A 55734-nucleotide genomic window follows, 5' to 3' on the forward strand; every position below is an offset into this window, starting at 1 on the left:
CGCGGTGTGTCCGCCGCTCCGCTAAACACGGGGGCTGCGCGGCGGACACGCCGACGTCACAGCTACTGCCACGCCATTTTTGCAGAACTTGACGCACACAACTGCGCTTGCGGCTCCCAGGCGCCTGTTCCTCCCTTGCGCAGCCCCGAAACGCCGTGATACCTCGCCCGCAAGAATCCTGTCGCGGAACCGCCCACCATGTCGAAAGCAAAAGCCGTCAAGAAAGTCGTGCTCGCCTATTCTGGCGGCCTTGACACCTCGATCATCCTGAAATGGCTGCAGACCGAGCTCGGCGCCGAGGTCGTGACCTTCACCGCCGATCTAGGCCAGGGTGGCGAACTGGAGCCGGCTAGGCGCAAGGCCGAGATGATGGGCATCAAGGATATTCGCATCGTCGATGTCCGCGAGGAGTTCGTATCCGATTTCGTCTTTCCGATGTTCCGCGCCAACGCTGTCTATGAAGGCACCTATCTGCTCGGCACCTCGATCGCCCGGCCACTGATCTCGAAACATCTTGTCGAGATCGCCAGGGAGACCGGCGCCGATGCGATCGCCCATGGCGCCACCGGCAAGGGCAACGATCAGGTGCGTTTCGAACTCTCGGCCTATGCGCTCAACCCCGACATCAAGGTCATCGCGCCCTGGCGCGACTGGTCGTTCAAGTCGCGCACCGATCTGATCAATTTCGCCGAGCAGCACCAGATTCCGGTGCCGAAGGACAAGAAGGGCGATGCGCCGTTCTCGGTCGACGCCAACCTGCTGCATTCCTCCTCCGAGGGCAAGGTGCTGGAAGACCCGTGGAGCGAGCCGCCGGAATTCGTCCACCAGCGCACCATCTCGCCGATGGATGCGCCGGATGAGGTCACAGAGATCGAAATCGAATTCCTCAAGGGCGATCCCGTCGCGCTCAACGGCAAGAAACTGTCGCCGGCAACGATGCTGGCGGCGCTGAACGATCTCGGCCGCGACAATGGCATCGGCCGGCTCGATCTGGTCGAGAACCGTTTCGTCGGCATGAAATCGCGCGGCGTCTACGAGACCCCCGGCGGCACCATCCTGATATCGGCCCACCGGGCGATCGAATCGATCACGCTGGACCGCGGTGCCGCCCATCTCAAGGACGAGTTCATGCCGCGTTATGCCGAGCTGATCTATAACGGCTTCTGGTTCGCGCCCGAGCGGCTGATGCTGCAGGCGATGATCGACAACAGCCAGGAAGACGTCGAAGGCATCGTGCGGCTGAAGCTCTACAAGGGCAACGTCATTGTCACCGGCCGCAAGTCGAGGAAGACGCTCTATTCCGACGCGCTGGTCACCTTCGAGGACGACCGCGGCGCCTACGACCAGAAAGATGCCGAAGGTTTCATCCGCCTCAATGCGCTGAGGCTGCGCACGCTGGCGGCGCGTGGTCGTAAAGGCTAAGTATATATTCATGAAAATCCTGCTTAGCCTGGATCCATACTCTTAGTGAGCTAATGTAGTTGTTTCTAATGACAGCTGCAGAGCTTTTCTTGCTTGACCTCATGGCCGGATTGTCCAATTGTTTTTTTGGGCAATGGGGCTGTAATAATGCGACTTGGTCTTTTGATTTTGACGGCGATGATCGGCATTCTGGCGGGCTGCCAGACCGGACAGGACATCACGAAGAAGGATCCCCAGGCGGGATGCATCGCCGCTGTCGCTACATGGACCATTACGTTCAAACATGAGATCGCAGCCTTCATGGGCGTTTCTCAGGAACGCATGCCGAGCCTCTTCTGCCGGCGCTTGGGCGATGCGGTGCGCAGCGGCCGAATTGGCTTCTCCGACATAAACAGCCTTCAGCTCGACCAATCCACCGACATCTGGAAGGTCATCAAAGGCAAGTGACAGGTCGGCGATGGTTAGTTTGCGACGCGCCACGCGACTTCCGCTGATGTTGCTGGCGGGCCTGGCAGCAGCCGGAGCGGAGGAATTCGATCCCACCTCGCTCGACCTCGCCGCGCTGATTGAATGCAGGGCCGACGTGCCGGCCTATAACGGATTCGCCTTGTGGCTGAGCGGTGAGCCCGGCGCGGCGGAAAAACTTGGCTGGAAGGAAGTCACCGCCGGCAATCCTTTCCTCAGGCAATACGAGCTGCCGGCCACGGTCGGCGTCTTCGGGCGCGAAACGGCGGCCGTCGTCCTTACCGCGACCGGGCCGATGGCGGTGTTTGACGATGTTTCCGCGCCCGATCTCGCTCGAGCGCTCGGCGTCACAGCGCAAATCTCGACACCGGACAAATTCCTTGGCGAGAAGGTGCTCGTCGAAAGCAGCGAGGAAGCCGACGGCATGACATTTTCCACGCACATTGCGCTCAATGTCTCAACCGTTAATTCACATCCCGGCAAGGTTCTCGCCGGCTGCTCCTACGCGCTCGACGTGAAATAGAAAGCCCGGCGCATGGCCGGGCTTTCTGTCGAATCATTCTATCGAATAGAGATTTCTGTCAGTCGGCATCGATGGCTGTGGCCATGCGGGCGATGGCCTGTTGATAGACGCTAGCGGAATTCCAGCCAGCGATTGCGCCCATATTCGCCTGCGCGCTCGCTCCGGCCCGCCAACCATGGCCCTTGAGGAAGTTGGCCGTGGAAGCCAACGCAGTGCTCTTGTCGCGCAGATTTTTGTTGCCGACGCCATACGTCAAAACATTTCCGGGCAGGAACTGCGTGTGGCCGATCTCGCCATGTGCGGCACCGACCGACGAGGCGCTCAACGCTCCGCGATCGACCAGCTTCAGGGCTGCAATGGCATGGGGATAGAAGAACTCCGGACGGCGGCAATCATAGGCGAGCGTTAAAATGGCAGAGACCGTATTCTGGTTGCCCATGGCGGAACCGAAGCCCGTCTCCATACCCCAGATGGCGATCAACACACCCGGCGACACGCCGTAATTCCGTTCGATCTTGTCGAACAGCGCCGCATTGGCCTTCTTCAGCGCACGGCCCCTGGCAATGATCGCGGACGCGCCACGGCGCTTCATGAAAGCTTCGACCGAGCCGCTGAAAGCCTTATGGATGGCGCGGTCGACGGAGATCGTCTTTGTCGCGTAGGTTGCGCGAGCCAGAGCGGCCAGACCCTTCGAGCCGACACCGTCGGCCTTGGCCTCCGCGGCAAACTCCGGTTTCCACGCCTCGAAGCCGGCGCCGTTTTTGCCACAACTGGCCGCCGCCTGCGCGCCCGTCGCCAGCGCAAGCACCGCCACCACCGTGGCCACTACAAACATCTTCCCCTTGGCAAGAAATGCCATGCTGCTCTCCTGGTTGCCTGAATCACGTTCCCAATTGCGAATTTGCCAGCGAAACACCTGCTTGTCACTGTCCCGGCGCTGCGCCGATGCACTCAATACAGCAGGAACTTCAAATCCACCACACTGGCGGATGCCCGGGAATTTGCCTACGATCAAGTAATTATTGTGGCGGGGACAGAATAAGCATGAAAGACGTTGATGTCGTGATCGTCGGCGCCGGTTCGGCCGGACTTTCGGCTGCCAAGACCCTGCGCGCCGCCGGTTTTTCCTTCAAATTGTTAGAAGCGATGAACCGCGTCGGCGGCCGCGCCTGGACCAGCGACCAGCATTTCGGCGTGCCGTTCGACATCGGCTGCGCCTGGCTGCATGCGGCAGACCGCAATCCCTACTTTCCCGAGGCGAAAGCCGCCGCCTGGACGCTTCATCACCACGACATGAATGTCGATCATCTCTACTACCGCGAGCGAAAGGCAAGCGAAGCCGAAGAGGCCGCGATGAAGGTGGCCGACGCAAGACTGCTCGAACTGGTGGCGGCACGTCAGGTGAGGGAAGGCGACGATGACCGCCTTTCGGCATTGCTCGCCAAAGGCCACGCGCCGCGCGCCGCCGCAACCTTCGCGGGGCCGATGGATTTCGGCGCCGACGAGGACGAGATATCGATCCGCGACTTTCAGGCCGCCGCCGATCTCGATCCGAACTATTTCACCAGGGAAGGCTTCGGCACGCTGGTTGCGCGCTTCGGCGCCGACGTGCCGGTGGAGCTGTCGACGCCGGTGCGCAAGATCCTCTGGGATGGGCCGGGCGTAGCCTGCGTCACGGATCGCGGTACCATCCGCGCCAAGGCTGTCATCGTCACCGCCTCGCCGGCAGTGCTCGCCTTCGAGGAGATTGCGTTCTCGCCCGCACTCCCCGATGGGCATTTCGCTGCCTTCTTCGATCTGCCGATGGGCATGCTGACCAAGCTGCCGGTCGAAATATCCGGCACGAGGCTTGGCTTGGAGCCGTTCGACGATTTGCTGATCGAGCGGCTGGCCCGGCACGACATCTACTTCCTCTGCTTTCCCTTCGACTTCGATTTGATGGTCGGTTTCGTCGGCGGCGATTTCGCTTGGGAGATGTCGGCGGCGGGCGAGGCGGCCGGCATCGACTTCGTCGTCGACCGGCTCTGCGGCATCTTTGGCGGCGACGTACGAAAGCATGTCGGACGCGCAATGATGACCAATTGGGGCGCTGAGCGGTTTGTGCGCGGCGCCTATGCGGCGGCGCGGCCCGGCCGCTCGCAAGCGCGCGCCACGCTGATGCAGCCGGTGGCGGAAAAGATCTTCTTCGCCGGCGAGCATTTGGCCGGTCCGCTGATGCAGACCTGCGGCGGCGCCAGATTGTCGGGCGAGGCAGTGGCCAGGGAGGTCGTGGCCCAGCTTGCGGCAAAATAGCATCGGCCGGCAGGAACGTGGGCCGGTGACAGGCGTTTGGCCTTGTCCTGTTCGCCTCGTCCTCCGCATTTCGAATGATTTGAGACGCCAATGAAGCTTTTCGACTGCCCGCATTGCGGCCACCGTCTCTATTTCGAGAACGCGCAATGCCTGAACTGCGCCAGCCTCGTGCTCTATGATCCCGAGCATGCGCGTTTTGTGCTGTCCGGCATCGACGACATCTTCCAATGCACCAACGCCGACGAATGCGCCTGCAACTGGATGGCGGAGCCTGGCCACGCCTTCTGCCGCGCCTGCACGCTGAACCAGCTGATCCCGGATCTGTCGGTCGACGGCAATCGCCGCCGCTGGATCCGTGTCGAGGCGGCAAAGAAGCGTGCCGTCTATTCGCTGCTCGCCTTCGGCCTGCCGGTCGCATCCAAGCAGAATCCCGGCGACGAGATCGGCCTCGCTTTCGATTTTCTTGCCGATCCTATCGGTGGCGGTCCCGGTGGCGAGCGTATCCTGACCGGCCATGACAACGGCCTGATCACGCTCAACGTCGCCGAGGCGGACTCGGCTGAGCGCGAGCGGCGGCGCGTCGAGATGGGCGAGAACTACCGCACGCTGCTCGGCCATTTCCGCCATGAGCTCGGCCATTACTATTGGGACCGCCTGATCCGTGACGATCCGCAAAAGCTTGCCGGTTTTCGCGCTTTGTTCGGCGACGAACGCGCCGGCTACGAACAAGCGCTGAAGACCTATTACGCCGATGGCGCGCCGCCCGACTGGCAGCAGCGCCATATCTCGGCCTATGCGACGTCGCACCCGTGGGAGGACTGGGCCGAGACATGGGCGCATCACATGCACATCACCGACACGCTGGAGATGGTGCATGCGCTGAATTTCCCGCTCGGCCGGCTGGAGACCGTCGAAGCCAACGAGCTGCCGCGCGCCGATACCGGCGGCGAGCTGCAGCCGGCACCATCGGAACCCGCCACCAGGCCGGAGCCTTTCGAAAAGATCCTCGACCGCTGGCTGGTGCTGTCGGAAGCTTCCAACTCGATCAACCGCTGCATGGGCCTGCCCGATCTGTATCCCTTCGTAATCTCCGACGTGGCGGCGCAAAAGCTTGCTTTTGTTCACGAGCTTTTGACTGACCTGCCGAAAACTATTGGAACAAATCGTGAGCCGGCGGAGGCTTTTTAGCCGGAACGCATGCCGCTTTGCTTCGTTTTCGGTCCCGAGGGACTGTGAAACGGAGAGAAAACCATGAAACGCATATTGTTTCCGGCGGTGGCCGGAGCGCTCATAGCGATGTCGGGCTCTGCTTTGGCCGAAACCGCCGTCTCGGCCATCACCGATCTCAATGTACGCGCCGGCCCCGGCCCGCAATATCCGGTCATCGGGGTACTCGCGGCCGGCCAGTCGGCGACGCTCGACGGCTGCATCGCCAACAGCAAATGGTGCACCATCGCCGAGGCCAACGGCCAGGGCTGGGTCTATTCCGACTATGTGACGGCCGATTTCGGCGGCAGCCGTGTGGTCCTGACACAGCGTCCGGCCGGCGCCGACATTGCCGTCGTGACACCGCCTGCCGATAGCGCCGAATATTCCGACAGCTATACCGGAGCGATCGTTGCCGGCGAGGCGATCGAGCCCATCCGGCGGCCGCCGGCGGAAATCCGCACCTATGTCGAAACGAACCGGCTCGATCCGGTCTATCTCGAAGGCGAGGTGGTTACCGGCGCGATGTTGCCCGACACCGTCGAGCTGCGCGAGATACCCGATTATGATTATCGCTACGTCTATGTGAACGGCCAGCCGGCGCTGGTCGATCCGAGCAGCCGGCGTATCGTGTACGTCGTGCGCTGACGCGCAAAACAGGGCGGTCGCCCTGTAATGGCGGCCGCTCACACCCCGACATTGCCACAAGCCGGCATTGCCGCTGCAATACCGGTTTCCACTTTTGCGTCCGATGCTCTAGATCATGCGAGCCGAAGCACCAGCCAGCGAGCCCGCGTGACGATCGACCCGACCGCCTTCCAACAGTACCGGCACACCGCCAACGAGAAGACCACTTTGCCGCGCCTTCTGCTTGGAACGGTCGTCGTCATCCTGTTCTGGCTCGGAATCACTGCCGCCGTGCTGTTCGGCGGCACCTATGCCTTTGCCGTTTGGCAGGCGTCGTCTGGCACCGCCCCGCCAGGTGGAGGAGCGGTGCAGGATTTCATGGCCTCTCCAGCGGGCATCCTCGCGGCGCTGGCTTCGTTTGCCGGAATCTGGCTCGGCCTTTGGGCTGCCATGCGCTGGATCCATCGCGAGAAGCTGACGGCCCTGATCGGCGTCAGCCGGCGCATTTCATGGTCGGGGTTCCTGAAAGGGCTGGCCGCCGTGCTGATCACCTCGCTGCTTTCCGAGATCCTGCTTTACGGCCTGCAGCCCGATATTGCGCGCGGTACGATCGGCCTGTCCTCGTGGCTTTTGTTCCTGATCCCGATCGCTGCGCTGACCTTTCTGCAGACCTCGTCGGAGGAGATGCTGTTTCGCGGTTATCTGCTCAGGGGCCTGGCGAGCCGGTTCCAGAACCCTTTCATCTGGGCGCTGCTGCCGGGATTGCTGTTCACCTCGCTACATTGGAGCCCAGGCTCGAGCGCCGCGATCAATGCCTGCGTGCTGGCCTCGATCGCCGCCTTTGCGCTGCTGCTGACGCTTCTGGTCTATGCAACCGGCAATCTCGGTGCCGGCTTCGGCGCCCATCTCGGCAACAATCTGACCGGCTTCCTGCTGATTTCGCACCAGCAAAGCTATAATTCCTTCGCCCTGTTCAACGCCAAGCCGCTCGAAGCCGCCGGCTGGACGACTTCAGACGCCGTCCTCATCGCCGCGATCGGCATCGTCAGCAGCCTGTTGACCGTTCTGCTGCTTTTGCATCCGCGCTCCCCGCTGAAGGTCGAGCCGGATATGGCGCGCGCCAGCAGCGTGCGCTGATGCGCCTTGCCTGGTTGTCCTGAGCATATTTGGCGCAAAGCCTGACCAAAGCTTGACTCCGCGGCCGATTTCCTGTCTACACGCCGCGAAATTCCGCGACGAGTATTCCTCCGAGCAAACCGACCGGGACGCCGAAACCTCTTTGAGGTGAAGTGCTGTAAATCGATCCCGGAGGCCAACACCCGGCAGCGCTGTGCGCCCCCGGGTGCTTTTTGGCTTTGGGCTTTTGCCCGGACCGGCTTTTGCTTGGACAGCTGGCGCGAACGCATTACCTCTCGGGCATCATCCGGGTGCCAGGGAAAAGGAAAAAGAATGTTTGAATCGCTACAGGAACGTCTTGGTTCGATCCTGAACGGCCTCACCGGCCGCGGCGCCTTGTCGGAGGCGGATGTCTCGGCGGCGCTGCGCGAGGTGCGCCGCGCGCTGCTCGAGGCCGACGTGGCGCTGGAAGTGGTGCGTTCCTTCACCGACAAGGTGCGCGAGAAGGCCGTCGGCGCCGCCGTGGTCAAGTCGATCAAGCCCGGCCAGATGGTCGTCAAGATCGTCCATGACGAGCTGGTCGAGATGCTCGGCGCCGAGGGCGTCGCCATCGACCTCAATGCGCCGGCTCCGGTCGTCATCATGATGGTCGGCCTGCAAGGTTCCGGCAAGACGACGACCTCGGCCAAGATCGCCAAGCGGTTGGCCGAGCGCCAGAACAAGAAGGTCTTGATGGCCTCGCTCGACACGCGGCGTCCCGCCGCGCAAGAGCAGCTCCGTCAGCTCGGCGAGCAGGTCAAGGTCGCGACGCTGCCGATCGTCGCCGGCCAGACGCCAGTCGACATCGCCCGCCGCGCCGTGCAGGCGGCAAAGCTCGGCGGCCATGACATCGTCATCCTCGACACCGCCGGCCGTACGCACATCGACGAGCCGTTGATGGTCGAGATGGCCGACATCAAGAAGGTGTCGTCGCCGCACGAGATCCTGCTGGTTGCCGATTCGCTGACCGGCCAGGACGCCGTCAATCTGGCGAAAAGCTTCGATGAGCGTGTTGGCATCACCGGCCTCGTGCTGACCCGCATGGACGGCGACGGTCGCGGTGGCGCAGCACTCTCGATGCGCGCCGTCACCGGCAAGCCGATCAAGCTGATCGGCATCGGCGAAAAAATGGACGCGCTGGAGGAATTCCACCCCAAGCGCATCGCCGACCGCATCCTCGGCATGGGCGACATCGTCAGCCTCGTCGAAAAGGCAGCCGAGAACATCGACGCCGAGCAGGCGGCGGCGATGGCCAAGAAGATGCAGTCGGGCAAGTTCGACCTGAACGACCTCGCCGGCCAGCTTCAGCAAATGTCGAAAATGGGTGGCATGGGCGGCATCATGGGCATGATGCCGGGCATGGGCAAGATGAAGGACCAGATGGCCGCCGCCGGTCTCGACGACAAGATGTTCGGCCGCCAGCTCGCCATCATCTCGTCGATGACCAAGGCCGAGCGCGCCAATCCCGATATTCTGAAGCACTCGCGCAAGAAGCGCATCGCCGCCGGCTCGGGCACCGACGCGGCCGAAATCAACAAGCTGTTGAAGATGCATCGCGGCATGGCCGACATGATGAAGGCGATGGGCGGCAAGGGCAAAGGTAGCGGCCTGATGCGCGGCATGATGGGCGGCCTCGCTTCCAAGATGGGGCTCGGCGGCATGATGCCCGGCATGGGCGGCCAAGGCGGCATGATGGGCGGCGGCATGCCCGATCTGTCCAAGATGGACCCCAAGCAGCTCGAGGCCTTGCAGAAGCAGGCACAGGCGGCCGGGCTCGGCGGCATGAAGGGCCTGCCCGGCGGCTTTCCCGCTGGCGGTGGCCTGCCTGGCTTGCCCGGCGGCATGAAGCTCCCTGGTTTGCCGGGATCCGGCGGCGGGCTGCCTGGCCTCGGCAAGAAGAAATGAGGGCGCCATGAACGAAGAAAAGGACATGGCTGACGCGCGCGCGGCGCTGGTCAATTATCGCGCCTCGATCGACAACATCGACGCGGCGCTGATCCACATGCTGGCCGAGCGCTTCCGCTGCACCAAGGCGGTCGGCGTGCTGAAGGCGGAGCATGGCCTGCCGCCTGCCGATCCGGCACGCGAGCAGCAGCAGATCGCCCGTCTTCGCCAACTGGCGAAGGACGCCCATCTCGACCCGGATTTCGCGGAAAAATTCCTGAACTTCGTCGTCCGCGAAGTGATCCGCCATCACGAGCAGATCGCCGCATCCAACGGCATAACGAAAACCGGCTGAGGACCAGCCACCAACCGATCAACCAAATCAGAGCTTTTTAGGAGAAAAGAAATGCCACTGAAAATCCGACTGGCCCGTGCGGGCTCGAAGAAGCGTCCCTATTACCACGTCGTCGTCGCCGATGCCCGTTCGCCGCGCGACGGCCGTTTCATCGAGTCGCTTGGCTCGTGGAACCCGCTGCTGCCCAAGGACGGCGAACGCGTCAAGGTTGACGCCGAGCGCGTCAAGCATTGGCTGTCGCACGGCGCCCAGCCGACCGACCGCGTGCTGCGCTTCCTCGACGAGGCCGGCCTCGCCAAGCGCGAAGCCCGCGCCAACCCGAAGAAGGCCGAGCCCGGCAAGAAGGCGCAAGAGCGCGCAGCCCTGCTGAAGAAGGCGCAGGAGGAAGCTGCAGCCGCTGTTGCCGCCGCTTCCGCCGCGCCGGCCGAGGCGGAAGCCGCCAGCGCCGAATAAGTCATCGATTGCCCTTCACAAAACGGCTGACCAGTCACAAAACGGCGGGCCTTTGCCCGCCGTTTTGCTGTCCATCCGTATGATGCGGCCCGATCAATAGCCTTCCGGGCAACTCGCAACGTAGACACGGCCATTGCGATCGCGATAACGGCACTGGCCGCTTTCGCTGGCACGGCCGATCAGCGCACCGGCCAAGGCGCCGGCCGCACCGCCGATCACCGCGCCCTTGGTCGGGTTGCCGGCCACTGCGGCGCCGACCGCCGCACCGCCCAGGCCACCAACGGCCGCGCCTTGCTCAGTACGGGAGCAGGCACCGAGCGGCACCAGCAGGGCCATCAAGATCATCACCTTTTTCATTGTCGTTCCTCTCCAACAGGGTGCCGTCCTCGCCGCTGCGCCCCCTAACTCGCAACCAGCCAATTTGATCCAAAGAAGAAGATCGGCAGCAGACCGGGCGGCGCTCGATTTGATCCAAAGAGAAGAAAGGCGGCGGCAGACAGCGCCCTCTCTGGCGGCGTGGCCGCCATCGAACGGCTTTGGAAGTCGCTGCTATTGGCTGAACGGGATCAGCGCGCGCACCCTTGGATCGCGCAGATACAGGCCGCCCCAGAGGATGGCGCCAAGGTAGACGCCGAACAGCATATGCGAGAACAAAGGGCTGCCGATACGCACATGCGTGGCGATGGCGCCGCCGAGATAGGCGGTGAGCAGGATGGCGCCGAGCACCGAGGTGCGCGGCAGTACATAAAGTGCTGTCGAGACCAATCCAATGATGCCGAGCATGCGCGAGACATTGGCATCGGCTGGCCAGCCGAGCTGCACCATGGTCTGGGTGACGATTTCGAGCGGCGGTAGCTTGATGACGCCGTCGAAGATCATGAACAGCACGATGACGGCGCTGAGCACGCGACCGGCCCAGAGGGCGCGCGGTGAGACGGATGCTGCCTGAGACTTGGTCATTGATGTTCCCTCCGGTCGTTGCGAGCACTGGCTTTTCTGCCAGCTCGAACCAAGGACGCGTCCCATGACGGCCATCCGACATGCCTCCAGTGCTTTTTCACTCCGGGGACGGCGACCTTGGATGTGCAAGTTCAGCCAGCAACCAACCTGGCCAAGTCCACCTTGCGAGGTGAGGTGGAGGGCGTTATTGGAAATCCGTAAGGGTATCTCCCGAGCGCTCGACGGCAGCAGCCGCCTAATCGCACAACGAAAGTAAGCGATGGCCGGAGAGACCGACCTGAAAAAGTTGCTGGCGGCAATGACGCCGGAGTTGCTTGCCGGCGTTCATGCCTTCACCACGTTGCCACCTGATGCGGCCGTTCCCGACCAGCTCGATCCGGTAATGCTGTTTCGCGAGCACGAGGGCATGACGCTGATCGTGCTTGAAGACCAGGCCAAGACCGCTGGCCTGAAAACCGTGTTCCGCTGCCGGATGCTGACGCTGAACGTCCATTCGTCGCTGGAAGCGGTCGGCTTCCTCGCCGCCATCACCGCGCGGCTGGCCACCGCCGGCATCGGCGTCAATCCGGTCTCGGCCTTCTACCACGATCACCTGTTCGTGCCCGCCGACCGGGCGGAGGAGGCGCTGGATGTTTTGCAGAAACTCGCTGCGGACGCCGCACGATAAGGATCAATGCCTTCGGACGTACAAAATGTCGGGCAATCGCTCTTCATTGTTCGTGCCGTTGCCCAAAGCTTCCGCGCGAAAGCCATGGCGCTCGTAGAAGCGCCGAGCGCCTGAGTTCGACTGAAAGCAATGCAATTTCACAACCGGCAAATTCGCGGTTGCTTGTGTCAGCAGCCGGGCGCCGATGCCTTGGCCAGTCCAGGCAGGATCCAGATAGAGCTGCTCGACCCATTCTCCTGCAACGGCGACAAAGCCAACAATGGCCGCGTCGATTTCGGCGACCGTCACGTGCTGCTGCGCCAGCACGGTGCCGCTGATGAAGGCCATATCCTCATCCGGTGTATGCAGGACCGGCATCCAGTCGAACGACGAAAGCGCTGCGCGCATGATCCTGGCAATTGCGCCTGCGTCCGACCCGTTAGCCGGACGCAGCGCGATTTTAGTCGCAATGCTCATCTCACAAGCCTGCGACCGCGGGCCGCCGGCCGTCCGGCGCCCCCGCGGAGGGCCAGCCGCGAAGCGGCGATGCGGCCCGTGAGCGAGAAGTTATGCCGCCTTCTTCTTTGGCTGGATCAGCCCGCGCTCGACCAGCAGCTCCGCGATCTGAACCGCGTTGAGTGCCGCGCCTTTGCGCAGATTGTCGGAGACGATCCACATCGACAGGCCGTTGTCGATGGTCGAATCCTCGCGGATGCGCGAGATGAAGGTGGCGTCCTCGCCAGCCGATTCCAGCGGCGTGATGTAGCCGCCGTCCTCGCGCTTGTCGATGACCTGGCAGCCCGGCGCCTCGCGCAGGATCTCGCGCGCCTCATCGGCGGTGATCGGCTTCTCGAACTCAATGTTGACCGCTTCCGAATGGCCGATGAACACCGGCACCCGCACGCAGGTCGCCGTCAGCTTGATCTTGGGATCGAGCATCTTCTTGGTCTCGGCCACCATCTTCCATTCTTCCTTGGTGAAGCCGTCGTCGAGGAAGACGTCGATATGCGGGATGACGTTGAAGGCGATGCGCTTGGTGAACTTCTTGACGTCGACGGAATCGGCGACGAACACCGCCCGCGTCTGCGTGAACAGTTCGTCCATGCCTTCCTTACCGGCGCCGGAGACCGACTGGTAGGTGGCGACGACGACGCGCTTTATGGTGGCGAAGTCATGCAGCGGCTTCAGCGCCACGACCAGCTGCGCCGTCGAGCAGTTCGGGTTGGCAATGATGTTCTTGCGTGTGAACAGCGAAATCGCATCCGGGTTCACTTCGGGAACGATCAGCGGCACGTCCTGGTCGTAGCGGAAGGCCGATGAATTATCGATGACGACGCAGCCCTGCTTGCCGATCTTCGGCGACCATTCCTTGGAGACGTTGCCGCCGGCCGACATGATGCAGATGTCGGTGTCGGAAAAATCATATTGGTCGAGCGTCCGGACCTTCAGCGTGCGGTCGCCGAACGACACTTCCGTGCCCTGGCTGCGCCGCGAGGCCAGCGCCACCACCTCACTCACCGGAAAGCCGCGCTCTTCCAGTATGTTGAGCATTTCTCGGCCCACATTGCCCGTGGCGCCGACGATCGCAACCTTGAAACTCATCGAAATCTCCTGTCCCTCTCCGCTCGGTTTCTGGAGAAACCCGCCGGCCAATGCGGGTTTCACCCCGGGCCGGACCCGGGAGAGGGTGGTTAGGCCAAGGGAATCAGACCGTTTTGGTGGTCGTTTTACCGGTTTTTTTGACCAAGAACGTGGTTTTGCTGGAACGGAAAGGCGCACCGAGACGTCCGGCCCAATGGTTCGCATTGGGGCCGGGGATGTCGAAGGCAAGAAGCGCCATCAAAAGGCCGCGCATCGAAAACTATCCCGTTCGGTGCCGGCTTTTACGCGGTTTGCGTAAGGAGTCAATCGCAACCAGGCGGATCGCCCGCCCTGTACAACGAGGGCGGCACGAAGTACGAACGGGCATCGTTTGGCTCGTGGCGCCCGTCGTGGCGCTTGCCGACATCAGACCCGTCGCCGGGCATTTAAGAATCCGAATTTCGAAAGAAGCATATGTCCAACTTCGAAGCTATTGTCCCCGTGCTGGCAAAGGCGCTGGAAAAACGCGGCTATGTCGAGCTGACACCGGTGCAGAAAGCGGTTCTTGAGCTCGGTCAGGCCGATGCGCTGGTTTCAGCCCAGACCGGCTCCGGCAAGACCGTCGCTTTCGGACTGGCCTTGGCGCCGACGCTGCTCGACGGCGCGGAGCGCTTTTCCCACGCGGCGGCACCCCTGGCGCTGGCCGTGGCGCCGACGCGGGAGCTGGCCCTGCAGGTGACGCGCGAGCTGGAATGGCTCTACGAGCTGACAGGCGCCACGGTGTCGTCCTGCGTCGGCGGCATGGACATGCGCACCGAGCGACGCGCGCTGGAGCGTGGCGCCCATATCGTCGTCGGCACGCCCGGCCGCCTGCGCGACCACATCACCCGCAATTCTCTCGACATGTCGGCGCTCAAGGCAGTCGTGCTCGACGAGGCCGACGAGATGCTCGATCTCGGCTTTCGCGAGGACCTGGAATTCATCCTCGACGCCGCCCCTGCCGAGCGCCGCACGTTGATGTTTTCCGCGACCGTGCCGCGCTCCATCGCCACGCTGGCCAAGGGCTACCAGCGCGATGCCGTGCGCATCTCGGCCTCCGGCGAGGAGAAGCAGCATCTCGACATCGAATACCGGGCGCTGGGCGTCGCGCAGGCCGACCGCGAAAACGCCATCATCAACGTGCTGCGGTACTATGAGGCGAAGAACGCGCTGGTGTTCTGCAACACGCGTGCCGCCGTCAATCACCTGACAGCACGCTTCAACAACCGCAACTTTTCCGTCGTGGCACTGTCCGGCGAGCTGAGCCAAAACGAGCGCAGCCACGCGCTGCAGGCGATGCGCGACGGCCGCGCCAAAGTCTGCATCGCCACTGACGTCGCGGCGCGTGGCATCGACCTGCCCAATCTCGAGCTGGTCATCCATGCCGACTTGCCGACCAACCCGGAGACGCTTCTGCACCGAAGCGGGCGAACGGGACGGGCGGGGCGCAAGGGCGTCAGCGCGCTGATCGTGCCGAACAATGCCCGCAAGCGCACCGAGCGGCTGCTGCAAAGTGCCGGCCTTGCGGCGACCTGGGCGAGCCCGCCCTCGGCCGACGACGTGATCCGGCGCGATGACGAGCGCATTCTCGCCGACCCGGTCCTCAGCGAGCCTATGAAGGATGAGGAGCGCGGCTTCGTCCAGGCGCTTCTCGATCAGCACGGGCCGGAACAGGTCGCCGCAGCCTTCGTACGGATGTGCCGCTCCAGCCGCTCGGCGCCGGAGGACCTTCTCGACGTCGCACCGTTCACGCCGTCGGGCGAAAAATTTGCGCGCCGGGACGAGGCACCGAGCCGCCGCGACGATTTCGGCGACAGCGTCTGGTTCTCGCTGTCGGTCGGACGCCGGCAGAATGCCGAGCCGCGCTGGCTGATCCCGATGCTGTGCCGGACAGGCGGCATCTCCAAGCGCGAGATCGGCGCCATCAAGATGCAGCCGGAAGAAACCTTCGTGCAGATCGCGGCGGACTGGGCCGAGCGCTTCCTCGCCGCGATCGGCCCCGACCGCAAGCTGCAGGGCAACATTGCGGTCAAGCGGCTGGACGGCACGCCCGATCTGTCGCGGGCCGGCTATCAGGAGCCGCGCCCCGACAAGAAGCCGCACCGCGGCAAGCGGACATTCGATCAGAACGCGCCCAAATTCGAGAAGCGCGCACCGGCTGACCAGCGCCCGGCATTCGAGGCAAAGCCCTGGGCCGGCAAACCGGCCAAGGCGAAATTCGAAGGCGGACCGGCGAAACACAAGAAATCGAAGAAACGGCCGGGGTGAATAGTCTGCCCCTTCCATTTCGCGCACGCCCCTTGCGGTCTACCGGAACTTTGCACAGTCTGGGGCAGGGCAATGGGGTGGGCAGGACATGCGCGGCGAAGTTCTTCACTATGACGAGGACCAGGCCTTCGGTTTCATTACCGGGGCCGATGGCAACCGCTACAGCTTCGCGCGCGAGGACTTGCGCCGCCAAGCGTCGGTTGCCGGAGGCACGACCGTCGAATTCCAGCCGGCTGGCGGACGGGCACGCGATGTTTTTTCGATCCACGCCCAACCTGCCAGTGCACCCGCCCGTGCCTCCGCTGCAACCGCCGCCCCATCTCAGGCCGGCAATGCGCCCGCGGCACGTCAGCCGCAACATTTCGGCCGTTCCGCTGAAAATCAAACCGCCGAATCCACCGGCCTGTGGAGCTACTTCTCGCGTGGCCTGACCGAAAATTATTTCAACTTCGCCGGCCGTGCCCGCCGCAAGGAATATTGGGGCTATTGCCTGTTCTGGACGATCGCGCTGATCGTGGCGATAGGATTCGGCGTCTTCATCGACGACGCCATGGGCAATCTCGACAACAGTGAATTGCCGGCAGTGACGGTCGGCCTTTGCGGCCTCTTCCTGCTGGCGACAGCCCTGCCGTGGTTCGGGCTCAACGTGCGCCGCCTGCACGATATCGGCCTGACCGGCTGGCTCTTCCTGCTTTTCCTGATCCCGACCTTCGGCACCGTGATCATCCTGATCTTTGCGCTGATCCCGACCCAGCCGCGTGAAAACCAGTGGGGTCCGGTGCCGGCGGGTGTCCAAATCTAACCGCGGGAGTGCCGCCGCATCGGCGGCAGTCGCCCAGCGGACGTCGACCTACACAGGATCAGCCCAGGAACTTGGCGATGATCGCGTCGCCCATCTCAGCGGTGCCGACCTCGGTCATCCCCGGCGAATGAATATCCCTGGTGCGCAGGCCGTCGTCGAGCACGGCGGCGATCGCACCTTCGAGCTTGTCGGCTTCAGTCACCATGCCGAAGGAATAGCGCATGCACATGGCGAAGGAGGCGATCATGGCGATCGGATTGGCGATGCCCTTGCCGGCGATGTCGGGCGCCGAGCCATGCACCGGCTCGTAGAGCGCCTTGCGCTTTTTTGTCTTGGCATCCGGCGCGCCGAGCGAGGCCGACGGCAGCATGCCGATCGAGCCGGTCAGCATGGCGGCGATGTCGGACAGCATGTCGCCGAACAGATTGTCGGTGACGATGACATCGAACTGCTTGGGCCAGCGCACCAGCTGCATGCCGCCGGCATCGGCGAGCATATGGTCGAGCTTGACGTCGGCATACCTGGCCTTTTGCGTCTGGCTGACGACCTCGTTCCACAGCACGCCCGATTTCATCACATTGCGCTTTTCCATCGAGGTGACGTGGTTCTTGCGCGTGCGTGCCAATTCGAAGGCAACGCCCGAAATGCGCTCGATCTCGAAAGTATCGTAGACCTGGGTGTCGATACCGCGCTTCTGGCCGTTGCCGAGATCGATGATCTGCTTCGGCTCACCGAAATAGACGCCGCCGGTGAGCTCGCGCACGATGAGGATATCGAGCCCCTCGACCACCTCCTGCTTGAGCGAGGAGGACGCCGCCAGCGCCGGATAGCAAATGGCGGGTCGAAGATTGGCGAACAGCTCCATGTCCTTGCGCAGCCGCAGCAGACCCGCCTCCGGGCGCACCTCGTAAGGCACGGCATCCCATTTCGGTCCGCCGACGGCGCCAAACAGCACCGCGTCCGCCGCCATTGCCTTGGCCATGTCGGCATCGGAAATCGCCGCGCCATGTGCGTCGTAAGCGCAGCCGCCGACAAGGCCCTCATCGGTGACGAAATCGCTGCCGAGCTTGTCGTTCATAGCGGCGATCAGCTTCTTCACCTCGGCCATCGCCTCGGGGCCGATGCCATCGCCGGCAAGCAGGAGAAGATTTTTCGAAGCCATGTGGAACCGTCCTGTGTCGTGAGCCGCGGCCTTGCTAAACGCCAAGCAGCCGGCGCGCAAGCCTGCGGTTCAGAGCATCGGACTCAAAGTGGAAACCGGTTTTGGGAAAATCCGATGCTCAAGACAAAACGCCTACAGATGCGAAAGGATATTGACCAGCCTGCCGAACGGGTCGCGCACGAAGAAGCGCCGCACGCCCCAGGGTTCGTCCGCCGGACCGTATTCGATGGCAAAGCCGGCCGTCCTCATGCTTTCAAGCGCGGCATCGACGTCGTCGACTTCGATAGAGATGTCCGGCACCGGCGTTCCTGATCCCCCTTCGGCCATGAAACTGACCTGTACGGACATCGTCTCTTGCGAGCCATAGGTAGCGATCCAGCCCATATCCATCTTGAGATCGAGGCCGAGCACATCCCGATAGAAGGGTTTTGCCGCCGCGATATCCTGCGTGTCTATGTTTGCAACGATGCGTCTGACCTTCACCATGGGCCGATCCTCGTGCTAACCGTATCGTTGTCACAACCGTGACAGGTATCAGGCTGTGCGCCGCAGCGCCGTCACCTCGATCTCGATCTTCATTTCCGGCTTGTTGAGCTGGCACACGATCATCGTCGCTGCCGGCCTGATCTCGCCAAACGCCTCGCCGAGGATCGGGAACACCACATCTACGAAAGCCGCATCGGTGATGTAGTAATGTGCCCGCACCACGTCAGCCATTTCGAAGCCGCCATCTCGCAACGCCTTGGCGATCGTCGTCAGGCAATTGCGCGTTTGTGCCTCCACGGTCTCCGGCATCGACATGGTCGCATAATCGTAGCCGGTCGTTCCGGACACGAAACACCAGTCGCCCTGCACCACGGCGCGCGAATAGCCGGCGGTCTTTTCGAAGGGCGAACCGGTGGAGATCAGTTTTCGCATGGGTCCTCCGCAAATCGTCGCGGATATCTTGCAGGGAACGAGCCGATCCCGCCATGGGCCAGATAGAACTGACGGTTGTTATGAGTCTCCCGCCTCGACAAAGCCCTCTCGTCCAAGGCGTGGTGGTCACTGCGCTTTGCAAAAGTACCTAATTCGCCGACCCCAGCGCCTTGTCCAGCGCTTCCTTGACGTCGGCCGGCCATGTACTCACCGCTGGCCACGCGTCCGGCTCGGGCTTGTCGCCGCGGCGGGCGAAATAGAGCTTGTGCTTGACCGGGTCGACCGCCATGAAGCCGTCATTGCCGCCGCAATCATGCGGCACGCAGCCGCTGGCAAAGAAGGCACCCGACGCGGTTTTTTCCGTGCCGCCGCCGACCAGCAGGCTGGTCGCCATGTCGGGCATGTCCTTGCCAAGCAGCGTCTCCGCTTGCTTGTAGACAGCCTCGTTGTGGAAGGCGTCGATGATGTTGTCGTATTTCGACGGATCGACGTCTTTCCAGTCGGTGCCCGGCTCCGGCATGTAGGTGAGATTGCCGGAAGTCATCAGTCCGGCTGTCGGCGACCATTGCAGCGCCGGCTTGGAATCGCCCGGCAGCAGATAGGGCACGAAATAGATGGCGCTGTCGGAGATCGCGGTCGGCGGCGCGCCGCATTCGTCCTGCTCGACCGTGACCGTCTGGATCGTGCCGCCTTCCGGCTTCCACACGATCACCTTGGCCGGGCCGCATTGATTGCCGCCGTCGCCGACATCGATCAGCGCCACCTTGACGCCGCCGACCTCGACGATCTTGTCGAAGAAGACGTCGTAATTGCGCGCCAGTTCCTTGCCGTCGAAGGCGAGCACCCGTTCCCCGTACTCTTCCTCCTGGGTGATGGTCAGTTGGCCGCCCTCGAACGGGATCGGCGCCTGTTTGTCATTGTCGGCTAGGGCCGCATTGCTCAACGCGCCCTGGTCGGCGGCCCTGCCGGGCGCATCGTCAGCCGGCACGAGCACCATGTCGGTCTGTGCATGCGCGCCAGCCACCGGCATCAGAATCCACGCCAGCGCGCAGGCGCCGACAAGAAGCGAACGTGTCATGACTGTCCCTCCGTTCAGCCGCCACGAACCCGGCCTGTCGCGGCCGGGGCATCGTACCGCTCAGGCCCAGGGGCGCTCAGCGGCGTTCCTCTTCTCGAACGAAGCGATGGCGCCGGCTTTTTCCATGGTCAGGCCGATATCGTCGAGCCCGTTGAGCAGGCAATGGCGCTTGAACTCGTCGAGGTCGAACTTGACCACGCCGCCGTCAGGCCCACGGATTTCCTTGGCCTCCAGATCGACCGACAGCGTCGCGTTCGAACCGCGCGAAGCATCGTCCATCAGTTTCTCAAGATCTTCCGGGCTGACGGTGATCGGCAGGATGCCGTTCTTGAAGCAATTGTTGTAGAAAATGTCGGCGAACGAGGTCGAGATGACGCAACGGATGCCGAAATCGAGCAGCGCCCACGGCGCATGTTCCCGGCTCGAGCCGCAGCCGAAATTATCGCCGGCGACCAGGATCTGCGCCTTGCGGTAGGCCGGCTTGTTGAGCACGAAGTCCGGGTTTTCCGAACCATCGTCCTTGTAGCGCATTTCGGCGAACAGGCCGGTGCCGAGTCCGGTGCGCTTGATCGTCTTGAGATAATCCTTGGGGATGATCATGTCGGTGTCGACATTGACGATCGGCATCGGCGCGGCGACGCCGGTGAGCTTGGTGAATTTTTCCATGTCCTTGCCCGTCTTCTTCTTGTTGCGGGAAATTGCTGGCGCCCGGTTTACACAAAGCCGCGGGCAAATAAAAGGCGGCTGTTTTTGGACCTCCGTCGTCGATCGAAACGCAAGATCGGTACAAAACAGCTTCAAAACCACCGGCCCATGGTGCACTTTTGTCGACATGACAACGCGATCCAAGGTCCTCTACGCCAGCGAACCGGGTCTCGGCATCGCCGAGTTCCGCCGCGTTCTGGTGGAATCCGGCCTCGGCGCCAATCGCCCCGTCGATGACGACACCCGATTGAACGCGATGCTGTCAGGGGCCAATTTGGTGCTCACCGCGCGTCTCGATACAGAAGGCAAGCCGCTGGTCGGTGTTGCCCGCGGTGTTACCGATTTCTCGTGGGTCTGTTACGTTTCCGAGCTCGCCGTTTGCAAATCGGCGCAAGGGCTCGGCATCGGCAAGGGCCTGCTTGATGAAGCGCGCCGGCAACTCGGGCCTTCCGTTGCCATAAGCCTGATTTCCATGCCCGACGCCGTCGGCTTTTATGAGCGCATCGGCATGAAGCGCGTGTCCGACGCGTTCTGGTTCGACCGCAAGCGCTGACGCGTTGCCTTGCCAGCTAGTGGATCGAATCTAACGTTTGGTGCCCGCGTTTGACCGCGGCGGCGATCCTGTCGGGGTCGGCGGTCCAGATGAAGGGTCTGGGCTGCTGGTTGTGCTCGGCGAGGAAGGGGTAGATTGCCGCCCTGGAGGTCGACCACCGAGTGAAAGACGCCGCGCTTGAGCGGCGCTTCGACAAGTGCGGGTGGCCGAGGGCGATCGCCCAGTCGGCGTCCTCGGCGACTACGGCGGCTGCTGATCCTCGAACCAGAATGATGACTGGCGTCGCGAGATGGTTCCCACCGACGGCAAGGGAAAATGCGACGTCATTACGATGCGGCCATTGTCCGAGCAAGCCTCCAGGAATGCCCATCTCGTCCGACGTGCCTGGTCAGGGTCCGTGTCGTACCGAAAGCTCCAGTCAGGGTATATGCATTGCATCGGCCAATGCATGAGATCGCCGGAAAACACTGCCCCTACGCCTCGAGATTTCAGGCCGATGGCTACGTGCCCCGGGGTGTGGCCCGGCGTCGGTTCCAGCCACACTTCGCCATCGAGTTCATAATCCATATCGACAAGCACAGCCCGACCAGCCTCGACGATTGGCAACACATTGTCCTCATAGGTCCGATCTTCGTCATCACCGGAGGCCGCCTGTGCGGCCTCGAACTCGCGCCGCGCCATGATGTAGCGGGCGTTCGGGAATGTCGGTATCCAACGCCCGTCCACCAATCGTGTGTTCCAACCGCAATGGTCGACATGAAGATGGGTGCACAGCACATAGTCGATCTGCTCGGGAGCAACACCTGCATTTGCCAGGCGCTCCAAAAAGGTGCCGTCATTGCGGCGATGCCAATGGGGGAAGTATGCGAACGTCTTATCGTTGCCGACGCAACTGTCGACCAGAATGGTGTGGTGTCCGGTACGAACAAGAAAACTCTGGATGGGAAGAATAAGCCGGCCGGTTGCAGGCGATATTAATCGCGGCGTGAGCCAATGAAGATGCGGTTCGAGCGCTTCATCGGTGCAGTCGGGAAACCATTCCGACGGCGTCCGCAGGGGGTCGCACATCTCCAGAATTCTGGTTATCCAGATATTCCCGATTCTCCAGTCATCCACTGACTGCATCCTTCTTCGATCGAGGACGGATCACTAGAGATAACATTTGCGGCCAGATGGCGTCAGACATTTCTGCCTGTAGGAGAAGGAGCGCTCGCGATGTGGCCGCGCTCACGATCGGGTACCAAGCGTTAGAACTTAACCACTAGTGGTCGAAATCTGACGCTTGGTTCCGGGGCCGTAAGCCCGCTCAGGGTGGAAAGCGGACGCTACCATGTACTTTTTGGCAAAGCGCTCAGTCCGCGCGTGACGCAAGGTGAATTTCAAGCGGCTTTGAGATGAGGCCTTTATCAACGATGGCTTCAAGCGTCTGCTTCGTCAGACTGATATCGTCATATTGCTGCGGAACCGACAGAATTAACCCACCCTCTTCGGGCGTGGCATAAAACACTACATAGCCTTTCGCCTCACCGGCGAGAGGGAAGGCGATAGTATTGATTTCAGTATCCATTACTCGCTTGCCAAAAAAATAATTGGCACGATTATTCTGCTGACGTAATTCAAACTCCTGATGCTGGAGAACAGAGTATATACGTTTGTTCTCCGGTGACTCAGGGTCGTTGCTGCATCCAGAGAATGGGATAATTGCGAACATCAACACTGAAAGTGCCTTCCAACTAGTGGAGGTCAAGCCAAATTCCTGCTTTCCATGGCTCTTTAAGTATCTGCCCTAGATGTCCGAAATGAGTCGGCAGCGGTATTCCGTTTCGGGTACCAAGCGTCAGGTTTTGACTACTAGCGTGCGGACTTTTGATATCGGCGGGGCAGCCTCCCCTCTGTCCGGCAGGACAGAGGGGAGGGCGGGAACTCGACAGAGCGGCTTATTCTGGGCGGCCTTCCCTCAAATCACGTTCAATTCACGAAACGCCCGCCCCTCAGCGACTCGGCTATACCCAAACGCCGAGCAATCCACCGTGCGATAGCCGCCATGGACGATCAGTTCGGCCAGCGCTTTGCCGACCGCCGGCGCCTGCTGCAAGCCGTGGCCGGAAAAACCGTTGGCGAAGAAGAAATTGCCGACCTCGGGATGCGAACCGATCACCGCGTTCTGGTCGAGCGTGTTGTAGTCGTAATGGCCGACCCAGGCGCGCGTCGGCTTGATCGCCTCGAAGGCCGGAATACGGGTCGCCAGCACCGGCCAGATCACCTCTTCGAACAGCGGCCAGTCGGGTTCGAAATCTGTGGGGTCGGCGGGGCCTTCGCCCTCTTCCGGCTCGGCGCCGCCGGTGATGTAGACCGAACCTTCCGGCCGGACATAGATGCCGCTCGGGTCGACCAGCAGCGGCATGTCGTCATATTTTTCGCGCGCCTCGAAGACGAAGACATTGCGCTTGCGCGGCTCCACCGGCAGCGCCAGCCCGGCCATTGCTGCCACCTTGCCGGCATTCGGCCCGGCAGCATTGACGACGATGCCGGCCTCAAGCCGCTCGCCATTTTCGAGGGTCACACCGGTGACGCGGCCGCCTTGCCGCTCGATGCCGGTCACCGACGCCGTGATGAAGTCGATATCCTTCGTCCGCAGCGCCTTGCGGAACAGCATCAGCATCGCATGCGCGTCGAACCAGCCCTCGCCGCTGCGGCCGTAGGCCCCGGCAGTGATACCCTCGGCCGATAGCCACGGAAACCGACGAACAAGCGCCTCGGCATCCTCGAGCACGATGTCGGCGCCCTCGGCCATCTGCGCCTCGTGGTTGGCCTGCAGGATAGGCAGCCCGTTTTCGCCGGCAAGGATCAGATAGCCGCCTTCGCGAAAGCCGATATCGGCGTCCGCCCCGAATTCTTCCTTCAACCGCCGGAACAGTTTCAGCGTGAACTGCGACAGCCGGATGTTTTCAGGGATCGAGAACTGCTGGCGGATGGAGGCGCAGGACAGCGTTGTCGCCGCATGGGAAAATTGCGGGTCGCGCTCGACAACCGCGATCGGGCCCGAAAACCCTTCCTCGCGCAGATAATAGGCGACCGAGGAGCCGACGATGGCTCCGCCGATGATGATGATGTCGTAATGCACCTTTTTCGCCCTTCCGGTCTGAACCGCCGAGTCACGCCGCCGGCAGGATGATCTCGAAGCGCGTGCCGCTCGCCGAGTCAACCAGCCGGATCGTGCCATCATGCGCTTTCAGGAGGGCCAGCACGATGCCGAGGCCCATGCCGGTGCCGCCGGAATCGCGGCGCGTGGTGAAGAACGGCTCGAAGATGCGGCCTCGGTTGCTGGGCGAAATGCCGGCGCCGTCATCGTCCACCACAATGGTGGCCTTGCCGTCCGCGCTTGCTGCCGTGACCGAGACCAGCGTCGCGCCGTGTCGCGCCGAATTGTCGATGAGATTGGCCAACACGATCGCGGCGTTTTCGGCCGATATGCGCAGGCCGATATCGGCGCCCGCCTCGAGGCGCACCGCCAGCCTGTGGTCGGCCGGCAGCAGCGCCAGTGCCGGAGCGAGTGATGTGCCTTGGCCGCTGGGCTCGAGATTTTCGGCACGCGCAAGGTCAAGCAGGCGGCGCACCAGCAGATTGAGCCGGCCGGCATCGGTGACGATATTGTCTGAAAAACGCCGCCGCTCGGCCTCGTCCATCGCGCCGCCCGAATCGCGCAGCAGTTCGGCTGCCCCCTGGATCGCCGTCAGCGGCGATTTGAGTTCGTGCGAGACGTGGGTGGCGAAGGTCTGGATGCTGTCGGAGCGCGCATGCAGCTTTTCGGCCATGTCGAGGAAGGCCGCGGAGAGCGCCGCCATTTCGCGCGTGCCGTGGTGATCAAGCGGCCTGATCGCCTCACGGTCGCCGGCGGCGATGCGCTCGGTGCGCTCGATCAGTGCATAGATCGGCCGGCTGACGTGCGCAGGAAGACCAGCCCGATCAGCAGCGTGCCGCCGAGGATGGCGATTGCCGCCAGCGCCACCTTGCCGCGCTCGCCAAAGAGATGCTTGACGATGTTGTTCGGCGTCCGCGACAGATAGACCACGCCGGCGACCTTGCCGGAGACCGCAACTGGTATGGCGACGAAGACGCGGACTTTGGTGCCGCGGCTGACCGAATAGAGCGGCGGCGACGGCTGGTCGGGAACCCGCAGCCTGAGCGCGCTGGCGTAGCGGCCGGCAAGTGCTGCGCGAACCTCTTCGACAGCGGCGAGCGACAGGCCGGCCTCCTCACGCCCGGCGATGACCACGCCTCTGGGATCGAGCAGCCGGAAGCCGGCCAGCGTGGTTTTCTGCGTCGCGGCAAGAATGCCCGACAGCCGCGCGCCGATCGCCGCGACGGCAGGATCGACGCTGGCCGCCGTGGCCGCTGGCCGGGTCGGCAGTATCCTGTCGGACGCAAGATCGAGGCGCGGTTCGATCGGCTGATAGGCAGAAGCCCGATCCCTTGTACTGGGTGGAGGCATAGGTGTGCCGAGCTTTTCCGGGGCAAGGCCGGCCTCACGGACCTCTTGCGCATAGATCGCGGCAAGGGCGGCACCTTGCGCGATCAGCTCGGCCTCGGTCTGGCGGATCAGCTGGTTCTCGTACAGCCGGAAGAAGAACAGGCCGGCCAGCGGCAGTGCCATCACCATGATCAGGATGGCAATGACGACCGTGGCAAGCCGTGGCCGCCATTTGCTGCCAATCCGTTCTTGGGCGCTCACGCGCCGCATTTGCCGAGCCGGAAGCCGACGCCATGCACGGTCTCGATTGCATCGACGCAGCCGACCGCCGCCAGCTTGGCGCGGATGTTGCGGACATGGCTGTCGACGGTGCGGTCGGCGACGTGGATATTGGCAGCATAGGCATTAGCCATCACCATGTCGCGGCCGAGCACATGCGCGGGACGCGCCAAAAACCCTTTCAGGATCGCGAATTCGATGCCCGTCAGCACCAGCGGCTTGCCGTCGAAGCTGGCTGTATGGCTTGCCGGCACTAAGGCCAGTCTGCCATGCGAGAATTGCCGATCATCGGCATGTTCGGGCGCAGGCCGGGCGCGGCGCAGGATGACGTTGACGCGGGCGACCAGCTCGCGCGGGCTGAACGGCTTGGTGACATAGTCGTCGCCGCCCATTTCCAGCCCGAGGATGCGGTCGATCTCTTCATCCCGCGCTGACAGGAACAGCACCGGCACGTCGGATGTGTGGCGCAGCCGCCGGCACACTTCCAGCCCGTCCATTTCCGGCATGCCGATGTCGAGCACGACGAGATCGGGCGCGCGGCGTTCGATCGCCTGCAAGGCAGCCGCGCCGTCCGGCACCGCCAGCGTCTTCATGCCGGCCTTTTCGAGCGCGAAGCAGATGATTTCGCGAATGTGCGGATCGTCGTCGGCGACCAGTATGTGGTGCGGCATCAAATCAGCGGCCCGGCATGAAGGGTTCGGACATCGGAGGAGCCACGAACGGGATACGTGTGTCGAGAGCACGAAGGCGCCGCCAGTCGCGAAAGCTCCAGGCGCGCCAGTTTTCTAGGCCGGCGCGGTAGCGGGCCTCGTCCTGCCCAAGCAAACGGGCGAGTTCGCGGTACGAGGAAACGCTGGCCGCATTCGTCCTGCCCTGATGCTCGAGGAAACGGTCGAGCGCCGGCCAGGCGCTGGGACCGAGCGTACGCAGATACCAGAAATCGAGTTCGGTGCCTTGGCCGGTCATTTCGAATGAAGTGCTCGACATTGTAGTTGGCGATCAGCGCCGCGAAGTTCACGAAGCAGCAGGCATAGAGCGTCATTGAAAGCGTCAGAAGATTGGCGGAAAGCAGCCATTCATTGGATTTTTCGAACGCGATGCGGGCGATGATCAGGGCAAGGCCCGCCGCCACCAGTCCCATCCAGACGAAGGCGGCGATGCGCCAGTAGGTCAGCGCGTAGATGCCGATATAGAGGTCGAGCCGCAGGATCGACGAGATGACCAGCACGATGTTCTGCGCCACCCAGACGTAGACCAGCCGGCGGATGAGCGGATCGCTGGAGGTCGTGCTGCCCGGCCGCAGCGCCGCCAGGACGAAGCCAGCTGCGAGCAGCGCTGTGATGATCAAGGGATAGGCGCCGCGATGCGCATAGGCGGCGTAGGTCAGCCCGTCGGGAAGCGCGATGCCGCCCCACAGATAGGTGGCGTCGAGCGCGGTCTGCATCGCGAAAAGGATGTTGAAGACGACCAGCGCACGAAGAATCGCGGCCTTGCCGAAGATGATGTCCTCGATCGCCTTGGCGGGTTTTGTCGTCGCCCGGCCGACAGGCACAGGCGACAGCACACGCGGAATGGAGCGGAGAAAGCGCGGTAGGCGCGGGCGCAGAAAGGCCCAGACGCCGACCAGCACGAACAGCCAGAAGGCGAGACGCGGCAGCTGGATGAGCTCGAGCAGTGCCATTAGGTCGATCAGCGACAGCCAGTATTCGACGACCGGATTGGCGGCGCCGAACAGCGCGAGAAACACCGCGCCGAGGCTTAGCGGCATGACCCAGACGGCAATCGTCGCAAGGCGCACGCGCCGCCGGCCAAGCTGCCGGGCCGCCTTGCGCCAGCGAAAGAAATCCAGGACGAACCGAAAGGGCGTTGCAAGCAGGAATAGCGAGAGTTGGCCGGCAATGCGGGCAACCCCGTGCTTCAACCGCCCGGCCAGCGAAAGCGCGAAGACGGCCAGCGCCGCCAGCCCGATCGAGACGGACAGCGCACTGACATTTTCCGCGACCGGCAGCAGCGCCACAAGCAGCGCAACTGGCTTGAACCAGGGCCTGCCATCATTGAAGGAGCCGAGAGGATGGACAGCCATGCTCGTGGTGGCAATCGCAACGCCGAACAGGAAAAGCGTGATGCCGGCCGGTTGGCTATAGAAGAAAAAATCGGCCAGCGCGACGAGCAGGACGGCAACGCCGAAGCGGCTGCAATAGCTCGGCGCCGGCGTGAGGAACGCTGTCATGATCGGGCTTTCTCGGCCGCTTTGATGCGGCCGGAATATCTGGGCGGGGATTTGCGGACGAAAGGGAGGAGGTTTGCCGGGGGCGGATCGACAAGCCACCAGCTGTCGCGGCGAAGCCGGTACGGCAGGGACCAACGGCAATTTGTTTGCTCTTGCATGCCGCCCTTGTCGCATTCTGTCGGGTGGCAAGCGGGGCGGAGACGAGGAGATTTTCCGAAATTGCGTGCAGTTTTTATGCACGGCTTGCCTCGGCCGTCTGCAGGCGGCATAGATCGGACATGACTGCCGAACCCTCCCGCCCGCGCCGCTCGGTGCTTTACGTCCCGGCTTCGAACGACAAGGCATTGGCCAAGATCCGGTCGCTGGCCTGCGATGCCGTCGTCATCGATCTCGAGGACGCCGTCGCCCCGACCGACAAGCTTTCCGCGCGCGAAAAACTGGCGCGGATTTTCGCCGGCCGTTCCAACCGGCGCTGCGAGATGGTTGTGCGCATCAATGCGCTGTCGGGCGAATGGGGCGCCGACGATCTGCTGGCTGCGGCAAAATGCGCTCCCGACGCCATCCTGCTGCCCAAGGTCGACACGCCGCGCGACATTCTCGAGGCCGGTGACGTTCTCGACGACAATTTTGCGCCGGACGAGGTCAAGCTATGGGCGATGATGGAGACACCCAAGGCGCTGCTCAACATCGGCCCGATCGCCGAGCTTGGCCGCGACCCAGCCTCTCGACTGGTTTGTTTCGTTGCCGGAACGAATGATCTGGTCAAGGACACCGGAATTCTCACCACGCCCGACCGGCGCTATCTCGTGCCGTGGCTGATGCAGATGGTGCTCGCCGCGCGCGCCGGCAGCCTCGACCTGCTCGACGGCGTCTTCAATGAGTTTAGCGATATGGACGGGTTTGCGCGCGAGTGCACGGAAGCGGCCGCCATGGGCTTCGACGGCAAATCGCTGATCCATCCGGCCCAGATCGAGGCCGCAAACCGGGCCTTTGCGCCGTCGCCTGAAGCGATAGCCGAGGCGGGCGCGATCAAGGATGCCTTCGCGCTTGCCGAAAATACCGGCAAGGCGGTGATTGCGCTGAACGGAAAGATGGTCGAGCGGCTGCATCTGGCGCAGGCCGAAAAACTGCTGGCGAAGGCCGCCGCTGTTCGCGCATGATTGCAACTCACGACGGATTGAAAATGAAACTCTACCGCTTTTTGTCCGGCCCGGACGACGCCAGCTTCTGCCACAAGGTGACGGCGGCGCTCAACAAGGGCTGGCACCTGTTCGGCTCGCCGACCTATGCCTATGACAAGAATGCCAAGACCATGCGCTGCGGCCAGGCGGTGGTGAAGGACATCGAAGGCCAGGAATACGGCCCCGACACCAAGCTCAGCGACTGGTAGCGCTGACATCGCTTCGGGTGCCCGCGAATGCGGGACACTTCTGGACGCTGGCGCGAAGGAACGCTGCGCTCTCCAGTCAAAACGACGTCACTCCGCTGCCTCTTCGATCTTCTCCATATCATCGTCCGACAGGCCGAAATGGTGACCGATCTCATGGATCAGCACATGGGTGACGATGTCGCCCAGCGTCTCCTCGTTCTCGGCCCAGTAGTCGAGGATGGCGCGGCGGTAGAGCGTGATCCGGTTCGGGCCTTCGCCGGTCTGCGGATTCCAGCGCTCGGCGATACCGCGCCCCTCGAACAGGCCGAGCAGGTCGAAGGGCGTTTCCAGCGAAAGGTCGTCCATGATCTCGTCGGTCGGGAATTCGGCGATCTGAATGACGATCTCGCCGGTCAGCTTGCGAAACTCCTCCGGCAGATGGGCATAGGCCTCCAGCGCCAGGAGCTCGATTTCCTCCATCGTTGGCGAAAGCTGGTCGTGCCAGATGCGTGTTTGGTAGATGCGAGCCATGCTTTGTCCTTTGATCCCGGCATATAGGCTTTCGGGCCGGACTCGGCAAATGGTCGGGCTGGAGCGCCCGGACCATGCCATCAAGGCAGGAATAAATTCCCCATGACTCCGCTTGACTCTTTGGCCGCCCTCTGGAATCTATAGGAACATAACAGGAACAATTGTGAGTGGAAGCTGACCGTCATGGCGACAAGCGCCGTGGCGCGGGAGACTGTTTTTGCCCTGCGCCGCCAGATCGCGAAGATCGAAGGGACCTTGTCCGAGCGCCTGGAAGCGCCGGCCGGTTCGTCGTTTGACGCGGATGTGCCTCGCCAGAGTCTGGCATCCTCTCGGAATCCGACACCCGCTCGGAATCTGACGATTGTCCGTCGCGGCCTCGCCGTGGCGCCGCCCGATGCGTTTTTGCGCACCGGTGCCGAGCGCCTCGATGCTGCGCTGAGCGGCGGCCTGCCGAAGGCGGCGCTGAGCGAGTTTCATGGCGCCGCGACCCGCGATGCCGGAGCAGTCGCCGGTTTTGTCCTGTCGCTCATCAGCCTGATCCTCAGCCAGGGGCCGCGACTGCCGGTGCTGTGGATCGGCACATCCGAGGTTTTCCGCGAGGCCGGCTTTCCCTATGCCGGGGGGCTTCACGCCTTCTTCGGCATCGAGCCGGAGCAATTGCTGTTTTCCGAGGCGCCAAGGCTGCTCGATGCGCTGTGGGTCGCCGAGGAGGCCGCCAGGATGACGGCGCTGGCCGCAGTCATCCTCGAAATCCGTGGCAACCCGCAGCGGCTGGATCTCACCGCGACGCGGCGGCTGCACGCCCGGGCGCAGAGTGCCGGCCGGCCGCTTTTCCTGCTGCGCCAGGCCGGCGAGCCCGAGCCGACGGCAGCGCCCGTCCGCCTCATCCTGTCAGCGGCACCGGCGGCAGCGCGCGAGACGATCGCCGGGCCGCTCGCCGGCTCGATCGGCCGGCCCGCCTTCACCATCACCATCGGCAAGAGCCGCACTGCCTTGCCCGGAAAATTCACACTGGAGTGGAACCCCGATGAACGCATATTCGAAGAAAGACGGGGCGAGGAATGGGCAAAGAATCCTGTCCCTGTGGTTTCCACATCTCGCCGCCGAGAGGATCCTGCGGCAGCGCCTGGGGCGGTCCTGGCGTTCCCGGCCGTCGGATCACCTGCCGCTGGTGATCAGTCACCGCGACCGGAACGCCCAGCGCATCGCCGCCCTCGACGAGCGGGCCGAAGCGCTTAACCTGAAACGCGGCATGGGCATAGCCGATGCACGCGCCATGCATCCCTCGATCGACATCGTGGAGGCCGATCCGGAAGCCGACCGGCGCCTGCTCGAAGGCCTCGCCGACTGGTGCGACCGCTATACCCCGCTGGTGGCGCTCGACGGGGCCGATGGCCTCTATCTCGACGTCACCGGCTGCACCCATCTTTTCGGCGGCGAACGCTCGATGCTGGACGACATCCTGTCGCGTTTTTTCCATCAGGGCTTCGATGTCCGCGCCGGGCTTGCCGCCACGCCGGGCTCGGCCTGGGCGGCGGCGCGGTTTGCCGGCGACCGCATCGTTCCCGATGGTGAGGAGGAAGCGCTTCTCGCGCCCTTGCCGTTGGCGGCACTGCGCATCGATCCAGAGGTCCGCGCCAGCCTCGAAAGCGTCGGCCTGCGCACGGCGGGCGCCGTCATGGCGGCACCGCGCGCGCCGCTGGCCCGCCGCTTCGGCGCATCGCTGCTATTGCGCCTCGACCAGGCGCTCGGCCGCCTCGACGAAGCCGTGTCGCCGCGCCTGCCGGTCGCGCCGCTTTCGGTCGAACGCCACCTCGCCGAGCCGATCATGCTGACCGAGGACATCGAGCAGCTGACAGGCATGCTGGCGGCCACATTGAAGAAGGACCTCGAGCGTCGCGGCGAGGGCGCAAGGCGGCTGGCGCTGCTGCTCTTTCGCGTCGATGGCGGCGTCAGCCGCATCGCCGTCGGCACCTCGCGACCTTTGCGCGAGCCGCTGCTGATCCAGAAATTGTTTCACGAAAGGCTTGCCGCGCTCGAACAGGATATCGACGCCGGCTATGGTTTCGATCTCGTGCGCCTCTCGGTGCTGACCGCCGCCGCCTTCGACATGCAGCAGGCAGACCTTGCCGGCGAGACGAACGACGGGGGCGCCGACATCGCGCTTTTTGCCGACCGCATCCGCGCCCGGCTCGGCGAAGGCGCGGTCTTGAAGCCGGTCGCCGTCGAGAGCCATCTGCCGGAGCGCGCCGTCGCCGCCATTCCCTTCGCCGAAGCGCCGCAGAGAAGCTCGCCGCCGAAGCAGCCGGACAAGGTGAAGGATGCTCCCACGACCGTCTTCCAGCCGGAACGGCCGATCCGGCTTTTCCGTTCGCCCGAGCCGATCGAGGTGCCGGCCACCGAAATGCCGGAAGGCCCACCTTTGAACTTCCGCTGGCGGCGCGCGCTCTACCGGGTCGCGCGCGCCGAAGGGCCGGAGCGCATTGCGCCTGAATGGTGGCGAGAGGCGGCGGGACGGGAAGATGCGCCGACCCGGGACTATTTCCGCATCGAGGATGCCGACGGCCGCCGTTACTGGCTTTACCGCCAAGGCCTCTACGGCGCCTCGCAGCCCGCTCCGCGCTGGTTCATGCATGGAGTCTTCGCATGAATGCGCTGACAGCCGTTCCCTATGCCGAATTCGGCATCCAGTCGAACTTCTCGTTCCTGCGCGGCGCCTCGAAACCGGAGGAGCTGGTGGTCGCGGCGAAATTCATGGGGTTTTCAGCGATCGGGCTCGCCGACCGCAATACGGTGGCGGGCGTCGTGCGCGCCTGGCAGCAGGCCAAGGTGGAGGGTGTTTCCTATCATCCCGGCTGCCGCCTGGTATTTTGCGACGGCACGCCGGACATTCTCGCTTACCCGCAGAACCGCAAGGGCTGGGGCCATCTCTGCCGCATGCTGACGCAGGCCAATTTGCGCGACGAAAACGAAAAGGGAGCAACGCTTCTCAAACAAAGCGATCTTCTCGAATGGGGCGATCTCTTGTCGCTGGCCATCCTGCCGGATGTGTCGACGGGCGCGGCCGATAGCCTTGCTGTGCTTAGCCGGCTCACGGATCGCTTCGGCGAAAGCCTGCGGTTTGCGGTTTCGCCGGATTACCGCGGCAGCGACCGCTTCCGTATCGAGCAGGCGGCCGCGATGGCCGAACTGGCCGGCATCCCGCTGATGGCGACCAACGATGTGCTCTACCATACGTCGGAACGGCGCCCGCTGCAGGACGTGCTGACGGCGATCCGCCTCAATGTGCCCGTCGCCGAGGTGGGGCTGGAACTGGCGGCCAATGCCGAGCGTCATTTAAAGCTACCGCTGGAGATGGCACGGCTTTTCCGCAGGCATCCGCAAGCGCTGGCGGAAACGCTGCGTTTTGCCGGCGAGCTGAGCTTCTCGCTCAGTGACCTGCAATACAACTACCCCGACGAGCCGACGGAATCGGGCCTCGGGCCACAGGCCGAGCTGGAAAGGCTGGCCAAGGAGGGGGCCGCCATCCGCTACCCCTCGGGCGTGCCCGCTTTTGTGACGCAGCGCATCGAGGAGGAGCTCGCTCTGATCGAGCGCCTGAACTACGCGCGCTATTTCCTGACTGTCTACGACATCGTCAAATTCGCCCGCAGCCAGAACATTCTCTGCCAGGGGCGCGGCTCCGCCGCCAACTCGATCGTCTGCTTCTGCATCGGCATCACCGAAGTTGGCCCGGACAAGATCGACACGCTTTTCGAGCGCTTCATTTCCGAAGAAAGAAACGAGCCGCCCGACATCGATGTCGATTTCGAGCATGAAAAGCGCGAGGAGGTCATCCAGTACATCTATTCCAAATACAGCACCAAGCGCACCGCGCTGGCCGCCGCTGTCGTCAGCTACCGCGGCCGCTCTGCGGTGCGCGAAGTGGCCAAGGCGATGGGCCTGTCGGACGACGTCCGGAGCGCGCTGTCCAGTTCGATCTGGGGCTGGTCGACCTCGGAGCTCGGCGAAAAGGAGACAAAAGCCGGCGGCCTCGATCAGACCGATCCCTCGACAAGGCATGTGATCGAATGCGCCAACGAGATCATGGGCTTTCCCCGCCATTTGTCGCAGCATGTCGGCGGTTTCGTCATCACAAGGGACCGGCTCGACGAGATCGTACCCATCGTCAAGACGGCGATGGACGAGCGCAAGATGGTCGAGTGGGACAAGGACGACCTCGACGCGGTGAAAATCCTTAAAGTGGACGTGCTGGCGCTCGGCATGCTGACCTGCCTGCAGCGCGCCTTCACCCTGCTCCAGGATCATTATCCCGAGGCGCGGGACGCATATGGCCAACCCTATGTGTTGGCCACTCTCCCGGCCGAGGACAAACATGTCTACGACATGATCTGCCGCGCCGACACGATCGGCGTCTTCCAGATCGAATCGCGCGCGCAGATGTCGATGCTGCCGCGGCTGCGGCCGAAAAACTTCTACGATCTCGTCATCGAGGTGGCAATCGTGCGGCCCGGCCCGATCCAGGGTGACATGGTCCACCCTTATCTGCGCCGCCGGCAAGGCAAGGAAAAGCCCGAATACCCGAAGCCGGAACTGGAAAAAATACTCGGCAGGACGCTGGGCGTGCCGCTGTTCCAGGAACAGGCAATGAAGATTGCCATCGTTGCCGGCGGCTTCAGGCCGGGCGAGGCCGATGAATTGCGCCGCGCCATGGCCACCTTCAAGCGCACCGGCACGATCGGCAATTACCGCAAGAGGATGGTCGACGGCATGGTTGCCAAGGGCTACGAAAAAGACTTCGCCGAGCGTTGCTTCAAGCAGATCGAGGGCTTTGGCGAATACGGCTTTCCCGAAAGCCATGCCGCCTCCTTCGCCCTGCTGGTCTATGCCTCCTGCTGGTTCAAGACCTTCTATCCCGACGTGTTCTGCGCCGCGATTCTGAATTCCCAGCCGATGGGTTTTTACCAGCCGGCTCAGCTTGTCCGCGACGCGCATGATCATGGCGTCGAGATCCGAGAGGTCGACGTCAACTTTTCCGGCTGGGATTGCGCCTTGGAGCAATCGCCTTTCGATCCGGCCCGCATTCTCGACCGCCATGTTCAAATGCGCGGTGTCATCCGGACCAGCCATGCCGTCCGGCTTGGCTTTCGCCAGGTCAAAGGCCTGTCGAAGGAGCGCATGGAAGCATTTGTGGTGAGGCGCGGCGACGGCTACACATCCGTGCGCGATGTCTGGCTGCGCTCGGGCCTCAACGTCGACGAGATCGAAAAGCTGGCGCAGGCCGACGCCTTCCGCTCGCTTGGATTGAACCGCCGCAACGCTCTATGGGCGGTCCGCGCGCTCGACGGCAAGAGTGCCGCCGAAAAGCTGCCGCTGTTCGATCAGCCGGCGATCCGCTTGCGCGATCTCGAGCCTGAAACCCGGCTCCCGACAATGCCGCTCGGCGAGCACGTCGTCCACGACTACCGCTCGCTCGGCCTGTCGCTGAAGGCGCACCCGGTCGCCTTCCTGCGTCAAAGGCTGGATCGGTCCGGCGTCACGCCCAATGCGCGGCTCGGCCAGGTGCGGGACGGCCGGCGCGTTTCGGTCGCCGGCCTCGTGCTGGTGCGGCAGCGGCCGGGCAATGGCAAGGCGATTTTCCTGACGCTGGAAGACGAGAATGCGGTCGCCAACATCATTTTCTGGGAAAGGACTTTCGACCGCTTCCGCCCCATCGTCATGGGCGCACGTCTCATCCGCGTGACCGGCAAGCTGCAATCGGAATCGGACGTCATCCATATCGTCGCCGAGAAGGTCGAGGATCTGACGCCGTGGCTGTCGGTGCTGCTGGAAGAGGCAGGACCTGAGCCTTCGAGCCGTACAGACGAGGCTCGGCCGGGCAGCATCGCGCAAACGGAATTATTGGGAAAGGCGGAGAAGGTCATGCCCAAGGGACGCAATTTTCAATAGGCCCCCTGTCTTCGTCAGAGCGTTGCTGCGGTGCGGAATTTGATGACGGCAGGACAAGGGGGGCGCGAAGGATCGCTGCGGAGCGGCCCTTATTCCGAGCCACCCAGGCGCGGCGGTGGCATGGCATCGTCTATGGCGATGACCCGCGCCTCCGATGGCAGCATGATAGGAATGCCGTCCCGCACCGGATAGGCAAGCTTTGCCACCCGCGAGACAAGCTCGCCGCGCTCCGGATCCCAGGCAAGCGGCCCCTTGGTCAGCGGGCAGGCCAGCAGTTCCAGCAGCTTGGGATCGACAGTCCTGTTCCCGTCACGTCCATCCGCCATTCGATCCGTCCTTCCACAAGGCAACCGCTTCGGGGTTTCGCGCGCGGACTTCCCTTCTCCCCTTGTAGGAGAAGGTGGCCGAGCGAATCTCGGTCGGATGAGGGGTGTTCCAGCTTGGCACCGACGGCACTCCGTCCAGCACCCCTCAACCGTCTCGGCGCTACGCGCCGATCCACCTTCTCCCACAAGGGGAGAAGGCAAGAGCCTACTGCAAACTCGAACCGAAATCCTCATTGTCGCGCGCCAGCGCCATTTCGGTGATGGCGATCAGCGTTTCGGCGCGTGTCTTTAGATCGGCCGCTTCGAGCAGCGCCTGTTTCTCGGCCGGCCCGTAGGGCGCCATCATCGACAGCGCGTTGACCAGCATGGCGTTTTCGGCGCGGCTGACGCTTTCCCAGTCGGCCTCCAGATCGTTGGCCTGCAGATAGGCGCGAAACGCTTTGAGCAGCGCCGGCCGGTCGATCTCGGCTTCCGCCTGGTCGTCGTCGAGATCGGTGAGAAAGGGTGCCAACCGGCACTGGCGAAACGGCGTCCTGACGGTGAGTTCCTGGACAATGCGGAACCGGCACACGCCCTGCAGCGAAATCAGATAACGACCGTCGCCGCTCTCGGACAGCGCGATGATGCGCCCGGCACAGCCGACATTGCAGAGTTCCGGCTCGCCGTCGGGACGCAGCGCACCGTCGAGGCTGGGCTGGATCATGCCGATCAGCCGCGCCCCGGCGATCGCCTCATCGACCATCTGCAGATAGCGCGGCTCGAAGATGTTGAGCGGCATGCGGCCTCCCGGCAGCAGCAATGCGCCCTCAAGCGGAAAGATCGGCATGGTCGACGGTAAGTCCGCAGCGAGTCGGTAATGCGCGTTTCCCGCCTGCACCTCAATCCTCCGATCGCTTCGTCAGGAAGCGCACCAAACCCGTCTCCTCCCGGCCGGCACAAGGCGCGACACCGGAAACCCGAAATCGAATGCCGTCCGAAAACCTAATCTGGCGCAGCCGCCGCCGACCGCAAGCCCGCCGGACAAAACAGTCTGCGCCGGCTCAGGAAAACAGCAGCGACGACAGTTTGCGCCGTGCCGACAGCGTTGCCTCGTCGGTCATGCCCCATGCCTCGAAGAGCTGCAGCAACTGGGTTCTGGCGCCATCGTCGTTCCACGAGCGGTCGGCCTTGATGATCGCCAGCAGATTGTCGGCCGCCGCCATGCGATCACCCTTGGCGTTCTGGATCATCGCAAGCTCGAACCGCGCCTGGTGATCCCCGGGATTTTCGGCCAGCCGCCGTTCCAGTTCCGCCGGATTGCCGAGCACTGCTGCTTGCGCGGCGAGCGCCATCTTGGCGCGCAGCGCGGCGAGCTGCGGCGCATCCTTCTTTGCCTCCGGCGCCCGCGCCAGCATCGCATCGGCACCTTCGGTATCGCCGGCCTCGAACAGCAGATCGCCCAAGCCGGCGATCGCCTCGATCGTCTCCGGCGCCTGTTCCAGGATAGCGTCGTAGATGTCGGCCGCGGTCTGCACGTCACCGGCCTCGCGCGCCTCGGCGGCCGCGGCCAGCGCCTCGGCCACTTGCGGTGCGCCACCATCCTTGCCGCCGACCTTCTGGATGAATTGCGTGATCTGGCTCTCGGGAATGGCGCCCATGAAGCCGTCGACCGGCTGGCCGTCCTTGAAGGCAATGACCGCCGGTATCGACTGGATGCCGAGCTGGCCGGCGATCGATGGATGGTCGTCGATGTTCATCTTGACCAGCTTGACCTTGCCGCCGGCGGCTTTCACCGCCTTTTCCAGCAGCGGGGTCAATTGCTTGCAGGGGCCGCACCATGGCGCCCAGAAATCGACCAGCACCGGCTGGCGGCGCGATTCCTGGATGACGTCGGCGGCAAATCCAGCGGTCGTGGTGTCCTTGATGACGTCGGCCGGCACCTCCGCAAGTGCGACCTTCTCACGCGCGGCATCGGTGCCGCCATACTGCACGGTGGTGGCATACTGACCGCCATTGCTGCCAAATGGGCGGCCAAAGGGGTTGCTATCGCTCATCTCGTCGCCCTTTCGGTCGCGCCGCCGGCCAAGGGACAGGCGCAACATCCTTCTTCAGAACCCGGTTTCAGTCACCCATGTGGCGATCATGCCGAGACTTTCAAGATAACAGCATCATGTCCGGTTGCCTCGACGAATTTGACCAGGTCCGTGGCGGCGATGGAAGTCGTCGCCTCATTGGTCAGCGGGTGGGCGTTGACCACAGCATGGCTCATCGGCTCCTCGTCGAGAACGACCTTGACCCTTCGCTCCGTGTCGTTGATCAGCCCGAAAACGGTGACCGCGCCCGGGACGACGCCGAGAAGCTCCATCAGCATCTCCGGCCGGCCGAAAGACACGCGGCCCGCGGCGCCGATCAGATGATGTATCTGCTTTAGATCGACCACCGCCTCCTCGCCGACGCTGACCAGGAAGAAATTATCTTTCTTGTCCTTGAGGAACAGGTTCTTGGTGTGGCCGCCGGCAATCTCGCCGCGCAGCACCTGCGAATCGGCGACAGTGAACAGCGGCGGATGCCGCTGTGTCGATACCTCGATCCCGAGTCCGGCAAGAAAGGCGAAAAGGTCGGCTTCGGTCTTCGGCATCGGTCTTTCTTCTGATGGCCCGCTTTCAACGGCTTGTTCGGCCTACGCCGTTTACGGCCAATGATGCGGCCAAGACAAGCCCGTCGCGCAATGCAGGGGTGATTGCCTTGCGACGTGTCGCGGGACGGCTTGTCCGCATTGCCGGCGAAGCAAAAAGCCTGCGAATTCCCTGTTGCAATCGCCGCGCTCTTCAGCCATATAGGCGCGGCTTGCGGCCCGAAAGCCGCGCGAGCGGGTGTAGCTCAGGGGTAGAGCACAACCTTGCCAAGGTTGGGGTCGAGCGTTCGAATCGCTTCACCCGCTCCAGTTTCTCTCCAGGGAAATCAAGCATCGAAAAGCCGCGGTCCGCCGCGGCTTTTTCGCATTTGGGCGGCACAGGACGCACTTGCCAGCAGGCGCTGCGGTCGCGCCAAGTACGCTGCAGATAGAATTCAGGACTTTTGCGTGTCGTCCTCGGACCAAGGTCCGTCTTGCAGAATGCTCTATTTGAACGGAACTTGTTGGACAGCGGGCTCCACTTTGGAAAGTCCTCACGTTTCTCACTGGAACCCATCCTGGCGGGAGGGCCACTCGAAGGAGGAATTATGAAAACGCGCACCTATCTATTCGCAGCGGCGGCCGCTCTCACCCTTGTCGCGTCTCCGGTCCTCGCTGCCCCCGGCGGCAATGGCGGCGGGAACGGCAATGGCGGCAGCCACGGCAACGGCGGAAACTCGGCTGGGGCCGGCTCGCAGGGACACGGAGCCGCCACCTCGGCCGCGGCCAAGGACAAGTCGACGACCGGAGTTGCTCATGCAATGGCGGTCGTTGCCACGACACCGGCCTCACCGCAGGCCACCCTGGCCTTGCAGGCAGCGCTGGATAGGAAGGCCGCGAAAGACGCGGCAAACACTGCCGACGACACCTCTGACGAAACCGAGTAAGCATTCGAAACTGACAACTTGTCGCGTTGAAAGCCGTGGTTCGCCGCGGCTTTTTTTCGTTTCCCCGCCTGGCGTTCGAACTCTCAAGGCCTTTGATGCATGTCGCGCAAAACTGTGCAGCGGTTTTGCGACACCGACATGCATGAAACAAGAACCTGAAGCGCGTCGCATGAGGCCGGTCGAACGCAACGCGCTTTTAGGGTCGGCAGGTCAACAGCGCTTCCAGAAAAAAGCTGCTCCACAGCGGCACTGAAGCTACGCTGAGGCCAAACGCCGCCGCATCGGCGTCGGATTCGATTGCATGCGAGGAGATCCCGTGACCGGCTTTGTCGACCGAGAACGCGCAACAGACCTGATGCAGCGTGCCAATATCGAGGCATTGGTGCTTTGCGAGCCTGAGGCATTCCAATATGCCACCGGCGCCTGGATCGGCCCGGCCGGCCTGTTCCGCCGGGCCGGCGCCGGTTTCGTGGTCATCCCGAGACGAGACGACCTGCCGATCGGCGTAGTGGTTGCCGATTTCCAGGCTGCCCAGCTCCGGGCAGCGGTGGCGGATGCCGTGGTGCGCACGCATCCGATCTGGATCGAATCCGCGTCGCTTGAGCCGGCGACGGCCGGCCGGCCCGTTGCGCAGCGCATCGAGGCCGGCCTGGTTGGCCGCGCCCCCGGTTTTGCACGTCCAGCGACCTTTGAGCTTGCCCGCTCTGTCCGCGAGCTGAAGACGATGCTCGCCGAATTCGGGCTGGAGCGTGCAACGCTCGGCATCGAGCTGGATTTTGTCTCGGCCAGCGATTTGTCCGCGATGCAGGCGATGTTGCCCGGCACGGCCCTGGTCAACGGCTCGCCGATCCTCGACAGGCTGCGGGCAATCAAATCGCAAAGCGAGATCGACCTTCTGCAGCAGGGCATCGTCCTGTCGGAAGCCGGCCTGTCGCGGCTGCAGCAGCATGCAGCGGTCGGCATGCGTCAGTCGGATCTGGTCGCGCTCTACCGGCAAGGCATCGCCGATGCAGCCGCCGGGTTATCGCAACAAATCGCGACGGCCGAATACGTCACGCTGGGCGCTCGCCCAAAAAGCGCTGATGCGGTCGCCGCCGCCGGCGATCCGCTGAAGGCCGACATGGTCTGCAGCGTGAACGGCTATGCTTCGGACATGTCGCGGAATTTCACCTTCGGGCCGCCGTCGCCCGAACAGGCCGAATTGCATGCGATAGCCGAACGCGCCTTCGCCGATGGGCTTGCCGCGCTCATGCCCGGAAAGCCGTTCGCCGCCGTTCATCGCGCCGCCAGCGAAAGCCTGGCGCGCCAGGGCCTGCGTTCCTATCGCCGCGGCCATTTCGGCCACAGCGTCGGCCATTCCGTGTTTTCCGAGCAATGGCCGTTCATCTCGGCCGACAGCGATGTCGTGATCGAAGCCGGCATGGTGCTGGCATTCGAGATCCCGCTCTACATCGACGGTCTCGCCAGCTTCAATCTCGAAGACCAGTTCCTGATCACCGCGAACGGGCCGCTGCCGATGAACCGCTTGCCGAGGCGCCTGGAGACTGTAGGCTGAATCCAGCCGGCCCCTTATCTGGCGCCGGCCACGCCCCTGCGGAAATCCGACGGCGACATGCCGGAAAGCTTGCGGAACGACTTGTTGAAGGCGCTGAGCGAGCCGAAACCCGATTCCATGGCGACGCGCAGTACATTGGCATCCTGATGCATCAGCAGCGCCTGCGCGTAGCTGAGGCGCAGCAAATTCACATATTCGTTGAGCGTCATGCCGGTCGATTTCTTGAAGATGCTCATGGCGTATTTGGGATGGATGTCGGCCGCCGCGGCAATGTCGACGCAATCGATCTCGTAGAGGAAATTCTCGGCGATGAAGTCGCACATGCGCCCGACATTGCGCAGCGATTGCTGATCGAAGGGACTGCCTATCTCCTGTTCGACCGGAGTTTCGGGCACGAGCCGGTAAGGCTCGAAGCGCACCCGCTCCAGCCGCAGCAAAAGCTCGTTGACCGCATGCTCGGCCTTCACCGGGTCGCCGGAGCGGGCATAGCGGTTCCAGCGCTCGAAATTGTGGTCGTCCGACCGGTCGGTGGCGTCAGTCACCAGCGTCGCGCCGGTCATCAGCCTGTTGCGGACCTCGATCGGCAAATGCAGCCGGAAGAAATGCACCAGCGGCAGATGCGCGCCGGCATAGATGGCATCGTCGGAGGCTTCGTCCATCTGGTGCGGCAGGCCACCCCAGAACAGACACATGTCGCCAGCAGAGAGCGAAAGCTCGTGCCCGTCCATGCGGTAATGCACGGCCCCGCGCACGATGAAATTCACCTCGACCTGGGCATGCCAATGCGGCTTGAGCATCACCAGGGGCTGGGTGTGGAACATCTGCAGCAGCAGCGGCAGGCCCTCTACGCTGCTGGCGCCAGGCTGGTAAAACGGCCTTTCCGGCATCTTACTTTCCGCTCATTTCTTATTCCCTTTGTCGCGGACAAGGCTTTCCCGAGGCCTAGTCTAGCCACGCTCGCAAACAGAGAGCAACTGAAATGGGAGGATTTCAATGCGCATAAAATTGACCTGCGCCGCGCTCGCGCTTGCCTTGGGCTCCAGCCCGGCCTTTGCGCAGTCCGGTGAAATCACGATCTGGAGCTGGAATATCGCCGCTTCGTCGCTGAAGGCCACCATAGCGGGCTTCAACAAGCAGTTTCCCGACATCAAGGTCACGGTCGAGGACCTCGGCAACCAGCCGACCTACGACAAGTCGATCGCCGGCTGTGCCGCCGGTGGCGAGGGCCTGCCGGACATCGTGACGATCGAGAACGGCGAAGCGGAAAACTACTGGAGCCAGTTCCCGGATTGCTTCGTCGACCTGCACACGCTCGGCTACACCGCGGAAGACCAGGCAAAATTCCCCGACTTCAAGCGCACCGAGCTCGAGGTGGACGACAAGGCCTATGCGATGCCGTGGGATTCGGGGCCGGTGGCGATGTTCTACCGACGCGACTTCTACGAGAAGGCCGGCGTCGATCCGTCCTCGATCAAGACCTGGGACGATTTCATCGCTGCCGCCAAGAAGATCCAGGCCGCCAATCCCGGCGTCACGATGACCAACGCCGATTTCAACGGCGATTCCGAATTCTTCCGCATGATCTCCAACGAGCAGGGCTGCGCCTACTTCTCCGCCGATGGTCAATCGATCACGGTCAACCAGCCCAAATGCGTCGATGCCATGACCAAGATCAAGGAGATGAAGGACGCCGGCATCATTTCCTCTGCCGACTGGAGCACCAAGATCACCAACAACACCGCCGGCAAGGTCGCCACGCAGATGTATGGCGGCTGGTATGAAGGCACTGTGCGCACCGAATCGCCCGATGGGACAGGCAAATGGGGCGTCTATTTGATGCCGAGCCTGACCGCCGACGGTCCGCGCGCCGCCAATCTCGGCGGCTCCTCGCTCGCCATCACCTCGGTGTCGAAGAACAAGGAAGCCGCCTACGCCTATCTGAAATACACGCTAGGGACGAATGAGGGCCAGATCACCATGCTGAAAGGCTTCGGCCTGGTGCCGTCGCTGATTTCGGCGCTCAACGACCCTTATGTCTCCGAGGGCCTGCCCTATTGGGGTGGCCAAGCCGTGTGGAAGGACATCCTCGGCACCCTGCCCAAGGTCGTCCCCAGCCGCGGTACGCCGTTCCAGAGCGACGCCGAAATCATCATCCGCGCGGTGCAGACCAAATATCTGGCCGGGGGCTATCCCGACGCCAAGGCAGCGCTCGACGATGCCGCAAGCCAGATCGCCGCGGCGACCGGCCTGCCGGTCAAGTCGTGATCTGACACGGAATGATCCCAGAGTCAGTTACCGGGCGCTTGCGCTGCCCCTCACCCTTACCCTCTCCCCGTGAAGAACGGGGAGAGGGGGTCACCAGCGTTGCGGCCCAGCCCCTTCTCCCCGTCACTTACGGGGAGAAGGTGCCGGCAGGCGGATGAGGGGCGGCACCGGCCTTCGAACAAGCCGCCGTTTGCGGCGCCGCATCACCTGAAACATCAACACCGCGCGCCCCAGCAGGCGAAAGCAGAAAGGAGGAGAACGATGCGCTACCAGAACGCCACGGCGTATCGCTTCCTTGCGCCCTATCTGCTGATCTTCTCGATCTTCTGGCTGTGGCCGATCATCGATTCCTTCCTGATCTCGTTCCAGGCGACGCGCACCGTGCCGTGGCGGTTCGCGCCGACCTTCAACTGGGGCCGGCTGATCGGCGATCCGGCCTTCTTCAATGCCTTGAAGAACACATTGCTGATCCTTGTCATCCAGGTGCCGGTGATGATTTCGCTAGCGATTGTGATGGCGGTGCTTTTGAACTCGCCGCTGCTCAAGGCGCGTGGCCTGTTCCGCTTTGCCTTCTTCGCGCCGGTCGTGGTCGGCGAGGTCGCCTATTCGGCGGTTTTCCGGCTGATGTTCAATCTGGACTACGGCATCATCAACAAATTGCTGAACAGCATCGGCCTGCCCAACGTCGACTGGTTTACCAACGTCACCCCGGCGATGGCGGTCATCATGATGGCGGTGACGTGGCGCTGGGCCGGCTACAACGCCATCATCCTGCTCGCCGGCCTGCAGTCCATCCCCGAGGATGTTTACGAGGCGGCGACCCTGGACCGGGTCAGCAAGGTCAAACAGTTCTTCTACATCACGCTGCCGCTGCTCAAGCCGATCATCGTGTTCTGCGCCGTGCTGTCGATCATCGGCACCATGCAGCTGTTCACCGAGCCCTTCCTAATCACCGAGCGCGGCGGGCCGGGCGGCGGCACCGAAACGCTCGGGCTGCTGCTTTATCGCCAGGGCTTCCGGTCGCTCAATTTCGGCTACGCTTCGGCCATCGCCTACACCATGGCCGGACTGGCGATTGCCATTTCGCTGGTGCAGATATGGCTGACGAGGGAACCGAAATGACCTCGCGCTCCCCAATCAGCCATTCCCGGGTCGGCCGTTCCCAGGCCAGATTGGGCCGCAGCATCGCGCTGCATCTGTTCCTGACGCCGCTGGCGCTGGTCTGGCTGTTTCCGCTGTGGATGATGGTGGTCTTTTCCACGATGCCCGACAACGGCATCTTCAGCCCCGACATCGAGCTTTTGCCGCACGGCAATTTCCTCGACAATGTCAGCAATCTGCAGCGCGGCACCAATTTCATCGGTGCCATCGGCATCTCCGTCTCGGTGGCGGTGACCTACACCTTCCTGTCGGTGATGCTGACCTCGATGGCCGGCTGGGCGCTGGCGCGTTACAACTTCTTCGGCAAGGGCATGGTCGTCGCCATCATCTTCGGCACCATCACGCTGCCCTATGCGGTCGTGCTGATCCCGCAATTCATCATGGTGGCGCGCGACTTCAAGCTCGCCAACACCTGGGTGGCGCTGATCGTGCCGCCGCTGTTCAATTCGCTGGGCGTGCTCTTCATGCGGCAGAGCTTTTCGATGATGCCGCACGAACTGTTCGACGCCGCCAAGGTCGAGGGCGTCAAGGAATGGCGGATATTCCTGTTCGTCGCACTGCCTCTGGCGCGGCCGATGCTGGCAGCGCTCGCCATCATCCTGTTCCTTGCCTCCTGGAACAACTATCTCTGGCCGCTGCTGATCAATTCCAAGCCGGGCGCAATGACCGCGCCCGTGGCGCTCGGCACGCTGATCGGTCTCACCAAGGTGTCCTGGGGCGGCATCATGGCGGGCGCGGTGATGCTGACGGCGCCAATGCTCGTCGTGTTCGTGCTTCTGCAGCGCCATTTCGTCGCCGGCATCGCCGCCGGCGCTATCAAGTAAGGATCAGCATGGCGGCAGTCACACTCAAAAACGTCATCAAGCGCTTCGGCGTCTTCGAGATCGTCCACGGCGCCAATATCGATATCGATGACGGCGAATTCGTCGTCTTCGTCGGCCCTTCCGGCTGCGGCAAGTCCACGCTGCTCCGGATGATCGCCGGGCTCGAGGACATCAGCGACGGCGAGATCGCCATTGGCGGCAAGGTGGTGAACGACGTCGAGGCGGCCGATCGCGGCATCGCCATGGTGTTCCAGTCCTACGCGCTCTATCCGCACATGACGGTTGAGCAGAATCTGAGCTTCGGCCTGAGAATGACCGGCAACCCCAAGGCAGATACCGAGCGGCGGGTGAAGCGGGCTTCCGAAATCCTGCGCATCGCCGAGCTGATGAAGCGGCGGCCGCGGCAATTGTCGGGCGGCCAGCGCCAGCGCGTCGCCATCGGCCGCGCCATCGTGCGCGAGCCGCAAGTGTTCCTGTTCGACGAACCGCTCAGCAATCTCGATGCCGAGCTCCGGGTGCAGATGCGCGTCGAGATATCGCGCCTTCACAAGGAGCTTGGCGTTACCATGGTCTATGTGACGCACGACCAGACCGAGGCGATGACGCTGGCCGACAGGATCGTCGTGCTCAACGCCGGTAATATCGAGCAGATCGGCGCGCCGCTCGATCTCTACGACGACCCCGCCAACCGCTTCGTTGCCGGCTTCGTCGGCTCGCCGAAGATGAATTTTCTGGCGGCGAAAGTGGTCGGAACCGACAACAGCGCGGCGATCGTGGAGCTGGTCAACCATCGCGGCGTGCGACTGCGCAAGCCGCTTTCCGATGCCTTGCCTGCGATAGGCGGCGATGTCGTGCTCGGCGTGCGGCCGGAGCATTTCTTCGACGCCGGCCAAGGCGATTGCGACCTTACCCTCAAGGCCGACGTCGCCGAGCACTTGGGATCGGTGAGCTATGTCTATGCCAATTCCGGGACCGGGGGCGGGCGCGAAGAACTGATCATCGAGCGCGAGGCCTCGCGGCATCGCGCCAACGGCGACGACCTGGTGGTGTCGATCAAGGCCGACCGCTCGCTTCTCTTCCACGCCACCGGCGCACGCATTCGCTAACCCATCTTTCTTTTGTCCGATCGCGATTGCTCGCGGCCACCCCACGGAGATTTGACATGACTTCCAAACCAGAAAAAATTCGCTGGGGCATTCTCGGGCCCGGCAACATCGCCAAGGCCTTTGCCGGCGGCGTCGCCCATTCGCGCACCGGCACCTTGGTCGCCTTAGGGGCGCGCAATCCCGGCAAGGCCGGGCTCACCGAGGCTTTCCCCGGCGCCCGCATCCTCGACGGCTACGAGGCTTTGCTTGGCGATCCGGATGTCGACGCGATCTATATTTCGACGCCGCATCCGAGCCATGCCGAATGGGCGATCAAGGCAGCCGAGGCCGGAAAGCATGTGCTTTGCGAAAAGCCGCTTGGCCTGACCGCCTTCGAGGCCGACGCGATGATCCATGCGGCGCGCAAGGCCGGCACCTTTCTCGGCGAAGCCTTCATGTACCGGCTGCATCCGCAGACGGCCAAGCTGGTCGAGCTGATCAGTGCCGGCGCGATCGGCGAGATCAAGATGATCAAATCCAGCTTCGGCTTCGCCATGCCGGGCTTCATGCCGGAGCACCGGCTTTACGCCAAGGATCTTGCCGGCGGCGGCATCCTCGATGTCGGCGGCTATCCCGTGTCGATGGCGCGGCTGATTGCCGGCGCCGCGGCGGGAAAGCCCTTCGCCGAGCCGGACAAAGTGGTGGGTACTGCGCATCTCGGCCAATCCGGTGTCGACGAATGGGCGTCGGCGCTGTTGCATTTTCCGGGCGGCATCGTCGCGGAAGTCTCCTGCAGCATCTCGCTCGCTCAGGACAATGTCTTGCGCATTCTCGGCAGCAAAGGCCGCATCGAGGTCGCGGATTTCTGGTATGCCGGCGGCCAGCAAGGCGGCACCGGCGAAATCCGCATCATCCGTCCGGGTTACACCGAGGTGGTCGAGGTCAAGGAGGACGGCTGGCTTTACGCGTTCGAGGTCGACGCCGCCGGCGAGGCCATTCTCGGCGGGAAGCAGGAGTTCGCCTGGCCCGGCATGGGCTGGGCCGACAGTCTCGGCAATCTGCGCGTGCTCGACAAATGGCGTGCCGCGATCGGGCTCGAATACGACATCGAGAAACCGGCAAAGCGCGTCAACACGATCTCCGGACGGAAGCTGCGCTCCGGCGGGACCGCCATCCCCAAGCGCAGCATTCCGGGCCTGCCGCGGCGGGCCTCGTGCCTGGCGCTCGGCTTCGAGGATTTCCGCACCTTTTCGTCGGGCGCCATCCTGCTCGACGCCTATTTCGAGGCCGGCGGCAATCTGTTCGACACGGCCTTCGTCTACGGTTCCGGCTATACCGAGACCCTGCTTGGCCACTGGCTGAAAAACCGCGGCGTGCGCGAGCAATCCGTGGTCATCGGCAAGGGCGCGCACTCGCCGCTCTGCTATCCCGACGTCATCGGCAAGCAGCTCACCCAGTCACTCGAGCGGCTGCAGACCGACCATATCGACGTTTATTTCATGCACCGCGACAATCCGGACGTGCCGGTCGACGAATTCGTCGATGCGATGGACCGCGAGGTCAAGGCCGGCCGCATCCGCGGTCCGTTCGGCGGCTCGAACTGGACGATGGAACGCATGGACGAGGCGATTGCCTATGCCGAGCGCACCGGCAAGCAGAAGCCCGGCGCGCTTTCCAACAATTTCTCCTTGGCCGAGATGCTGGAGCCGATCTGGGCAGGCTGTGTCACCTCCTCCAGCGACGCGTGGAAGGCCTGGCTCACCGCCCGGCAGATGCCGAATTTCGCCTGGTCGAGCCAGGGCCGCGGCTTCTTCACCGACCGCGCCGGCCGCGACCGGCGCGACAATGAGGAGTTGGTCCGGGTCTGGTACTCGGACAAGAATTTCGGCCGTCGCGACCGTGCCATCGAGCTCGCCAAGCGGCTGGGCAAAAGCCCGATCCACGTCGCGCTCGCCTACGTCCTGGCGCAGCCCTTCCCGTCCGTCCCGCTGATCGGGCCCCGCTCGCTCGACGAATTGGAAGACAGCCTCCAGGCGCTCGACATCTCACTTTCGCCGGACGATCTTGCATGGCTGGATAGCGGTTCGGATCAGGCCCGCGCGCGGGCCTGACAGCAGGGAGAAAGGTTGCTAGAAGATGCGCTATGCGTGACTCGTGGGTTGGAAACGAGCTGATCAGAGTGCTTCTCGAGAACGACTCAGTGCACTTGGAGTTTGCTGGCGTTACCGTCCAACTCTGGACTTTATTCAAGGTGGCCTACGACGGAGGGCCTGACGTCTGGATAAAACCGGATAACCGTAGCGGCGATTTAAGCTTAATCTGGGCTTTGGTCGGAACGCGACTTGTAGAAGTAGCCTTGGAGGACACGGTTCGGGTCAGATTTGACAACGGCACGGAAATCATGGTCCCACCTGGCAACCGCCGAGGAGCCGTTATAACGGGAGTAGATGGCTACGATCCCTTCTGAATTTTGTACTGGCCCTACCGAATTTTGCGCGGCTTCTGGCACTCTTGGTCGACGAGGAGGATAGATGCTCGACATCTCACCGTCGAAACAGGCGGCCACCTGGCTCGGTTCTTTTGCGCGAGCGCTCGAAGCGGGCGACGTCGAGGCCGCAACCAATCTGTTCGTCGAGGACTGCTACTGGCGCGATCTTTTGACCTTCACCTGGAACATCAAGACGATGGAGGGGGCGGCCGCGATCCGCGACATGCTGGCGGCGACGCTGGCAACCACAAGGCCTGCTCAATGGCAGCTCAGCGGCGAAGCGACTTCGGACGAAGGCACCATCGAAGCCTGGTTTTCTTTCGAGACGTCATCGGCGTGGGGCCAAGGCATCATGCGCCTCAGGGACGGCAAGTGCCGGACGCTGTTCACGGCGATGAGCGATCTCAAGGGGTTTGAAGAGCGCAAAGGCCCGGCGCGGCCGCTGGGCGTCCGCCACAAGGCCGATCCGGAACGCGAAACCTGGCTGGAGGCAAGGCGCCGCGAGGCGCGTGACCTCGGCGTTAGCCAGCAGCCCTATTGCCTGGTCATCGGCGGCGGCCAGGGCGGCATCATGCTGGGGGCGCGGCTCAGGCAATTGGGCGTGCCGGCCATCGTCATCGAGAAGAACGCCCAGGCCGGCGATTCCTGGCGCAAGCGCTATCGCTCGCTCGTGCTGCACGACCCGGTCTGGTACGACCATCTGCCCTACATCCCGTTTCCCGAGAACTGGCCGGTGTTCACGCCCAAGGACAAGATGGGCGACTGGCTGGAGATGTATACGCGCGTCATGGAGCTCAATTACTGGACCTCCACGACATGCGTCAGTGCCTCCTATGACGAGACCGAAAAGGTCTGGACGGTCGAGCTCGACCGCGCCGGCGAGCGCATCACGCTGAAGCCGAAGCACATCGTCTTCGCGACCGGTGCTTATGGCCCGCCCAGGCGCATCGACCTGCCGGGCGCCGAGGTCTTCAACGGCGAAATCCTGCATTCCAGCCAGTATTCCAGCGGCGAGAAATTCCGCGGCAAAAAGGTCGCCGTCATCGGCGCGGCAAGTTCCGGCCATGACGTCGGCGTCGATCTCTGGGAGAGCGGCGCCGAGGTGACGATGGTCCAGCGGTCGCCGACGACGGTGGTCAAGTCGGACACGCTGATGGAGATCGGTTTCGAGATATTTTCGGAAAAGGCGCTGGCCCGCGGCATCACCACTGAGAAGGCCGACATGATCGTCGCCTCGACGCCGTTCGCGCTGCTGCCGCAAGGCCAGCGGGCGCTTTACGACGTCATCAAGGCGCGCGACGCGGCTTTCTACGACCGCTTGCGCGGCACCGGCTTCGCCATCGATTTCGGCGACGACGAGACTGGGCTCCTGATGAAGGCCTACCGCACCGGCTCGGGCTTCTACATCGACGTCGGCGCCTGCGATCTGATCATCGACGGCGAGATCGGCATCCGTAGCGGCGTCGGGATCAAGTCGCTGACGCCGACAGGCATCCTCTTCGACGACGGCACGGAACTGGCGGCCGACGCGATCATCGCCTGCACCGGCTATCTCTCGATGAACGAGACAGTGGCGGCGATCGTTTCGCGCGAAGTCGCCGACAAGGTCGGGCCGTGCTGGGGGATTGGCTCGGGCGTGAAAGGCGACCCGGGTCCGTGGCAAGGCGAGTTGCGCAACATGTGGAAGCCGACAGCGCAGGAAGCGCTGTGGTTCCACGGCGGCAATCTTGCGCTGTCGCGCTTCTATTCAAAATTCGTGGCGCTGCAGATCAAGGCGCGCATGGAAGGCATTCCGACGCCAGTCTATGGAGCGCCGGTGCGATAGGGCTGCCTTTCCCTTCTCCCCTTGTGGGAGAAGGTGGATCGGCGCGTAGCGCCGAGACGGATGAGGGGTGTTGGACGGATCGCCGTGGGTGCCAAGCTGGAGCACCCCTCATCCGTCGCCTTCGGCGACACCTTCTCCCACAAGGGGAGAAGGGGAGCCACATCGCCGTCAATAGTGGCTATGTCCGAAATGCCGGCTCGCCACCTCGACATGCGTGTCGTGCGCATGCGCTTCGAAGCGTTCGGTCTCGCCGAGATCGTCCACCGCCTCGTTCGGCCACCAGGTGCCGCCGACCACGATGCCGGCCGAGACCAGCCTTTGCTCGGCGACCAGCGAGGCGCCGACCGAATCGACAAAGGTGAAGTGGCCTGGACGCAGACGCAGCACCGCGACGTCACCGACCACGCCAATCGCCAGCCTGCCGAGATCTGGCCTGGCGATCGCTTCCGCTGGCCGCTGCGTTGCGGCGCGCAGCACCTCGACCAGTGGCATGCCGAGCGCCAGCAGTTTCGACATGCAGACCAGGATGTCGAAGGCCGGCCCGTCGACGCAGTAGAGATGCACGTCGCTGCTGATCACGTCCGGCGCCAGACCCTCGCTGAGCATCGCTTTGGCCACCTCGAAATCGAACGAGCCCATGCCGTGGCCGATGTCGAAGATGACGCCGCGCTCGCGCGCCAGCCGCATATCCGGCCGCACCGCCCCCGAGGCGAAGACCGGCGCGTTGGGAAACGGCCGGAAGCAGTGGGTGAGGATGTCGCCCTTGCGCAGCCGCGGCAGCACTTCCGAGCGGCCGGGCGGCGGCTCGTCTATATGCGCCATCAGCGGCAGGCCGGCCTTGTCGGCGGCTTCGAGCGCGAGATCGACCGGCGCGATGCCGCTGGTGCCACCGGCATGGCGACCCGAACGGACCTTGACACCGACAACCACGTCCGCGTGCTCGCGCGCCGCCGCCACCGTTTCGCGCGGTTCGCAGAGCCGGAGGTCGCTGCACTCGCCGACCGCCACGGTCTGCGAGAAGCCGAATATGCCGGCAAAGGAAATGTTGACGTAGGCCAGGATGCGGACTTTCGAGCGCTCTATGACGTGGCGGCGAAAGCCGAGGAAATTGCCGGCGCCGGCACTTCCGGCATCGATGAAGGTGGTCGTGCCGCTCTTTGCGGCGAGCCGGTCGGCATCGACGCCGAGCGAGGTGCCGCCCCAATAGACATGGCTGTGCAGGTCGATCAGGCCCGGCGCGACGATGGAGCCCGTGGCGTCGATGACGCGGGCGGCACGCTCGAAGGGGATTTCGGCGTCGATAGCCGCGATACGGCCGTCCACAATCGCCAGATCGCGTTGTGCGTCGAGGCCGGACGCCGGATCGATGAGGCGGCCGCCTTTTATCAGGAGATCGAATTGCATTGCGCCTGTCTCCGCTTTTCCGTCAGGCCGGCCTGTAGGCGACGGCTTCGACCTCGATCTTGATGTCGATCATGAGCCGAGACTCCACCGTCGTGCGTGCCGGCGGGTCTTTCGGGAAATGCCGGGCATAGACGGTGTTGAAGATGCCGAAATCGCGCGCGTCCTCGAGCCAGACCGTGGTCTTGACCACGTCGTCCAGCGTGCAGCCGGCCAGCGCCAGTGCCGCCTTGATGTTCGACAGCACCTGTTCGGTCTGCTCGGCGATGCCGCCCTTGACCACCAGCCCGTCGCTGCCGACCGGCACCTGGCCGGAGACATAGACGAAATCGCCGGCCCTGACCGCCGGCGACAACGGCACATGGGATTTTCCGAAACACTGCTTGGGCAAGGAGGCCTCCTCTGGAAATCTTGCGTGACCGCCCTTATGCCTGCCACCGCGGTTCTCATCCAACATTTTGGAAGCTATATCGCTTTGCTGCGGGAGCGCCAGCTTGGTCACCACGCTCGGTGACCCTTCGCGCCCCCCTCTGTCCTGCCCTCTTTCCCACTACTTGGCATCTCCCCCACTAGGAGGGAGATTGGCCGTCATCACTGATTTCGCCAACCACCGACCTTGCAAAAGGTGCGCTGCCAGCGAAGCTGCCGATCTCCCCCTTGAGGGACCCCAAGTGGGGGGAGATGCCCGGCAGGGCAGAGGGGGGCGCTGTCCCGCCAGCGTCTTGACCCGCGACGCCAGCCCGCTCAGCGATCGATTCGCGTCGACAGGATGATCGACGACGACGTCCGCTCGACCCCGTCCATGGCGCCGATCTGGTCGAGAAGCGTGTCGAGATCCCTGATCGACGGCGCCTCGACGATGACGATCATGTCGAAATTGCCGCTCACCGAATGCAGCGTCCGCACCGGCGGGAGCGACTGCAGGCTGCGCACCACCTTGTCGGCAAGCTTGGGCGTGACGGTGAGCAGGACATGCGCCCGCACCAGTCCCTGTTCGTAATCCGGCGAAAGCCTGACGCCGTAGCCGGTGATGATGCCGCGCTGCTCCAGCCGCTCGATCCGGCTCTGCACCGTCGTCCGTGAGACGCCCAGCCGCCGCGCCAGTTCGGCGGTCGAGGCGCGTGCATTGATGCGCAGCAGGGAAAGCAGCGCCTGGTCGGCATCACTAAGCATTTCGACGAACCTTGCCGGCGTATTGGTCAAACAGAGACTGCGTTTTGCACAATCCTACTCTTCCTTTCGACAGGCAAGCTGCGATTCTAGCCGTCTATTTAACATTGGTGCGAGGGACCGGTCATGAAGGAAATCATCGTCGTCGGCGCCGGCAAGATCGGCTCGACCATAGCCGAGATGCTGGCTTCCACGGGCGACTATCATGTCACCCTCGCCGACCGCTCGGCCACACAGCTCGGCGCGGCCGAACTGCCGGCCGGCGTAGAGACGCTGGAACTCGACATCGAGGCCGTCGGCACCCTCGAAGCCGCCCTGGCCGGCAAGTTCGCGGTGCTCAGCGCTGCGCCCTTCCATCTGACCACGCGCATCGCCGAAGCGGCGGCCAGCGCCGGCGTGCACTATCTCGATCTGACAGAGGACGTCGTCAGCACCAGGCGCGTCAAGGAATTGGCGCGCTCCGGCAACAGCGCCTTCATCCCGCAATGCGGGCTGGCGCCGGGCTTCATCTCGATCGTCGCCAACGATCTCGCCAGCCGCTTCGACACGCTGGAAAGCGTGCGCATGCGGGTTGGCGCGCTGCCGCAATACCCGTCGAATGCGCTGAACTACAATCTGACCTGGAGCACCGACGGCGTCATCAACGAATATTGCGAGCCTTGTGAGGCGATCGTCGAAGGCGAGCTGGTCGAAGTGCCGCCGCTGGAGGAGCGTGAAGAATTCTCGCTCGACGGCGTCACCTACGAGGCATTCAACACCTCGGGCGGGCTGGGCACGCTGGCCGAAACGCTGAAAGGCAAGGTGCGGACGCTGAACTACCGCACCATCCGCTACCCCGGCCACGCCGCGATCATGAAGGCGCTGCTCAACGACCTCGGCCTGCGCCACCGCCGCGACGTGCTGAAGGACATTTTCGAAAGCGCCCTGCCGGCGACGCTGCAGGACGTCGTCATCGTCTTCGTCACCGTCAGCGGCCGCAAGAATGGCCGCCTGCTGCAGGAGACCTACGCCAACAAGATCTACGCCAGGCGTGTCGGCGATACGGTACGCAGCGCCATCCAGATCACCACTGCCTCCGCCATCTGCGCCGTGCTCGACATGCTGGCCGATGGCACCTTGCCGGCAAAGGGCTTCATCAAGCAGGAGGACATCGCGCTCGACGCCTTCCTGGCCAACCGCTTCGGCCGCGCCTACGCGCAGCACGAGATGGTTAGCCGACTGGCGGGTTGAGCTGCGTAATCTCCCCCCCTTGAGGGGGGAGATGTCGGCGAAGGCGACAGAGGGGGTCGCCTCGCGTAGAGCGCTAACCTCCGACTGTCGTAAGGGAGGTCGAATCCAGTCGAACCGACCCCCTCTGGCCTGCCGGCTATCTCGCCGTCAAGAGGGGAGATCACCCTGCCCTCAAATATGCACCGCCCGCCCGAGCGCCTTCAGCGCCGCTTCCTGAAAACCCTCCCCTTGCGTCGGGTGGGCGTGGATGGTACCGGCAATGTCCTCCAGACGCGCGCCCATTTCCAGGGCCAGGCCGAAGGCCGTCGACAGTTCCGACACGCCTTGGCCGACCGCCTGGATGCCGAGCACCAGATGGTTGTCGGCGCGGGCAACGACCCGGACAAAGCCCTCCTCACCCATCTTCGTCATCGCCCGGCCATTGGCGGCGAAGGGGAACAATCCGACCTTGATTTCGCCGCCGAGCCCCTTTGCCTCCTCCGGCGACAGGCCTGCGGTGATCAGCTCCGGATCGGTGAAGCAGATAGCGGGAATGCAGCGTTTGTCCCAGCTGCACTTGTGGCCGGCGACGATCTCGGCGACCATTTCGCCTTGCGCCATCGCCCGGTGCGCCAGCATCGGCTCGCCGGTGACGTCGCCAACGGCAAAGATGCCGCGCATCGAGGTGCGGCACTGGTCGTCGATGCGGATGAATTTTCCCGCCATGTCGAGATCGATCTGCTCCAGCCCCCAGTCTTCGACCACCGGCTTGCGCCCGACGGTGACCAGAATCCTGTCGGCAACGATCTTGGCATTCTTGCCGTCCTTCGTCTCGACCAGCAGCGCATCGCCCTTGGTCGACAACCCCTTGGCCTTGGCGCCCACAAGCACCTCGATACCGAGCTCGGCGAGCCGCTTCACGACCGGCCGGGTCAGTTCGGCATCATATTGCGCCAGTACGC

At 63.4% G+C, this 55734-nt stretch carries 54 protein-coding genes, 1 tRNA gene and 2 pseudogenes (1 of these 57 only partly in view); 29 read left to right on the forward strand and 28 right to left on the reverse strand.

Going from position 1 to position 55734, the window contains the following annotated elements; translation table 11 throughout:
• Positions 1-198 precede the first annotated feature (198 nt).
• The 3 genes from NKJ09_RS27905 to NKJ09_RS27915 all read left to right on the forward strand — a co-directional run bounded on the left by NKJ09_RS27905 (position 199) and on the right by NKJ09_RS27915 (position 2410).
• Positions 199-1422, forward strand: a complete 1224-nt coding sequence (locus NKJ09_RS27905) for an argininosuccinate synthase (protein WP_352481074.1) — start codon at positions 199-201, stop codon at positions 1420-1422.
• Positions 1423-1569: 147 nt separating this feature from the next.
• A complete protein-coding gene (locus NKJ09_RS27910) occupies positions 1570-1869 on the forward strand; it encodes a hypothetical protein (protein ID WP_352481075.1) in 300 nt (99 codons plus the stop codon).
• Between the two features lie 46 nt (positions 1870-1915).
• Positions 1916-2410, forward strand: coding sequence for a hypothetical protein (locus tag NKJ09_RS27915; protein ID WP_352495991.1), 495 nt, complete (start codon positions 1916-1918; stop codon positions 2408-2410).
• A 58-nt stretch (positions 2411-2468) separates the two neighbouring features.
• Here the strand turns inward: NKJ09_RS27915 and NKJ09_RS27920 are convergent, their stop codons facing one another.
• On the reverse strand, positions 2469-3269 hold the full coding sequence (locus NKJ09_RS27920; protein ID WP_023721906.1) for a lytic murein transglycosylase: 801 nt from the start codon (positions 3267-3269) through the stop codon (positions 2469-2471).
• Between the two features lie 185 nt (positions 3270-3454).
• Here NKJ09_RS27920 and NKJ09_RS27925 point away from each other — a divergent pair, with 185 nt between their 5' ends.
• From NKJ09_RS27925 to rpsP, 7 genes are all read left to right on the forward strand, one after another.
• Positions 3455-4702 (forward strand): flavin monoamine oxidase family protein, encoded by a 1248-nt coding sequence (locus NKJ09_RS27925; RefSeq protein WP_352495992.1) that lies wholly within the window; start codon positions 3455-3457, stop codon positions 4700-4702.
• Positions 4703-4792: 90 nt separating this feature from the next.
• Complete coding sequence (locus NKJ09_RS27930) at positions 4793-5890, forward strand: zinc-binding metallopeptidase family protein (RefSeq protein WP_352481078.1); 1098 nt, start codon at positions 4793-4795, stop codon at positions 5888-5890.
• Between the two features lie 63 nt (positions 5891-5953).
• Positions 5954-6556, forward strand: a complete 603-nt coding sequence (locus NKJ09_RS27935) for a DUF1236 domain-containing protein (RefSeq protein ID WP_023721909.1) — start codon at positions 5954-5956, stop codon at positions 6554-6556.
• A gap of 147 nt (positions 6557-6703) precedes the next feature.
• Positions 6704-7672 carry a CPBP family intramembrane glutamic endopeptidase gene (locus tag NKJ09_RS27940; RefSeq protein WP_023721910.1) on the forward strand — a complete coding sequence of 323 codons (969 nt, stop codon included), beginning with the start codon at positions 6704-6706 and terminating at the stop codon, positions 7670-7672.
• Between the two features lie 312 nt (positions 7673-7984).
• A complete protein-coding gene (ffh, locus tag NKJ09_RS27945) occupies positions 7985-9595 on the forward strand; it encodes a signal recognition particle protein (protein ID WP_352481079.1) in 1611 nt (536 codons plus the stop codon).
• 7 nt (positions 9596-9602) lie between these two features.
• Positions 9603-9929 carry a chorismate mutase gene (locus tag NKJ09_RS27950; protein ID WP_023721912.1) on the forward strand — a complete coding sequence of 109 codons (327 nt, stop codon included), beginning with the start codon at positions 9603-9605 and terminating at the stop codon, positions 9927-9929.
• Between the two features lie 51 nt (positions 9930-9980).
• Positions 9981-10382, forward strand: coding sequence for a 30S ribosomal protein S16 (rpsP, locus tag NKJ09_RS27955; protein ID WP_023721913.1), 402 nt, complete (start codon positions 9981-9983; stop codon positions 10380-10382).
• Positions 10383-10475: 93 nt separating this feature from the next.
• Here rpsP and NKJ09_RS27960 read toward each other — a convergent pair whose 3' ends face one another.
• Both NKJ09_RS27960 and NKJ09_RS27965 read right to left on the reverse strand, forming a co-directional pair.
• Entirely contained in the window at positions 10476-10739 is a 264-nt protein-coding gene (locus NKJ09_RS27960; RefSeq protein WP_023680734.1) for a YMGG-like glycine zipper-containing protein, read from the reverse strand.
• Positions 10740-10931: 192 nt separating this feature from the next.
• Positions 10932-11342, reverse strand: a complete 411-nt coding sequence (locus NKJ09_RS27965; RefSeq protein WP_023721914.1) for a DoxX family protein — start codon at positions 11340-11342, stop codon at positions 10932-10934.
• A gap of 259 nt (positions 11343-11601) precedes the next feature.
• Here NKJ09_RS27965 and NKJ09_RS27970 point away from each other — a divergent pair, with 259 nt between their 5' ends.
• On the forward strand, positions 11602-12009 hold the full coding sequence (locus NKJ09_RS27970; protein ID WP_352495993.1) for an ACT domain-containing protein: 408 nt from the start codon (positions 11602-11604) through the stop codon (positions 12007-12009).
• 3 nt (positions 12010-12012) lie between these two features.
• Here NKJ09_RS27970 and NKJ09_RS27975 read toward each other — a convergent pair whose 3' ends face one another.
• From NKJ09_RS27975 to NKJ09_RS27985, 3 genes are all read right to left on the reverse strand, one after another.
• Positions 12013-12396 (reverse strand): GNAT family N-acetyltransferase, encoded by a 384-nt coding sequence (locus tag NKJ09_RS27975; RefSeq protein ID WP_352516117.1) that lies wholly within the window; start codon positions 12394-12396, stop codon positions 12013-12015.
• Positions 12397-12555: 159 nt separating this feature from the next.
• On the reverse strand, positions 12556-13590 hold the full coding sequence (locus tag NKJ09_RS27980; RefSeq protein WP_023721916.1) for an aspartate-semialdehyde dehydrogenase: 1035 nt from the start codon (positions 13588-13590) through the stop codon (positions 12556-12558).
• Positions 13591-13693: 103 nt separating this feature from the next.
• Positions 13694-13843: a hypothetical protein gene (locus NKJ09_RS27985; RefSeq protein ID WP_023721917.1), complete on the reverse strand. Its 150-nt coding sequence runs from the start codon at positions 13841-13843 to the stop codon at positions 13694-13696.
• Between the two features lie 200 nt (positions 13844-14043).
• Between NKJ09_RS27985 and NKJ09_RS27990 the strand changes: the two genes are divergently transcribed.
• Together NKJ09_RS27990 and NKJ09_RS27995 are read left to right on the forward strand one after the other, a co-directional pair.
• Positions 14044-15876 carry a DEAD/DEAH box helicase gene (locus NKJ09_RS27990; RefSeq protein ID WP_352495995.1) on the forward strand — a complete coding sequence of 611 codons (1833 nt, stop codon included), beginning with the start codon at positions 14044-14046 and terminating at the stop codon, positions 15874-15876.
• 88 nt (positions 15877-15964) lie between these two features.
• Positions 15965-16678 carry a DUF805 domain-containing protein gene (locus tag NKJ09_RS27995; protein ID WP_352481083.1) on the forward strand — a complete coding sequence of 238 codons (714 nt, stop codon included), beginning with the start codon at positions 15965-15967 and terminating at the stop codon, positions 16676-16678.
• 58 nt (positions 16679-16736) lie between these two features.
• Here NKJ09_RS27995 and leuB read toward each other — a convergent pair whose 3' ends face one another.
• The 5 genes from leuB to leuD all read right to left on the reverse strand — a co-directional run bounded on the left by leuB (position 16737) and on the right by leuD (position 20502).
• A complete protein-coding gene (gene leuB, locus NKJ09_RS28000) occupies positions 16737-17840 on the reverse strand; it encodes a 3-isopropylmalate dehydrogenase (protein ID WP_352495996.1) in 1104 nt (367 codons plus the stop codon).
• 132 nt (positions 17841-17972) lie between these two features.
• Positions 17973-18323: a VOC family protein gene (locus NKJ09_RS28005; protein WP_352496012.1), complete on the reverse strand. Its 351-nt coding sequence runs from the start codon at positions 18321-18323 to the stop codon at positions 17973-17975.
• 51 nt (positions 18324-18374) lie between these two features.
• Positions 18375-18758 carry a RidA family protein gene (locus tag NKJ09_RS28010; protein ID WP_352495997.1) on the reverse strand — a complete coding sequence of 128 codons (384 nt, stop codon included), beginning with the start codon at positions 18756-18758 and terminating at the stop codon, positions 18375-18377.
• Between the two features lie 148 nt (positions 18759-18906).
• Complete coding sequence (locus NKJ09_RS28015) at positions 18907-19836, reverse strand: Ivy family c-type lysozyme inhibitor (RefSeq protein WP_352516119.1); 930 nt, start codon at positions 19834-19836, stop codon at positions 18907-18909.
• 60 nt (positions 19837-19896) lie between these two features.
• Positions 19897-20502 carry a 3-isopropylmalate dehydratase small subunit gene (gene leuD / locus NKJ09_RS28020; RefSeq protein ID WP_023721924.1) on the reverse strand — a complete coding sequence of 202 codons (606 nt, stop codon included), beginning with the start codon at positions 20500-20502 and terminating at the stop codon, positions 19897-19899.
• 166 nt (positions 20503-20668) lie between these two features.
• On the opposite strand from leuD, the gene NKJ09_RS28025 reads away from it, so the two are divergent.
• Positions 20669-21094 (forward strand): GNAT family N-acetyltransferase, encoded by a 426-nt coding sequence (locus tag NKJ09_RS28025; protein ID WP_352496013.1) that lies wholly within the window; start codon positions 20669-20671, stop codon positions 21092-21094.
• A gap of 16 nt (positions 21095-21110) precedes the next feature.
• Here NKJ09_RS28025 and NKJ09_RS28030 read toward each other — a convergent pair.
• The 7 genes and pseudogenes from NKJ09_RS28030 to NKJ09_RS28060 all read right to left on the reverse strand — a co-directional run.
• A pseudogene (locus NKJ09_RS28030) lies at positions 21111-21276 on the reverse strand (IS630 family transposase); the annotation flags it as partial.
• Between the two features lie 58 nt (positions 21277-21334).
• Entirely contained in the window at positions 21335-22210 is an 876-nt protein-coding gene (locus NKJ09_RS28035; RefSeq protein WP_352481087.1) for an MBL fold metallo-hydrolase, read from the reverse strand.
• Between the two features lie 235 nt (positions 22211-22445).
• A complete protein-coding gene (locus NKJ09_RS28040; protein ID WP_352495999.1) occupies positions 22446-22841 on the reverse strand; it encodes a hypothetical protein in 396 nt (131 codons plus the stop codon).
• A gap of 210 nt (positions 22842-23051) precedes the next feature.
• Positions 23052-24218, reverse strand: a complete 1167-nt coding sequence (locus NKJ09_RS28045) for an NAD(P)/FAD-dependent oxidoreductase (RefSeq protein WP_023721929.1) — start codon at positions 24216-24218, stop codon at positions 23052-23054.
• Between the two features lie 31 nt (positions 24219-24249).
• A pseudogene (locus NKJ09_RS28050) lies at positions 24250-25835 on the reverse strand (ATP-binding protein).
• Positions 25823-26515, reverse strand: coding sequence for a response regulator transcription factor (locus NKJ09_RS28055; protein WP_352481091.1), 693 nt, complete (start codon positions 26513-26515; stop codon positions 25823-25825). Before NKJ09_RS28055 ends, NKJ09_RS28050 begins: the two are co-directional and overlap by 13 nt.
• On the reverse strand, positions 26515-28074 hold the full coding sequence (locus NKJ09_RS28060; protein ID WP_352481092.1) for a DUF4153 domain-containing protein: 1560 nt from the start codon (positions 28072-28074) through the stop codon (positions 26515-26517). The genes NKJ09_RS28055 and NKJ09_RS28060 overlap by 1 nt, the downstream gene beginning before the upstream one ends.
• 278 nt (positions 28075-28352) lie before the next feature.
• On the opposite strand from NKJ09_RS28060, the gene NKJ09_RS28065 reads away from it, so the two are divergent.
• Both NKJ09_RS28065 and NKJ09_RS28070 read left to right on the forward strand, forming a co-directional pair.
• Positions 28353-29234, forward strand: a complete 882-nt coding sequence (locus NKJ09_RS28065) for an HpcH/HpaI aldolase/citrate lyase family protein (protein WP_352496000.1) — start codon at positions 28353-28355, stop codon at positions 29232-29234.
• A gap of 23 nt (positions 29235-29257) precedes the next feature.
• Positions 29258-29464 carry a DUF1737 domain-containing protein gene (locus tag NKJ09_RS28070; RefSeq protein WP_023721934.1) on the forward strand — a complete coding sequence of 69 codons (207 nt, stop codon included), beginning with the start codon at positions 29258-29260 and terminating at the stop codon, positions 29462-29464.
• Positions 29465-29551: 87 nt separating this feature from the next.
• Here the strand turns inward: NKJ09_RS28070 and NKJ09_RS28075 are convergent, their stop codons facing one another.
• Positions 29552-29974: a metallopeptidase family protein gene (locus tag NKJ09_RS28075; RefSeq protein ID WP_023721935.1), complete on the reverse strand. Its 423-nt coding sequence runs from the start codon at positions 29972-29974 to the stop codon at positions 29552-29554.
• Positions 29975-30157: 183 nt separating this feature from the next.
• On the opposite strand from NKJ09_RS28075, the gene NKJ09_RS28080 reads away from it, so the two are divergent.
• Genes NKJ09_RS28080 through NKJ09_RS28090 form a run of 3 tightly spaced genes read left to right on the forward strand, consistent with a single transcriptional unit; the run spans position 30158 to position 35923 of the window.
• Entirely contained in the window at positions 30158-31213 is a 1056-nt protein-coding gene (locus NKJ09_RS28080; protein WP_352481094.1) for an ImuA family protein, read from the forward strand.
• Positions 31146-32624, forward strand: coding sequence for a DUF6504 family protein (locus NKJ09_RS28085; RefSeq protein ID WP_352481095.1), 1479 nt, complete (start codon positions 31146-31148; stop codon positions 32622-32624). The genes NKJ09_RS28080 and NKJ09_RS28085 overlap by 68 nt, the downstream gene beginning before the upstream one ends.
• Positions 32621-35923, forward strand: coding sequence for an error-prone DNA polymerase (locus NKJ09_RS28090; protein ID WP_352496001.1), 3303 nt, complete (start codon positions 32621-32623; stop codon positions 35921-35923). Before NKJ09_RS28085 ends, NKJ09_RS28090 begins: the two co-directional genes overlap by 4 nt.
• An 89-nt stretch (positions 35924-36012) precedes the next feature.
• Here the strand turns inward: NKJ09_RS28090 and NKJ09_RS28095 are convergent, their stop codons facing one another.
• The 4 genes from NKJ09_RS28095 to NKJ09_RS28110 all read right to left on the reverse strand — a co-directional run bounded on the left by NKJ09_RS28095 (position 36013) and on the right by NKJ09_RS28110 (position 38866).
• Positions 36013-36249, reverse strand: coding sequence for a Trm112 family protein (locus NKJ09_RS28095; protein WP_023720580.1), 237 nt, complete (start codon positions 36247-36249; stop codon positions 36013-36015).
• 205 nt (positions 36250-36454) lie between these two features.
• Positions 36455-37126 (reverse strand): LON peptidase substrate-binding domain-containing protein, encoded by a 672-nt coding sequence (locus tag NKJ09_RS28100; protein ID WP_023720579.1) that lies wholly within the window; start codon positions 37124-37126, stop codon positions 36455-36457.
• A 163-nt stretch (positions 37127-37289) separates the two neighbouring features.
• On the reverse strand, positions 37290-38282 hold the full coding sequence (gene trxA, locus NKJ09_RS28105) for a thioredoxin (RefSeq protein ID WP_352481097.1): 993 nt from the start codon (positions 38280-38282) through the stop codon (positions 37290-37292).
• 86 nt (positions 38283-38368) lie between these two features.
• Entirely contained in the window at positions 38369-38866 is a 498-nt protein-coding gene (locus NKJ09_RS28110; protein ID WP_352764164.1) for a prolyl-tRNA synthetase associated domain-containing protein, read from the reverse strand.
• Positions 38867-39097: 231 nt separating this feature from the next.
• On the opposite strand from NKJ09_RS28110, the gene NKJ09_RS28115 reads away from it, so the two are divergent.
• The 3 genes from NKJ09_RS28115 (at position 39098) to NKJ09_RS28125 (ending at position 41344) form a co-directional block, all read left to right on the forward strand.
• A tRNA-Gly gene (locus tag NKJ09_RS28115) sits at positions 39098-39172 on the forward strand.
• A gap of 278 nt (positions 39173-39450) precedes the next feature.
• Complete coding sequence (locus NKJ09_RS28120; RefSeq protein ID WP_023720576.1) at positions 39451-39789, forward strand: hypothetical protein; 339 nt, start codon at positions 39451-39453, stop codon at positions 39787-39789.
• Positions 39790-40105: 316 nt separating this feature from the next.
• Complete coding sequence (locus NKJ09_RS28125; protein ID WP_352496002.1) at positions 40106-41344, forward strand: M24 family metallopeptidase; 1239 nt, start codon at positions 40106-40108, stop codon at positions 41342-41344.
• Between the two features lie 14 nt (positions 41345-41358).
• On the opposite strand, the gene NKJ09_RS28130 is transcribed toward NKJ09_RS28125, so the two are convergent.
• Positions 41359-42231: a helix-turn-helix domain-containing protein gene (locus tag NKJ09_RS28130; RefSeq protein ID WP_352481100.1), complete on the reverse strand. Its 873-nt coding sequence runs from the start codon at positions 42229-42231 to the stop codon at positions 41359-41361.
• Positions 42232-42337: 106 nt separating this feature from the next.
• Here NKJ09_RS28130 and NKJ09_RS28135 point away from each other — a divergent pair, with 106 nt between their 5' ends.
• The 6 genes from NKJ09_RS28135 to NKJ09_RS28160 all read left to right on the forward strand — a co-directional run bounded on the left by NKJ09_RS28135 (position 42338) and on the right by NKJ09_RS28160 (position 50992).
• Positions 42338-43609, forward strand: coding sequence for an extracellular solute-binding protein (locus NKJ09_RS28135; RefSeq protein ID WP_352496003.1), 1272 nt, complete (start codon positions 42338-42340; stop codon positions 43607-43609).
• A gap of 261 nt (positions 43610-43870) precedes the next feature.
• Positions 43871-44731, forward strand: coding sequence for a carbohydrate ABC transporter permease (locus NKJ09_RS28140; protein WP_352481102.1), 861 nt, complete (start codon positions 43871-43873; stop codon positions 44729-44731).
• Positions 44728-45594, forward strand: coding sequence for a carbohydrate ABC transporter permease (locus NKJ09_RS28145; protein ID WP_352481103.1), 867 nt, complete (start codon positions 44728-44730; stop codon positions 45592-45594). The genes NKJ09_RS28140 and NKJ09_RS28145 overlap by 4 nt, the downstream gene beginning before the upstream one ends.
• An 8-nt stretch (positions 45595-45602) precedes the next feature.
• Positions 45603-46700 (forward strand): ABC transporter ATP-binding protein, encoded by a 1098-nt coding sequence (locus NKJ09_RS28150; RefSeq protein ID WP_352764167.1) that lies wholly within the window; start codon positions 45603-45605, stop codon positions 46698-46700.
• Between the two features lie 56 nt (positions 46701-46756).
• Entirely contained in the window at positions 46757-48790 is a 2034-nt protein-coding gene (locus NKJ09_RS28155; protein WP_352496004.1) for an aldo/keto reductase, read from the forward strand.
• Positions 48791-49210: 420 nt separating this feature from the next.
• A complete protein-coding gene (locus tag NKJ09_RS28160) occupies positions 49211-50992 on the forward strand; it encodes an NAD(P)/FAD-dependent oxidoreductase (protein WP_023720567.1) in 1782 nt (593 codons plus the stop codon).
• A gap of 168 nt (positions 50993-51160) precedes the next feature.
• Here NKJ09_RS28160 and NKJ09_RS28165 read toward each other — a convergent pair whose 3' ends face one another.
• From NKJ09_RS28165 to NKJ09_RS28175, 3 genes are all read right to left on the reverse strand, one after another.
• Positions 51161-52396, reverse strand: coding sequence for an amidohydrolase/deacetylase family metallohydrolase (locus NKJ09_RS28165; protein WP_023718737.1), 1236 nt, complete (start codon positions 52394-52396; stop codon positions 51161-51163).
• Positions 52397-52418: 22 nt separating this feature from the next.
• Positions 52419-52784 carry a RidA family protein gene (locus tag NKJ09_RS28170; protein WP_023718738.1) on the reverse strand — a complete coding sequence of 122 codons (366 nt, stop codon included), beginning with the start codon at positions 52782-52784 and terminating at the stop codon, positions 52419-52421.
• Between the two features lie 353 nt (positions 52785-53137).
• The gene (locus NKJ09_RS28175; protein WP_023718739.1) at positions 53138-53566 is read right to left on the reverse strand and encodes an Lrp/AsnC family transcriptional regulator; all 429 of its coding nucleotides are present in this window, start codon (positions 53564-53566) and stop codon (positions 53138-53140) included.
• 123 nt (positions 53567-53689) lie between these two features.
• On the opposite strand from NKJ09_RS28175, the gene NKJ09_RS28180 reads away from it, so the two are divergent.
• Positions 53690-54793, forward strand: a complete 1104-nt coding sequence (locus NKJ09_RS28180; RefSeq protein WP_023718740.1) for a saccharopine dehydrogenase family protein — start codon at positions 53690-53692, stop codon at positions 54791-54793.
• Positions 54794-54964: 171 nt separating this feature from the next.
• Here the strand turns inward: NKJ09_RS28180 and lpdA are convergent, their stop codons facing one another.
• On the reverse strand, positions 54965-55734 hold the 3' portion of the coding sequence (gene lpdA / locus NKJ09_RS28185) for a dihydrolipoyl dehydrogenase (RefSeq protein ID WP_352496014.1). The gene runs 628 nt beyond the window's last position; only the last 770 of its 1398 coding nucleotides appear in the window; its start codon lies off the right edge, out of view; its stop codon occupies positions 54965-54967.

Origin of the sequence: Mesorhizobium sp. M0189 (assembly GCF_040322135.1) — a bacterium.
In the GTDB taxonomy this organism is placed as follows: Bacteria; Pseudomonadota; Alphaproteobacteria; order Rhizobiales; family Rhizobiaceae; genus Mesorhizobium.

Bases quoted from the DNA above. Each gene is read 5' to 3' on its own strand.
- NKJ09_RS27905 (WP_352481074.1), top strand. From the start codon at position 199: ATGTCGAAAGCAAAAGCCGTCAAGAAAGTCGTGCTCGCCTATTCTGGC.
- NKJ09_RS27910 (WP_352481075.1), top strand. From the start codon at position 1,570: ATGCGACTTGGTCTTTTGATTTTGACGGCGATGATCGGCATTCTGGCG.
- NKJ09_RS27915 (WP_352495991.1), top strand. From the start codon at position 1,916: ATGTTGCTGGCGGGCCTGGCAGCAGCCGGAGCGGAGGAATTCGATCCC.
- NKJ09_RS27920 (WP_023721906.1), bottom strand. From the start codon at position 3,269: ATGGCATTTCTTGCCAAGGGGAAGATGTTTGTAGTGGCCACGGTGGTG.
- NKJ09_RS27925 (WP_352495992.1), top strand. From the start codon at position 3,455: ATGAAAGACGTTGATGTCGTGATCGTCGGCGCCGGTTCGGCCGGACTT.
- NKJ09_RS27930 (WP_352481078.1), top strand. From the start codon at position 4,793: ATGAAGCTTTTCGACTGCCCGCATTGCGGCCACCGTCTCTATTTCGAG.
- NKJ09_RS27935 (WP_023721909.1), top strand. From the start codon at position 5,954: ATGAAACGCATATTGTTTCCGGCGGTGGCCGGAGCGCTCATAGCGATG.
- ffh (WP_352481079.1), top strand. From the start codon at position 7,985: ATGTTTGAATCGCTACAGGAACGTCTTGGTTCGATCCTGAACGGCCTC.
- NKJ09_RS27950 (WP_023721912.1), top strand. From the start codon at position 9,603: ATGAACGAAGAAAAGGACATGGCTGACGCGCGCGCGGCGCTGGTCAAT.
- rpsP (WP_023721913.1), top strand. From the start codon at position 9,981: ATGCCACTGAAAATCCGACTGGCCCGTGCGGGCTCGAAGAAGCGTCCC.
- NKJ09_RS27960 (WP_023680734.1), bottom strand. From the start codon at position 10,739: ATGAAAAAGGTGATGATCTTGATGGCCCTGCTGGTGCCGCTCGGTGCC.
- NKJ09_RS27965 (WP_023721914.1), bottom strand. From the start codon at position 11,342: ATGACCAAGTCTCAGGCAGCATCCGTCTCACCGCGCGCCCTCTGGGCC.
- NKJ09_RS27970 (WP_352495993.1), top strand. From the start codon at position 11,602: ATGGCCGGAGAGACCGACCTGAAAAAGTTGCTGGCGGCAATGACGCCG.
- NKJ09_RS27975 (WP_352516117.1), bottom strand. From the start codon at position 12,396: ATGCGCGCAGCGCTTTCGTCGTTCGACTGGATGCCGGTCCTGCATACA.
- NKJ09_RS27980 (WP_023721916.1), bottom strand. From the start codon at position 13,590: ATGAGTTTCAAGGTTGCGATCGTCGGCGCCACGGGCAATGTGGGCCGA.
- NKJ09_RS27985 (WP_023721917.1), bottom strand. From the start codon at position 13,843: ATGCGCGGCCTTTTGATGGCGCTTCTTGCCTTCGACATCCCCGGCCCC.
- NKJ09_RS27990 (WP_352495995.1), top strand. From the start codon at position 14,044: ATGTCCAACTTCGAAGCTATTGTCCCCGTGCTGGCAAAGGCGCTGGAA.
- NKJ09_RS27995 (WP_352481083.1), top strand. From the start codon at position 15,965: ATGCGCGGCGAAGTTCTTCACTATGACGAGGACCAGGCCTTCGGTTTC.
- leuB (WP_352495996.1), bottom strand. From the start codon at position 17,840: ATGGCTTCGAAAAATCTTCTCCTGCTTGCCGGCGATGGCATCGGCCCC.
- NKJ09_RS28010 (WP_352495997.1), bottom strand. From the start codon at position 18,758: ATGCGAAAACTGATCTCCACCGGTTCGCCCTTCGAAAAGACCGCCGGC.
- NKJ09_RS28015 (WP_352516119.1), bottom strand. From the start codon at position 19,836: ATGACACGTTCGCTTCTTGTCGGCGCCTGCGCGCTGGCGTGGATTCTG.
- leuD (WP_023721924.1), bottom strand. From the start codon at position 20,502: ATGGAAAAATTCACCAAGCTCACCGGCGTCGCCGCGCCGATGCCGATC.
- NKJ09_RS28025 (WP_352496013.1), top strand. From the start codon at position 20,669: ATGACAACGCGATCCAAGGTCCTCTACGCCAGCGAACCGGGTCTCGGC.
- NKJ09_RS28055 (WP_352481091.1), bottom strand. From the start codon at position 26,515: ATGCCGCACCACATACTGGTCGCCGACGACGATCCGCACATTCGCGAA.
- NKJ09_RS28060 (WP_352481092.1), bottom strand. From the start codon at position 28,074: ATGACAGCGTTCCTCACGCCGGCGCCGAGCTATTGCAGCCGCTTCGGC.
- NKJ09_RS28065 (WP_352496000.1), top strand. From the start codon at position 28,353: ATGACTGCCGAACCCTCCCGCCCGCGCCGCTCGGTGCTTTACGTCCCG.
- NKJ09_RS28070 (WP_023721934.1), top strand. From the start codon at position 29,258: ATGAAACTCTACCGCTTTTTGTCCGGCCCGGACGACGCCAGCTTCTGC.
- NKJ09_RS28075 (WP_023721935.1), bottom strand. From the start codon at position 29,974: ATGGCTCGCATCTACCAAACACGCATCTGGCACGACCAGCTTTCGCCA.
- NKJ09_RS28080 (WP_352481094.1), top strand. From the start codon at position 30,158: ATGGCGACAAGCGCCGTGGCGCGGGAGACTGTTTTTGCCCTGCGCCGC.
- NKJ09_RS28090 (WP_352496001.1), top strand. From the start codon at position 32,621: ATGAATGCGCTGACAGCCGTTCCCTATGCCGAATTCGGCATCCAGTCG.
- NKJ09_RS28095 (WP_023720580.1), bottom strand. From the start codon at position 36,249: ATGGCGGATGGACGTGACGGGAACAGGACTGTCGATCCCAAGCTGCTG.
- trxA (WP_352481097.1), bottom strand. From the start codon at position 38,282: ATGAGCGATAGCAACCCCTTTGGCCGCCCATTTGGCAGCAATGGCGGT.
- NKJ09_RS28110 (WP_352764164.1), bottom strand. From the start codon at position 38,866: ATGCCGAAGACCGAAGCCGACCTTTTCGCCTTTCTTGCCGGACTCGGG.
- NKJ09_RS28120 (WP_023720576.1), top strand. From the start codon at position 39,451: ATGAAAACGCGCACCTATCTATTCGCAGCGGCGGCCGCTCTCACCCTT.
- NKJ09_RS28130 (WP_352481100.1), bottom strand. From the start codon at position 42,231: ATGCCGGAAAGGCCGTTTTACCAGCCTGGCGCCAGCAGCGTAGAGGGC.
- NKJ09_RS28135 (WP_352496003.1), top strand. From the start codon at position 42,338: ATGCGCATAAAATTGACCTGCGCCGCGCTCGCGCTTGCCTTGGGCTCC.
- NKJ09_RS28140 (WP_352481102.1), top strand. From the start codon at position 43,871: ATGCGCTACCAGAACGCCACGGCGTATCGCTTCCTTGCGCCCTATCTG.
- NKJ09_RS28145 (WP_352481103.1), top strand. From the start codon at position 44,728: ATGACCTCGCGCTCCCCAATCAGCCATTCCCGGGTCGGCCGTTCCCAG.
- NKJ09_RS28150 (WP_352764167.1), top strand. From the start codon at position 45,603: ATGGCGGCAGTCACACTCAAAAACGTCATCAAGCGCTTCGGCGTCTTC.
- NKJ09_RS28155 (WP_352496004.1), top strand. From the start codon at position 46,757: ATGACTTCCAAACCAGAAAAAATTCGCTGGGGCATTCTCGGGCCCGGC.
- NKJ09_RS28160 (WP_023720567.1), top strand. From the start codon at position 49,211: ATGCTCGACATCTCACCGTCGAAACAGGCGGCCACCTGGCTCGGTTCT.
- NKJ09_RS28165 (WP_023718737.1), bottom strand. From the start codon at position 52,396: ATGCAATTCGATCTCCTGATAAAAGGCGGCCGCCTCATCGATCCGGCG.
- NKJ09_RS28175 (WP_023718739.1), bottom strand. From the start codon at position 53,566: ATGCTTAGTGATGCCGACCAGGCGCTGCTTTCCCTGCTGCGCATCAAT.
- NKJ09_RS28180 (WP_023718740.1), top strand. From the start codon at position 53,690: ATGAAGGAAATCATCGTCGTCGGCGCCGGCAAGATCGGCTCGACCATA.